Here is a 57,671-nt window from a genome sequence, read left to right as displayed (position 1 = left end):
ATTCAAGATGATAACAATGATTTTTGTGACCAATCATCCTACCGTCAAAACCATTATGATTATTAAACTCTCCAAGTAGTTCAAAACCCAAACCCTCAATATACATCCGGGTTATTTCACTAAGGTTATTTGTCGGCTTTGCAATTCTGATGATTGATAATTTTGGCAAGATAACTCATAAATATAGATTCAATAAATGGCATTATATCAGCCAAAAAGAATTTAATACCTTCGGTTTTCACAATTGACTCAATCTTTCAGCAACAAAAGATAGACTCAAGATAAATACGCCAACGATAAAAACAAGCATCAACAGTTGTGAGATGAAACTTATCAAATATTTATAGTCTAACTGATAGTTACGAACAAAATATATAGCAGAAATGGATATTAAACTAAACACAATCATGCTTAATGTCACAAATAAAGGAATAGCAAAGAGTATTAGCAATAAAAGTGAACTGCTAATAAAAAATAAAATCTGTTTATTTAGGTAATTCATGTTTCTTTCTCAGTTTTAATGTTAGTGTGTAATTTACGAGTGCTGATTCTCAAAACTTGAGAATGAATTATAAAATAATGTAAAACAAATGAATTTACATATAAATTGAATGGGCTTTTTACTACAATAAGGAGCGAATCAGAAATTAGAATTTTCATGAGAAAACTGTTAAAAATATTTTGGTTTTTTACCAAATTGGGGATTTTTTTCTTTATTTTAGGAATTGCAACACTGTTTGTAACCTACAAAATAATGGAAAAGGATTTGCCATCTGTGGAATCCATCAGAGAGTATAAATTACAGGTTCCTTTGAGAATTCAGTCTAAAGACGGTAAATTGATTGCGGTTTTTGGTTCCAAAAGGCGTTCTCCGATAGCTATTGATAAAATTCCAAAACATTTGATAAATGCTTATATTGCAGGTGAAGACGCTAATTTCTATGATCATTATGGTATTGATCCTAAAGGAATTTTCAGAGCTGTTTGGGAAGTTGTCACTACCGGAGAAAAAAAATCCGGTGGTTCAACCATTACCATGCAACTCACCAGAAATGTTTTTCTATCATTGGAACAGACCTATACCCGAAAACTGAAAGAAATATTTCTAGCAATAAAACTGGAACAAACCATTAGCAAAGATGAAATACTGGAACTTTATCTGAATAAAAACTTCCTCGGGCATCGTTCCTACGGAATTGTTGCTGCAGCAGACACCTATTACGGAAAAACATTAGATGAACTTACATTAGCGGAATGTGCCATGCTGGCAGCTCCTCCAAAAGCGCCGTCGCGGATTAATCCGGTGACCAGTCCGGAAAGGGCATTGTTGCGAAGAAACTATATCTTGCGCCGGATGCTGGAGCTCAATTACATCACTCAAACAGAACATGACCAAGCAGTCGCCGAACCGGATAATGCCAGAATTCATGAGCCTGCAATAGAGCTCAGCGCGCCTTGGATTGCAGAAATGGTGCGTGCAGAAATGCTGGACAAATATGGTGACAGTGCTTATTCCGACGGTTTTGTTGTGACAACTACGGTCGATTCCAAACTCCAGCAAGCTGCTGAAATTGCAGTTCAAAACGGTTTGCAATCTTATGATAAAAGACATGGATTCAGAGGCCCTTTGAAACACTTCGATATTCTTGAAGAAACAAATAATGATATGGAAGTTCATCAAGTTGACAATGTCATATCTCAGGAAAAACTTCAACAAGCCATTGAATACATCGAAAAACTTCCGGATGCTGCAGGCTTACAATCAAGTATAGTCACTTTTGTTGAGGAACAATCAGCCATCGTCCGATTGATTGATGGTCAGGATGCAGTTATTAGTTTTGAAACATCAAACTGGGCAGCTCCGTATATTGATAATGAACGTGTCGGTAATCGACCCAAAACCATGCATGATATTGTAAAAATTGGTGATGTCATTATGGTCAAGCGCGATAACTTAGGTCAATTTGTACTGACGCAAATTCCAAGAGTGCAAGGAGCTTTAATTTCATTAAATCCCGATAATGGTGCTGTTAATTCCTTGATTGGTGGTTTTGCATACAACTTAAGCAAATTCAATCGAGTCACTCAGGCAAAAAGACAACCGGGTTCGGGTTTCAAACCCATTCTCTACTCAGGAGCAATTGAGGCTGGATTGACTGCTTCTACTCTTATCAACGATGCTCCAATCGTTTTTGATGACAGCAAACTGGAAAAAGCATGGAGACCGCAAAATTATAGTGAAAAATTCTTTGGACCAACCCGTTTAAGAGAAGGAATTGTTCACTCCAGAAATTTGGTCTCAATTCGAGTTCTCGATCGAATTGGTATCAATACCGGCAGAAACCACATGCTTAAATTTGGTTTTGAACCGGAAGCTATTCCCAGAGACTTATCAATTTCTCTGGGCAGTCCAAACATTCCACCAATTGATATGGCAAGAGCATTTTCGGTGTTTGCCAACGGTGGTTACTTAATTGATCCTTACCTGATTGAAACTATTACCAATCAAGAAGGTGAGGTACTGTATCAACATGAAAAAGTAGTGCTTTGTGACGATTGCGAAGGAAAACTCAAACAGCAACAGATTGCTGAAACAATAGCAGAAAACACTGATAATATTGTTATTCAATCTGAATCTCAAACAACACAGTCAGGTTCTGAATCGGAGGAAGATATTCTTGAAGAACATATCATTTACCCTCCTCGTGTGATTTCTGCTGCCAATCAGTTCATTATCGAATCATTCATGAAAGATGTCATCAATCGTGGTACAGGCGCTAAAGCAAAAGCCTTGGGTCGAAATGATTTGGCAGGCAAAACTGGAACAGCCAATGAGCAACGTGATGCCTGGTTTAATGGATATCAACGCATTAACGTGACCAACGTCTGGGTTGGATTCGATACACCCGAACCAATGGGACGTGGTGAAACCGGTGGACGTGCTGCATTACCAATCTGGATTGAATTTATGCAAACCGCATTGGAACAAGTTCCGGAATATAACAGGCCGGTTCCCGCTGGAATTATCCGCAGTAAAATCAATCCAAAAACAGGTAAATTAGCAAGCAGAAATAATCCGAATACATTACCGGAGTATTTTATTGCAGGAAATTTACCTGAAGAAGAATCTGAGGAAATACAAGCCACTGATATTGAAACAGAAGCCGAATTACTGGATGATTTATTCTAAAAAAATCATACTGGCTTCATCCTCAAAATACCGAAAACAGCTTCTTGAGCGGTTAGATATTCAATTTGATTGTGTTTCACCAAATATTGATGAAAATACAGACCCCAATATTTCGCCAAAGAAAAACGCTGTCGAATTGTCGATCAAAAAAGCTAAGGAAGTTGCTAAAACCAATCCGGATTCGATAATTATTGCCAGTGACCAAATTTGTAGTCTGAATGGTAAAATTCTCGGAAAACCCGGTAATTTTGATAACGCATTTAAACAACTCAAGGACTCTTCAGGTCAAAAAGTAAAGTTTTATACCGGTTTATGTGTTTTACATCAAGAATCTGAAAAAATGATGACTCACTGCGACACAACAACAGTTTATTTTCGCGAATTAGCAGACCAACAAATTACGCAATACTTACACAAAGACAAACCCTACGACTGTGCCGGCAGTTTCAAAGCCGAATCTCTGGGAATCTGCCTGTTCAAAAAAATTAAAAACACAGATCCTACTGCACTTATTGGCTTGCCTTTGATTAAGCTCTGTCAAATTCTAAACAGCAATTTCGCTAATTGAATACGCCAGCATTAGTTGTGCGATATAATAAATTGGCAATCCTATAATTCGATTGATGCTTTCTGCTTTAACAAAACGATTGCGAGCGACAAATAAGTCTGAAATTGCAAATAAAGTCGCTCCGGAAACAATCCAGTAATTGATTTCTCCACCACTCCAAGCGAACAATAGCATCGCTCCAATAGCCAGCAAGTACATTGGAACGGCTATTTTGAAAACTCCTGCCAAATGATTTTTCAGCCATATCAATACCAAAATTAAAAATGCAACTAGAATTGGCGATATCAAAGCTAATCGACTTGATGTAAAACCAGTTCGATAAAATGCTATTGCATAAAATACATGAGCCAGCAAAAAAGCACCAATTCCTAAAAGAAACCACAACTTTTTGCCCTTTAGACCCAATAGCACGTCTCCAAATAAGGAAAAAATCAAACCTATAAACAACCATTTTCCATAGTCGGAATTAAATGCTGCAAGATACAATGCCAAGCCAACAAATGCCAAACTGGCGATGAATTTGAACATTAACATTAAATTAGCTTGGTTATTGACTTCACTTCTAATTGAAATTCCGCATGCAAGCAGACACAAAACCGGAAAAATATATATAGCCATAGAGTTTTATTGAATTGGAACTGGAAGAATTATAATTCAATTACCATTACAAAATGTGCTGCACTACGATTTTAATCAATTTTTAGTCACAGAATCATGTACATTCCTTTTTTTCAAAAAACACCATCTATTTTTATGCGAATAGCCTTAATTGTTACTAATCACCAAACTAAATCAGGTATAATACGGCACTCTTTTTTAATGGCTTGATTACAAGATTAGTACATTGACATCCTGGATTAAATCACAACAAAAATCTTCTCCTTTTTTTGGCACCAATTCCAGTTGGCTGGAATCGTTTTATGATGATTATCTGGTCGACAGAAATAGTGTTTCTGATGAATTGCGGGCTTTATTTGATGAAATAACAGACAATTCAGCACAAGACGTTCGACATCTGCCGATTATTGAGAAATTTGAAGCAGCGGCTCAATATCCGTCTTATGCTGAACCAGCAGGCAGCTCAGCGGAAATGATGAAAAAAGAAGCTGCTGTATTACGTCTGATCAACTCTTACCGAGTGACCGGTCATAAACAAGCTGATGTTGATCCAATAAAATATCGCCCTCGTCCGGATGCAATGGATTTGAATATCAACTTTCACGGTCTGACAGAAAGTGATTTGGAAACAACATTTTCGACAGGCTCACTGGTGGCTCCGGATCGGATGAAGCTGAAAGATATTATCGAACTTCTGAAAAAAACATACACTCATCATATCGGTTGTGAATACATGCACATCACCGATATTAATCAAAGAATTTGGTTGCAACAAAGGCTGGAAACTGTTGCTGATAAATATCCGGTTTCTGAACCACAGAAGCACAGACTTTTGGAAGAACTGACCAAAGCCGAAGGCATGGAGCGTTATTTGCATAGCAAATATGTTGGGCAGAAAAGATTTTCGTTAGAAGGCGGTGATGCATTAATTCCTCAACTTTATGAATTGATTTTACACTTAGGCACACAAGGAATTAAGGAAGTTGTCATCGGTATGGCTCATCGTGGTCGCTTGAATGTATTGGTCAACTTGCTTGGAAAATCTGCAAGCGAATTATTTAAGGAATTTGAAGGCAAGTCCGATAAAGAGTACGATCACATCAATTCCGGTGATGTAAAGTATCACATGGGGTTTTCTTCAGATATACCAACACCAAACGGTGATGTTCATGTGGCATTAGCATTCAATCCATCACATCTGGAAATTATCAATCCGGTTGTTTTAGGTTCTGCCAAAGCACGACAATTCAGGCGGGATAATGATTCGCATGGCGAGCATGTTTTCCCTGTTTTGATCCATGGTGATGCAGCTATCGAAGGTCAAGGTGTCAACATGGAATTGTTCAACATGTCTCAGGAAGAAGGCTATTTTGTTGGTGGAACGCTACATATTGTTATCAACAACCAAATTGGTTTCACAACCACACACGCTTTGGATCAAACGATGCCCGGATATTGCACGGAAGTAGCAAAAATGGTTCAGGCACCTATTTTCCATGTGAATGGTGATGACCCCGAAGCTGTTGCTTTTATCACAACTTTGGCTGCTGATTTCCGCAAAGAGTTCCGGAAAGATGTGGTGATTGATTTGGTTTGCTACCGTCGTCATGGTCACAATGAAGCAGATGAGCCTTCAGCCACTCAGCCTCACATGTACAAACTCATAAAGTCTCACCCAACACCTCGTCAAATTTATGCAGATAAATTGATTGCTGAGGAAGTTGTTTATCATGAACACGTTGATATGCTGATTGAGGGTTATCGTGATGCTTTGGATGAGGGTCGTGAAGTTGTTGAGTTGAGCAAAGAGTCTCATAAAGACGAATTACAAGTGGATTGGTCTCCGCATATAGATGGTGATATTAAAGAGAAAGTCGATACCAGTATTTCACAAGAAACTTTTGATTCATTATCGAAAACAATTACAACTCTTCCTGAAAATTTCAAACCCCATAATCGTATTAGCAAAATTTATCAGGACAGAGTTAAAATGATGAATGGCGAGCTCAAAATGGATTGGGGGTTTGCTGAAACAATGGCTTATGCCAGTTTATTGAAAGACGGTTATCAAATTCGTATTGATGGTCAGGATTCCCAACGCGGAACATTCTTCCACAGACATGCGGTGATTCACAATGTCACTCAGGATGAAAACTACACACCACTCAAACAATTGGAAAACGGCAAAGCTCGTATTTCAGTAATCAATTCAGTATTATCTGAAGAAGCTGTGTTGGCTTTTGAATATGGTTACGCAACCAGCGAACCCAATGCTTTGATTATCTGGGAAGCTCAATTCGGTGATTTTGCCAATGGTGCACAAGTGGTGATTGACCAGTTTATCTCATCTGGCGAAGCCAAATGGGGAAGAATGAGTGGTTTGGTGATGTTTTTACCACACGGTTTTGAAGGTCAGGGACCGGAACACTCCTCTGCTCGATTGGAACGCTATTTGCAATTATGTGCAGTGAATAACATGCAAGTCTGTATGCCATCAACACCGGCACAGATGTTCCACATGTTGCGTCGCCAAATGTTGAGAAAAGTTCGTAAGCCGTTGATTGTGATGACACCAAAGAGTTTATTGCGTTACAAAGGCTCAACCTCAACCATTGAACAATTAACAAACGGCGAATTCCAGAATGTCATTCCTGACCGTCGAGTTCAAGATGAAAAAACTGAAAGAGTGATTTTGTGTTCAGGAAAAGTTTATTTCGACATCATCAACGAACTGGAAAGCAACCCGAATGAAAAAGTAGCAGTGATTCGCGTGGAACAACTTTATCCGTTCCCAAGAAAATTACTGATAGAAAATCTGGATAAATACGCTAACTGTAAAGTATTTATCTGGTGTCAGGAAGAACCGATTAACCAAGGTGCATGGTATCAAATCAGACATCACCTGAAATATTGCATAAAAAATCACCAGCATGGAAATAAATTCCTGCATTTTGCCGGCAGACATCAATCACCATCTCCGGCAGTTGGTTCATCCTATGCACACATCAAACAACAAAACCAATTAGTTCACGAAGCCATCAACGGCGAACGTGGCTCAAACATTGACGCGGAGTAACAAATGAGTATTGAAGTTAAAGTTCCTGTATTACCGGAATCTGTAACCGATGCAACAGTAGCAAGCTGGCATAAAAAAGTTGGGGACTTTGTTGCCAGAGATGACAACATGGTTGACTTGGAAACCGATAAAGTTGTGTTGGAAGTCCCGGCACCGGTTGACGGCTATATCAAAGAAATTATCAAACCGGAGGGCGAAACTGTTGGCTCAGATGAAGTCTTAGCTATTTTTGAAGAAGGTGAAGCACCGACAGCAACAGAGGAAAAAACTGAAGCTCCTCAAACTCTGGCAAAACCGGCAACACCTCCTCCGGCTGCTGCTCCTGCACCACAATCAACAAATACCACAGGTGCAAGTCCATCAGCTCGAAAAATCATGGCAGAAAATGACATTGATGCTTCGCAAGTGAAAGGAACAGGTCGTGGTGGTCGTATCACCAAACCGGATGCTGTTGCTGTAGCCAACACTCCAACGGAAGAAAGAGTTCCAATGAGTCGTTTGCGCCAGAAAATTGCTCAACGCATGGTCGATGCTCAGTCCACAGCAGCAATGCTGACTTCTTTTAATGAAGTCGATTTACAAGCAGTGATGGATATTCGTTCCAAATACAAAGAAGAATTTATCGCCAAACACGGTGTTAAGTTGGGCTTAATGTCATTCTTTGTCAAAGCAGTGACAGAATCATTGAAGAAATTCCCAATCATCAATGCCTCAACTGAAGGTACGGACATCATTTACCACAAAATGCACAACATCGGAATTGCTGTTGCTTCTCCAAGAGGACTTGTTGTTCCTGTTTTGAAAAATGCCGCATCCATGTCCCTGGCTGATATTGACGGCGGAATTCGCGATTTTGCTATTGCTGCCAAAGATGGTAAGTTAGCAATGGAAGACCTTCAAGGAGGAACATTCACAATCACTAATGGCGGAACTTTTGGATCATTGATGTCTACACCGATTCTCAACACTCCGCAAAGTGCAATCTTAGGTATGCACACAATTAAACAACGTCCTGTTGTTGTTGATGGTGAAATTGTTGCTCGTCCGATGATGTATCTAGCATTGACTTATGATCACCGAATTATTGACGGCAAAGATGCGGTTCAATTCCTGGTTGCTGTTAAAGAAGCTCTGGAAGATCCGGCGCGTATGTTACTCAATCTGTAAGTTAAAAGGAGAAGAAAATGTCAGAACAAGAACAATATGATGTCGTAGTTATTGGTGGTGGTCCCGGCGGATATGTGGCTGCTATTCGAGCTGCTCAATTAGGAATGAGTACGTTATGTGTCGATAACAACATCGGAAAAGACGGAAAACCGGCTTTGGGCGGAACTTGTCTCAATGTAGGCTGTATTCCCTCAAAAGCCTTATTGGATTCCAGTAAAAACTTCGCACACATGCAACATGACTACAAAAATCACGGAATCACTTTTGAAAATGCTCAAATAGATGTCAAAACCATGATTGACCGCAAAGACAAAATCGTTAAGCAATTCACCGGTGGTATTGCCGGATTGTTTAAGGCGAATAAAGTCCAAGCGGTTCACGCCACAGGTACAATCCTTGCGGACAATCAAGTCAAACTCACTCAAGGCGATAAAGTCAAAACAGTCTCTGCAAAAAATATCATTATTGCCAGCGGTTCAAAACCCTTTTCTATCCCTAATGTTGATGTCGATAATCAATTTATTGTCGATAACGAAGGTGCATTGAATATCGAAGAAACCCCAAAAAGACTGGGAATCATCGGTGCCGGTGTAATTGGTCTGGAAATGGCAAGTGTATGGGGCAGACTCGGTTCAGAAATCGTTATTTTTGAAGCCATGGATAAACTGCTGGGTGCAGCCGACCAAGCCATTGCTAAAGTTGCAGCCAGAGAATTCAAAAAACAAAAAATGGACATTCGTCTCAGCACATTTGTAAAATCTGCTGAAGTCAAAAACAACCAAGTTGAAGTGGTTTACGAAAAAAATGGTGAAAAACACACCGAAACATTCGATAAACTTCTGGTCGCTGTTGGCAGAAAAGCCAATACTGAGAACCTGCTTGCTCAAGGCTGTGGAGTTGAACTCACCGATCGCGGACAAATTCAGGTCAATGATTTAAGCCAAACGACTGCTGCAAACATCTGGGCGATCGGTGATGCGGTTCGTGGACCTATGCTGGCTCACAAAGCCTCTGAGGAAGGTATTGCCGTTGCCGAACGCATTGCCGGACAACACGGACACATTGACTTCAATACGGTTCCCTGGGTGATTTACACCGAACCGGAAATCGCCTGGGTTGGTAAAACTGAAGAACAACTCAAAGAAGAAGGCGTCCAATACAATGTCGGAACTTTCCCTTTCGCAGCCATCGGTCGTGCTGTAGCCATGAACCAACCTGAAGGAATGGTCAAACTGATTGCTGATAAAGAAACCGATACCCTACTCGGTGCTCATATCGTTGGTGCTAATGCCTCCGAACTGATTGCAGAATGTGTTGTCACCATGGAATTCCAGGGCTGTGCTGAAGATCTGGCAAGAATCATCCATGCTCACCCAACACTCTCCGAAGCCGTCCACGAAGCCGCTCTCAGTGTTGATAAAAGAGCGATTCATAAGATGAATTGATGAACAAATCCCCTCTCGAGAGGAGATTCAAAACTCAAATCGTCCCCTCTTGAGAGGGGATTCAGGGGTGTGTTAAAAGGGTCTGACACCAGCGGTCTGACCCTTTTTAAATCTAAAACCTCGCACAGCGACACTGCGACCACAGCGAAAAAACTGTCATTCTGAGCGAGTGAAACGAGCCGAAGAATCTCAGATTTAAAAACTAATATCATTACCCAACTTGATTGGGTAATCAAGAAAACTCGACTAATTCTAAAATCTACTTTGGTACGATTTCTTCAAAACCGTTTTGGAAGATGAGGTCATCAATTTCTTCAAAACTATTAGTAAATATTAAATCGTCACCCACATAATAGACATAGGCAGAACCCGAACCTGTTCCATACTCATTAGATAATGGCACACCTATTACCAATCGATCCTGAGATAAACTGATCCCTCCCCCCCCATGCACACCGGGAATTGCGAATAAAGATTCATACTCAGTTGATAATGTACGAGTTTGAAGCCAATCGTTTCCAACTCTGTCAAAAACATATGCTAAACCCAAATAGGTATAGTCTTCATCGGTATAAGTAAATGCTCCAATTACAGCTCTTCCTTCATTTAAACTTACTGTATAACCGAAATCTAGACTTAATATCCCACCATCTTCCATTGCTGTTAATTTTTGAGTTTCACTCCAATTATTTCCATCATAATCAAATATATATGCCGATCCCGAGATACCAGGTCTAATATCATTAAAAGCCCCTATTAGAATTCTATCAGCATTCTGATACAGATTTCCAAAATTGCTTCCGTCATCTGATTGTTAATATTTAGGATTGACCCTGATTCGCTACAAAATCATCATCATAAGCTGAACCGGAAGACGAACCATCATATCATCTTGACTAACCGATCCAAATGAATCGCCTGAAACAATATCGAATCCAATAAGTTTTTGTTCCTGAGTCCAATTATTGGTATCAAAACTAAAAACATAAACTGACCCAGAATATGATCCATTATAATTATCTGCAGGATTTCCAACTAATGCCCAATTTTCTGATAAGCTTACTGCATCTCCAAATTGATCACTTGATTCTCCATCAGATGCTCTTAATTGATGAATTTGATTCCAATGATTTCCATCAAAATTATATAAATAAGCTGCACCTCTACCTTGACCGTTGCTTGTATCTTTTGGAGCACCTATCAAGGCCCAATCATTCAATATGCTAACAGAATATCCAAAATCAGAAAAAATACTATTAACTTCAAGCTTTTTGCAAGACTCCATCTGGCCCATCATATTCAAAAATGTAAGCAGAACCTCCACTATCATCATCAGAATATGCACCAATTAAAGCTCTATTTCCTGATAAACTTACAGAATTACCAAAAATCATATGCAACCTCCTTTAGCAGTTAACTTTTGAGTATTTAACCATTGATTATCTATCATACATCAAAACATAAGCAGAGCCATATGACTCATCATTGTAATCAGCTCCAATTATTGCTTTTCCAGATAAACTAACTGAATAACCGAAATAATCATATGGGTCTAAATTATTTGCAATAAAATTTTTACTTTCAATCCAATATTCTGTTCATTCTAAATACATAAACTGATCCACTTACTAGGATTGTTATCTCCATATGCTCCAATTAGTGCTTTTGTGAGATTAATGATACTGAAATACCAAAATGAGTCACCAAATGCACCATCACTTGCCATTAACTTTTTGAAGACTGTAACCATTCCTCCCATCACTAATTCAAAAATATATGCAGAACCAGATCTAATACCAGATTTATTTTCATCCAATTGCTCCAATCAATATATGATTCCCATTAATACTAACTGAAGAACCAAACCTCGCATATCACCATCATTGCTGTTAATTTATTATTGTCTATCCAGACTTTTCCATCATAGTCAAAAACGTAAACAGAACCTGAATCTATATCATTCAAATTAGGCTTTGTTAGCACTATTATGTATCATTAGACAAACTTACAGATGACCAAACCAATCATTTGCAGAACTATCAGAATTATTAATTTCTGACTTTGTATCCAGTTATTACTCACATACTCGAAGATATAAGCTGAACCAGAAGAATATCCATTATCATCATCATAAGGAGTTCCAATAAGATATGATTTCCTAATATACTTAATGAAATACCAAAATTATCATCAGCTTCCTCCATCCGAACTAATTAGTTTATAACTTTGATTCCAATTTTTCCATCAAAATCAAATATATAAGCTGATCCATAAGGATGTCCAATATGTTTAGAACAAGATCCAACTAAAGCATGATTACCTGATAAACTAACAGAACACCCAAATTGATATCTCAACAAACCATCTGAAGGTTGTAAAATAGCCGTCTGATGCCAACTTGAGCCATTAAAATCATATACAAAAACAGCACCCATATCACTAATAATTCCAGTAGCTCCTACTAATGCTCTTTCACCATCTAATGCAACAGAATAGCCAAATCTATCGGAAGTTCCCCCAATCCCCTCGGGAGTTGGCAACAACTTCGCTTCCTGCACAGCCGATTTCAAAGACGACCATTGTTTATCATCAACTCCGGCAGGTCTTTGTTTGTCGAAATCATTGGCAAGTGCCAAGAATGATACAAATATTAATGCTAATATTATGAATGGTTTTATTTTATGACGATTAAACATATTCTCTCTCGGTCAAATTTCATTTTAGATTACCCGGCCAAGCCGGGTAATGACGTATTAAAAACTTACATTTTATTCAAAAAATCAAACAATTTCGATGGCAACAGCTGTCGCTTCGCCACCACCGATGCATAGGCTGGCAATACCGCGTTTGAGACCCTTTTGTTTCAGAGCATAAAGTAATGTCACGAGTATTCGGTTGCCACTAGCGCCGATGGGATGTCCTAAGGCACAAGCTCCACCATGAACATTGACTTTTTCATGAGGAATATTTAATTCTTTCATAGCAGCCATTGTTACCACGGCGAATGCTTCATTAATTTCAAATAAATCAACATCTTCCACAGTCCAATTCAACTTATCCATCAGCTTTTTAATGGCTAAAACCGGTGCGGTTGTGAACCATTCCGGTTCTTGGGCGTAAGTGGAATGCCCAACGATTTTCGCCAACGGTTGCAGATTGTTTTTTTCGACAACTTCATCAGATGCCAGAATCATCATAGATGCTCCATCAGATATTTTTGAAGCATTGGCTGCTGTGACTGTGCCATTTTCACGGCGGAAAGCCGGACGAAGTGTTGGAATTTTATCCAGATTGCAACGCGGTGGTTCTTCGTCTTTGTTTACAATAATATCGCCTTTGCGGTCTTTCACCACCACTTCGGCAATTTCTTCATCAAAAGCTCCTGATTGCATTGCTGCCATTGAGCGTTTCACCGATTCCGCTGAGAAAGCATCTTGTTCTTCACGGCTAAAAGTGTACTTGTCGGCACAGGTTTCGGCAAAAACACCCATCATGTTGTTGTCATAAGGATTTTGCAAACCGTCATAAAACATGTGATCCAGAGTTTGCACATGACCCATACGATAACCACTACGTGCATTGGGTAGCAGATAAGGAGCTAATGTCATGGATTCAATACCACCTGCGATTGCTGTATCAACTGAGCCAGCTTTAATGATATCATGAGCCATCATCACCGTTTTCATACCTGAACCACAGACTTTGTTGACCGTAGTACAAGTCACAGATTTATCCAAACCGGCTCCTAAAACCGCTTGTCTGGCAGGCGCTTGACCTAATCCGGCTGGTAAAACACAACCAATCAATGCTTCATCAACCGTATCCAGTCCAGATTGTTCCATAGCGGCTTTAATAGCTACTGAACCTAATTGGGGAGATGGTGTATTTGCAAATTGCCCTTGAAATGAACCGATAGCCGTGCGTTTAGCACCAACGATATAAACATTTTTAGTCATTAGTAATCTCTAGGATATATAAATTCAAACGGGATGAATTATACCTGATTACCGATTTAATAAGTAGTATTTGCAGATTCTCAATCAGCTATTCTGAATTCTCTGATAATAAGAATCAGAAAACTCCTGGAGATTATCTTCCTCAATGGCTTTTCTGATAGCTTTCATAAAATCCTGATAAAAGAATAAGTTATGAATCGTATTTAAATGTGATCCTAATATTTCTTTGCATTTATCCAAATGACGAAGATAGGATTTTGAATAATTTTGACAGGTGTAACATCCACAATTTTCATCCAGTGGCTTCGTGTCAAATTGATATTTTTGATTGCGGATTTTTACCACGCCATTCCAGGTAAAAAGATGTCCGTTACGAGCATTACGAGTTGGCATGACACAGTCAAACATATCAACACCGAGTTTGACCGCTTCCAGAATATCTTCGGGCTTGCCGACGCCCATCAGATATCTGGGTTTGTCTTCAGGCAATAATGGAGTGGTTGCTTTCAAAACTTTTTCGCGTAAATCTTTCGGTTCTCCAACTGATAATCCTCCAATGGCAAAGCCATGAAAGTCTATTTCTCTTAAACCTTTGGCAGATTCTTCACGAAGATGAGGATACATTCCGCCTTGAACAATTCCAAATAATGCATTCGGATTTCTGTTTTGATCAAAAGCATCTTTCGAGCGTTTTGCCCAACGAAGTGATAATCTCATGGACTCAGCAGCTGTTTTTTCATCCGCTGGGTAAGGTGTACACTCATCAAAAATCATGACAATATCAGAGCCCAATTTAGTCTGGACTTGCATAGATTCCTCGGGTCCCATAAACACTCTGGAACCATCAACCGGCGAAGCAAAAGTTACGCCTTCTTCGGTAATTTTGCGTCGTTTTGCCAGCGAAAATACCTGAAAACCACCTGAATCGGTCAAAATTGGTTTATCCCAATTCATAAAATCATGCAAATCTCCGTGTGCTTCAATCACATCGGTTCCGGGTCTGAGCATGAGATGAAAAGTGTTACCGAGAATGATTTCCGCGCCAATGGCTTTCACATCATCCGGTGTCATGCCTTTAACAGTTCCATAGGTTCCAACCGGCATGAAGCACGGAGTTTGTACACTGCCACGCTCAAAGTCTAACTGCCCTCTTCTAGCTTTATTGATTGTCTGATCTGTTTTTTTGAGTGTAAATTTCAAATTGATTTCCTTGAGTTTTATAAAGCTCGATTTAATAAAACCCTGCTAAATTCAGCATTCGACCGCCACCAGGGCGTTTCTCACCAATTCCTTGAAGCAGGTATTCAATTTCATATTCTCCCGGCATCGGAATCAATGTCAGTTTAACTTCCCAACGGTGGTTTTTATGAATATAAACGGCTCCTGAGACATTGATGACATTGGATTTGCTATTAACAACTCCGGCAATGATTGCCGGAGTATCCGTTGAGAAATCTATCTCAATTTCTCCGATATCTTTTTGAATTGGCTTGATAATTTTGAGTTCTTTACTCGTTGCTTTTCCAATGATTTTATGAATTTTTTCATCTCTGATTTCGATGGTCTGAAAATTAAAATCAAAATATCCTGAAATCTCTCCATATTTAACATTCACAAATTTTTCAATCTGCTTCCAGTCCATTGTTCCTCTGAAATCTTTCAATATCTGAGCCGAAGGAGTCTGACTGAGTTTTCCGTGAAAATCATATTGAGGACTTTCAAGGTTAAAATCAACAGTTAATTCATTGTAAGAACTCGGGTAAGTTAACCAAGATAGCGAGCCGAGATTCATACCAATATAATTTACCGATTCGGCTGAACCTTTAACTGCTGAACCACTGATATTTTGAAGTTGAACCGGTCTGAGTTGTTGTGAAATATGCGGATAATAGAGTTTTAAAGGTGTGAATATAATCACCAAAACGAATAAAATTATTAGAATGATAAGGTATTTAATCAGCTTCATATTTTTTCTTCCAATGTGATTCTAACATTACAACGACCATTGGTTTTATCAGTTAAATTGATATCAGCTTCGCTCACATTAATACTATATTGGCTAATCATTGGTTGTAACCACGAAATCAACTCATCAAATGCGACATTTTCAAATGTCAGAATTAAGGTTTGATTATCCTTTGGTTCAGAACGCGAAACATAATCTGATAAACCACTGCTAAGCAATTGTCCATCAACCCAAGAAATAAATGGCTTGCTTAAATCACGAGTTTTTGCTGTATTTATTGTTTTTCTAAGCAATCCTTGCGAGCTTTGCATTTCGGTATATTGATTTTCAAGTTCTGTCAGATGCTTTTCTTTGGATTCGATGGATTGATTGATGGGTTTATAAACAAATGCCCAAAATAAAGCAAGAAAGACGAGAACACTCCCACGAACCAACAATTTGCGTTCACTATCGCTCAGTTTGCTTATTAAATTTGTTATTCCCGACATTACAATCTCTCCATTGTAATCACTGATGAGATTCCATCATTATTGGAGTCTCTCGTTCCTGTTTTCACACGCATATCGAATGAATTCTTTTCTAAATTAGATTGGAAAGCATTGAGTGATGAAATGTCTTGAGATTGAATTTTAACTTCCAGTTTATCTTCTCTTAATCGAATTGAGAGTACATAAACATCTTTATTACCTTGTAAAGCCTTGCCTAAATAACTGAGTGATTTAATAAAAGTATCACCACTGTTATTAGAGTTCGAGTTCTCTGAAATTTTTAATCGGGACAACATCCCAGCATAAGGATTGTTCAATTCCGCAGGTGTGATATCCGGGATTAAATCGGACAGAAGTTCCCTTTGCTTAAATTGGACTTCTTCGGCTTTATTCGACAAAGAGTTCAAGCCTATCACGTTAATTGTAAGCCAGCTTATAATTAGTAAACTACACAGAACTAGAAGTTTTTTAATTGGTGATTTCTGTTTATGTTTTTGAGAGTCAATTGAATACTTTCCTTGAAATAAATTAATATATTCTTTAGAAGTTATTGTCTTCAAAGTCAATTTAGCAATATCAACTTTTCTAATTTCAGGATTTTTAAACTCTATTCCTGGAAGTTCCTTTTCTGTATAAACAATCGTTTTGCCAGCTCCGATTAACTGAAGATAGTTGTTGAGTGTCTTTTGATCATTATTTATTTTCGTTCCTTTATGGTCAAAATTTATGATGAAGTAGTCTTCAAAATTACATACCGTGCAATCTTCATGGCTAGGGCATAAGTAAATCTCTGAATAAAGTTTAGGATTTTTAAACCCATACTCGACAATCTTATTGTAAATTTCAGTTATTATTGAATTTGATACAACTGCTACTTGATGATATTCATCATTGGATTGAAGATAAGCATAATGATTCAATTCAATATCATTTGCTAGCTCTTCTTCAATTAAATTTGGCAAAGATTGACGAATAATTTCTTCATTCTTTGTCGGTATTTTAACTTTGGTGTGATAAACCAATTGAGCCGGTAGAGTAAAAATCAATTGTCTGTTATTACCTGTTGTGATTTCTGACCATGAAGAAATATTCCTCTTCTCGACAGAAAAAGAATCAGAGTTATAATTGATTTGATACTTTGGATTTAATTTTGAATCAATTCCAACAAGAACAAAGTCAGGCATTGCTTTTAAATGATTTTAATAGCGACATTATACCCCAACAATATCACGAAAAATGATATTGTCAGGGCATAAATATAAATGTTATAACGCTTTTCTGTATTTTGGCATCAACCAGAATGCCAACGCAGGAAGTATCAGTAATGCACCTAACATATTCAAAACAAACATGAAGGCAAGTAAGATACCCATATCAGCCTGGAATTGTAAATCACTGAACATCCAGGTTCCTACTCCAACAGCCAAGGTGATTGCTGTAAAGAAAACAGCTTTACCGGTTAATCTCAAAGTTGTGTAATAAGCATCATAGAGACTCTTTCCTTCTTTGAGGAATCCTTGGAGTTTACTAAAGATGTAAATTCCGTAATCCACTCCGATACCAACACCTAAAGCCACGACCGGCAAGGTGTTAACCTTTAGTCCAATACCCATAAATGCCATTAATGCATAAGCCAGGAAAGAAACTAATGCTAGCGGGATTACAATTGTAAGTGTGCCATATACAGATCTGAAAGTTAATAGACACAATACAATAATTGCAGCATAGACCAAAATCAGCATTGGCATTTGAGCTGCTTTTACAACATCATTTGTTGAAGCCATTACACCAACATTACCGGTTGCCAAACGGAAACGAACTTCCCCTTCTGCAAGCTCATCCAAGTGAGTTTGTTTTTTAGGGTTATTGGTCTTAAATGTTTCAATAACGCTACTTAATGAATCCATATCAGCTTTTGAATTGGCATCAAAACCACTGACAGAGTCTCCAATTGCAGATAGTTTTATTGGAGTCTCATCTCCCAAGGCGTTGATTGCAGTGATTAGATTATTGACAGAGGCACTATCATTTCTATCAAAGGCATAAACTGAATCTACAGCTTCTGTAAGGTTTTTATCAACTTTTGGAGGGTAAGCTTCACGATACTCATCCACTGCCGCAACAACTCGGGAAATAGTTGAGGCTTTATGATCTTCAGTAAAAATCATCACCGGCATTGCACTACAATCCTTGTTTAATAACCCGGTATCTGTCTCGATTCCGGATAAACTTTGCCTCATAACAAATTGATTTCTCGATAATGTTTTCCACTTCGGACTACCTTCATTCCATCCTGCTGTAATCACTTTAGCATATTGAGAAAGAGTTATTACTTTTTGAACACCTTCAACATTTTGCATGTGCCATGCGAAACGATCGATATTTTCCATTGCTTTATAACTCTCGGTACAGGCATTACCACTTGATTCTGCAATCACACTAATCATGTCAACACCTAATGAAAACTCACTACTAATTGTTTGAGCATCGAGATTATATTTTGCATCCGGTCTTAATTCAGGAACACCAGCTTGAGAATCACCAATTTGCATTTCCTGAGATTTCATATAACCGAAATAAAATAAACCAATTAATACAAGTACGGAAAGTGTAGCCAGAGGATTCTTTGCAAATCCGGCAATGGCTTTCCAAAAGCTTGAGTCGCTATTTTTCTTATCAAGGCATTTTTGGCAAAACTTACTAAAATTCGCTGTGTTTATAGTTGATAAAAGAATAGGCATCAAAATCAAGTTGGTAATAATAATCAACGCCACACCTATTGTTGCTGTAATTGCTAATTCCTGAATGATGCGAATATCAATAAAGTAAATTGTTGCAAATCCGATTGTATCAGAAAGTAAAGCAATAATTCCGGGTGCTAATAATATTGCAAAAGTCGCTCTCGCCGCATGATCTCCGTCCCATTCGCCATGTGGATGGGCGATAATTTGATCAGTCCACGTCGAAATCATTTGTACTCCATGACTGACGCCTATTGCAAATATCAAAAAAGGTGTGAGGATATTCATCGGATCGATTCCGAATCCAAGTAGTTTTAGAGTCCCTAATTGCCATATCACTGCAACCACAGAACAAATAAGTGGATAAATCGTCAGTTTAATACTTCCGGAATACCAGAATAACAACACAGCAGTTATTAAAATTGCCAAACCAAAGAAGTAAACGACCGATTTTGCTCCATTTGATATATCACCAACAATTTTAGCAAATCCAATAACATGAATAACCTCTTCATTTCCTTTTTCGTGTTTCTTACGAATTTCTTCAAGTTGCTCGGCGACTCTTTGATAGTTGATTTTTTCATGAGATACCGGATCTTCTTCCAGTAGTTCAGCCCATACCATCGCACCGTTAAAATTCTCTGCAACCAATCGACCGACAACACCTGCTTTAACGATATTTCCTTTGACTAAATCGAACATCGCAGGAGTTGGAGTAAAGTCAGACGGTATTACATTACCACCGGCGAAACCATCCTCAACAACTTCAACAAATCTGACATTTGGTGTAAAGATAGACGTTACACTTGCGGGAGAGACACCTTTAATTGAGAAAACATCATCTGTTACCGCTTCAAGCGTTCTGAAAAAGCTTGGAGTGAACATATCACTGCCATCTTGTGTCATAACAGCGATAAGTAGTCTGTTAGCTCCTCCAAATTCAGACTCATAATCCATGAATGTCTTCATGTATTCATGCTGAAGAGGTAGTTGCTTTTTAAAACCTGCATCAACTTTTAATTGGCTAGCAAAAAAGCCCATAGCAACTGTAACTAATACCAATAATAGGATTATTAGTTTTTTATTGTTGAAGATGAGATTTTGTAAAAAAACCATCGTTTTTGAATAATTTTCACTCATAATTTCATCACCTAAATTGTTTTGTGCTAATACCGTTTTCGCCAATAAAAATCAGTATATTACCTTTTACAGATAACACATCTGCGTAATCACCATCGCTACTTGGAAGTTCTACTTTTGATAAACTCAAATTTTTATACTGCAAAGCCGCACCGTTTGCTCCAACCAACAATATTTTATTGTTTATTGTATGCTCTGACCCAAATAAACTATCATGAATTGGCGACTCAATTTGCTCGAATGTATCTCCAAAATCCGAAGTCACTAAGACATTTCCTCTCAGACCATAGGTTATAATTTCGTTCCCAAACAATATGGCACCAAACATTGAGCCGGAATATGGTAAATCGAGACTTTCCCAGTTATTACCTGAGTCAAAACTACGATATGCTTTACCGGATTCTGCTACGACAAAATACTTAAATTCATCAACTTTAATAATTTTGTTTAAATGATAGTCTTCATCTTCTGAGATCAAACCATCATTCCAATTTTTTCCACCATCATAGGTTGTTAAATACGTTCCGTATGCACCAACAGCGAATCCTTCACTTTCGTTTATAAACAACACATCAAGCAAAGGCATTTCACGCTCAACATCTTCAAATTGTTTAGTCCAAGTTTGTCCATTGTCTGAGCTGTGTATAATGGTAGTATCATGGCCCACTGCCCAGATATTACTACCAATCATGGAAACTGCCGTTAAGGTTGCTCTTGTGGGAACTCCTTCTGCTTGTATCCATGTACTTCCGTAGTCTTCGCTTAAAGCAACATGACCTCTCTCACCTACGGCTGCAACAGTCGTGCCATTGTTTTTAATTCCCAAATACAAAGATTTTTCAAATTTAGGCATTCTCTCTGATGTTACTGTTTCCTCTCCCACAGATACAGTCGCTATCATTAATAGTATTAGATTTAATATTAACTTATTAAATTTTCGGATTTTCATAATGTTTCCCACTTCTGAATAAAGTGATTATATCAAGATATTTAATAAATAAAAGGCTGAATAATTCAGCCTTTTATTTAACTCTAAACATGACTCATGCTAAGGAGTTATCTACGACCACGACTTCTTAATGCTTGTGGTGAGTAGTTTGATTCACTTAGAGGAGAGTTGAATGTGTTAACAGGATCTTTATTATCCAGACCTACTGCAACATAACGACCGGATCTCAAATCGTGATGAGTTTCAACTGTTGACCAAAATGTTGGAACATCATAATAATTGATACAATGAGCTTCTGAAAAACGCCAGATTTCTCCTCTCCGATCATAGTGATCAATCAACATGATTTGATAACTATCTTCATCGAGGTAGAAAGTTCTTCTGGAATTAATGTGACGAACACCTTCTTTAAGAGTGGCATCAACGATGTAAACTCTGTGAAGTTCATAACGCATGAGATCAGCATTCAAATGGCCCGGTTGAACTATTTCAGAATAGTCTAAATCACCACTATGAACTTTATAGGAGTTGTAAGGGATATACATTTCTTTCTTACCAACAACTTTCCAGTCAAAACGATCCATCGCACCATTAAACATGTCTGTCATGTCATTAGTTCTTAATCCATCAGATGCAGTACCTGGATTATCATACGCAACGTTAGGAGCACGTCTTACACGTCTTTGACCCGGATTATAAATCCATGCTTGTCTAGGTGTTTCTTTTTGATTCATAGTCTCGTGAACCAATAGAATTCTTCCCGCCAAACGAGCTGGAGACTCTACAACTTGATAGAAATAAAGCAAGATGTTATCAATATCTGCAATTGTGTTGCCTTCAGCATAATATTTACCCAAAAGTTCTTCTTTAAGTCTTACTAAAGTGTACTGTCCTGTAGCTGTTGGAGCAACCTGATTGTTGTATCTAACTCCGCCTGAACCTTTGTATTTGAGTTTGTGATTCCACATTAATTCATAAGCATTTTGTGGATTCGGAAATGGAAAACCTTCCGCAACATCGGATACACCTTCACCATCATCTAGCAACTTACCTGTCTTCCCATTTTCAACTGTTTTATCATAGATACGTTGAGGAAAAGAAGCTGATCTTCTGGATTGATAGACATTCATTTTGTAGGTTTCAGGATATTTTTCAAACATCGCTTTTTGACCGACAGAAAGATTGTCTTCATAATCCTTATAATTGCTCGAGTCTATCGTAAATAGAACTTTATCACCTGCAAATGGATCTTGATGGTGATCACCAGGCTTGTAGCTTGAGGGTGGCTGAGTAATTCCACCAGTCCATGCTGGAATTGTTCCGGCTGCGTTGCCTGCTCTTTCAGCACCTACAGGTGTTTTAGCACCTGAAGAAGAATTCATTTTATACTCTTCTTGTTTTGGTTTAGCTTGAGCAGCCAATCTCGCAGCTTCCGCCTTAGCAGCAGCTTCTGCAGCTTTTTTCTCTGCTTCAGCTTTTGCTGCAGCTTCTTCGGCTAATCTTTCAGCTTCCGCCTTAGCAGCGTCTTCAGCGGCTTTCATTTCAGCTTCTTTTGCTGTTGCAAGTTTTTCTGCCTCAGCTTGTGCAGCTTCTGCTGCCGCTTTTTTATTAGCTTCAGTTTCTGCTGCTAATTTCTCAGCTTCTGCTTGAGCTGCTTTTTCAGCTGCTTTTTTCTTAGCAGCGGCTTCAGCTGCAATTCTTTGAGCTTCTGCTTTTGCTGCTTCTGCTGCTGCTTTTTTCTCTGCTTCAGCTTGAGCCGCAGCTTCCGCAGCTTGTCTTTCTGCCTCAGCTTGGGCAGCTTCTTCTGCCGCTTTTGCTTCAGCAGCCAGTTTTTCAGCTTCTTCTAAAGCAGCTTTCTCAGCCTCCGCACCACATTTCTCTTCACCACATTTGCTTTCAGAGCTATCTCCACATTTTGATTCTGAAGATTCTCCACATTTACTCTCAGAAGTGTCACCACACTTTTCATTACCACATTTCGAAGTATTTTCGGTAACAGTTGGTTCAGCAACAGTCTTAGTGTCTTCGGGTTTAGAACATGCAACAACTAACAAGGATGTTAGAACTACAACTAATGTTTTTTTAACTAAATTCATATTTGTCCCCTATGCTATTTATTAAAATGAATATTTAACATTCAATGACACAAAATCCCTGTCATGTATCATGTTATGAATACCGCCTCCGAAATATGAGGTATAACTTAAATCAGCACCCCATTTTTCCAGATACACAGCACCCAGTCCTAATGTGACAGATTTACTGCCTTCAATAAAATTACCACCCGGTCCAGGAGTTGTTCCTTTTACATCATGATTAAATGCAAGTCTTGGTGATAAATTCACTGGCAATCCAAAAGCATTATTATAATCAAATCTGGTAACTAAACGATAACCCCATGAGAAAGGTGTTGCGAAAAACTCTTCGGGTTCTGTAACAGGATTCACACTCGTTCCACCAGTCAATGCTCCCGCACCGCCACCAGTGTCAGTACCCGGACCATTATATCTCAGCACGCTTGGGTCTGGTAAATCCCACACATTGGTAAAGCCAACTTCTCCCAATACGACAATTTGATCGGCTTTAAATGGATTGTTTGGTCCAAAAAGTTTAGTCGCGGTGAATTGTAACTGACTCACTTCATGTCTTTCCCAGCCTTGAATCATTTCACCCGGATTATATTGACCCAATTGTGATACAAATCTATTATACGGTGCTGGAATCAAAGTATTTAATGGGGTCAATGCAGCAATTAATACTTCCACATCATCAATCTGAAGAGGTACGTTTGGACGATAAGAGTACTCACCCTGCAATGACAGTCCTAGACTATTGATTGTGGTATTAAAGCTCAAACCATACATTTCGATATCTTCAGGATACTCTGTAAAGTATGTGCCAGTATTAGGGCTTGGAGAAGGTCTTTCAGGAGTAACCGGAGCTAGAGCTACACCACTAATTAATGGCAATCTCGAATGATAATTTAGATAATATAAACCAAACTCTGTATCATTGAGTTCAGGTGAAAAATATTTAAATGAAACACCATATTGCCCATGATCACTTGCTCCGGGCACCACACTCCGTTGAATTGAATAATTCTCGACATTACCCGCAATCTGTGCGTACAAATTTCTTGCAGCTTCAGTTGGAGCGAATGCAGCAATTTGCTGAAGTCTTGCTAAATCTGTATATTCAGGAACAATGCCGAACCCTAACATTACGTACTCAGCACCTGGAGTTGCAAAGTCATTTGTTGAAAAATAAGTACCCATAGGATCCGGGTCTGTTTGCTCAAATTCAAGCATATACATTGCTTCCATTGATAAGTTTTCAGTGATTCCAAATGAACCATAAACCATATCAATAGGTAAGAACGCTTCTTTTAACTCCGCACCAGCCACACGAATTTTAGAAACGTCAACTGGATTAATAACATTGATGCCTTGTTGGATGAAAGTACTCTCGCCCCAACTCACAACCTGACGACCTAATCTGATTGTTGCAGGTTGCTCACCTAGATTGAAATCTTTATAAACATACGCATCTAACAAACGAGTTTTATGCCCAACAAATTCTCTGGCAGTTTCAGATAAACCTTCTTTTGAATCATTGGTAAAATCATAAAACGATGTTCCTCGGAAGAATCCACCAAAACTTTTATAGCTAAATCCAAACTCGGTGGTTAATTTCAAAGCATTGGAAATTTTATCACCTTTGTCATAATTCAAATTTCCATTATCCGAGTTAATTGACCAACGTCCCGGTGCAGCTGCTCTTTCTTGAACCGTTGAAGGTCTTCCTTCTTCAATGTTCGACCCAACCAACTCATTCAAATTGGCTTTTCCCACGAGACTTTCATCGCGCTCTTCAACTCTAACCGCAACACCATAAGATACAGTCGTGTCCCAACTCGCAGAAAACTCTCCATTATTGAAACTGACTGCTCCAGCAAAAGATGACAAACCTAACGAGGAAGACAGTATCGCCAATTTTAAAGCTCTGCTTAATTTGTTCTGTTTAATATTTTTCATCATTAATCTCCTCATTATTGACCTTGAACCACAGATGTATCAGTAACTACAACTGTTGTACCTGCTGTAACAACCATGCTTGCCATTTGAGATTGCATTTCAACCGTTGCTGCAAATGAGGCTGTCGGGTCTAACAAACTACCATGGTCACCTGCTGTAAATCTCACAACTCCATCTAACCCTTCAGGATTAGCTGTTGTTGATGAAATTGCCGGCAATCCCATTGCTGCAATGATTGGCTCAGTACCTGAAAGCGGTGCTCCCGGCACAGTGTTTGTAATCACTTGGTCTCCTAAAACCTCGTGGAATAAAATATTATTATTGGCTGCAGTTAACGGCGCATAATTAATTGGATCACCTGCATCAATAACTGTTTGAGTGATTGTCATAAATTGCTCATATAATGCTGTTCCCGGAGTTAAGCCCGCAGCCTGAAGCCCTGCTCTGATTCTTGGACCAAATGCCGGAGAACCATCCAGTAACTTGGCAATTCCGCCACCACCAACTGAAAGCACACCGGTAGTTACGTTTTCTTCTAAGGCAAGATACATCGTTCCTGTTATCGAACCTAATGATTGTGAAACAAATGCAACTCTTGAACCATCAAAATCAGGTAAACCATCACCTGTGTAATCCATAAATGGAATGGTGTCAGTCAATGTAAACAAATCAGCTACACCTTGTCTGACATTGTCACGAGATACCAACAAGTTTGCCAGATTAATAAAGTGAGTTGCTGAACCATCTATTATGCCATCAGAACCAGCTGTTCCTGTTGCATTATCTACAAAATCCAAATCAAAGGTTCTTTCCCTTGCTAATGCTGCAAGTGGATTATCTCCACCTACATAAAACGGATTAGTTGTATCAGTAACTCCATGTAATGCCAAATCTTGAGCTATGACTGCATATCCAACTGAAGCCATTGTATCTGCAATTGCCAACATATCTGTTCTGTTACGAGTAATTCCATGTTGAAATATCACAATCGGCCAACCGGATTCAGGTTTAGTATGCCCACTATTTGCATTTGGTACTGTCATGATAACCGGATAGGTTTCAACACCGGTAGCCACTGGATAAGGATTAGCCAAAGTTAGATGTGTTGAAGTTGGATCCAGTCCAAATTGATTGAATGGCGGAACATAAGCGCCCGGTGCTGCTTTCCAGAAACTGTTTAATGGAGCTGTTGGATTTTCAGCTGAAGGAGCAGACAAATAATATGGACTGCTTTGAATACCTACATAAATATCTGCAATACCCGCTCCACCGATTGCGCTGGTATTCAATCCTGAATTAAACAACATACTTGCTCCAGGACCACTCACTGCATAAGCAGCTTGCAACACAGGAGTAATAGATTGAGTTGTCATAACCCATGATACAACAATGTCATCAGGATTGATTCCCATTGAAGAAGCAGCGTATTCTTGTGAATTAACTAGCTGTCTCAATGGCTCCAAAGCTTGAGCTGACGCAGTAGGAAGTAAAGGGTCTGTACTGTTTCCATTAGCATCAACTAAAGGACTGGTTCTTTTTGCAATAAAGTATGTCTGATCAGGAGTTGCGATATTTCCATTATTATCTGTTATCCCATTTGTAATCACAGCCATGTAACTGCTGCTCTGTTTCAAAGCTTTAAGAGGAACAATCGCGACGCTGGTTCCACTCGCCGCAGCAACGAAATCAACTCCTGCCTGTAATTCTGCAACAATACCAGTCACTCCGCCACCGGGGCCTGTTAAAGACACTTGAAAAACTCTGACACTTTGTCCTGGTGTTACTGATGCCGGTGCTACATTCGCTGAGAATGAAGCTGCCCAAGGCGCAACTGTTGAAAATCCATCCAAGGCATTCAATGCTACTGCGGGATCACTGTAATCCGTTGGATCTGCAACAGGAACATTTAATGTTAAATCGGTAGTACCACTTAATACTAAATTTGTAGGAAATGGTAATTCGCCACCGGAAGGATTAAAAATTGCAGTAATCACTGCTGTTACCGGATCTCCGCCGGGATTAGTGGCAGGTCCTGTTTCTACAGCTCTTGGAGCATTTGATGAACTGCTACAAGCCTGTAAAACCACAATTGAAATAATTGTAATAATTAAATATTTTAGACGCATTCTAAGGTCCCCTGATTAAAACACTCACTATCATAATTTTTTCTTGGGTATAATTACAAGCATTAATGTTAAATTTTAGTTATTTAAGGAACATATAATATGATTTTTGCCATTGCTTCCTCAACTGGTCATTGCAACAGTTCATTCATTTTAACTGCTGGTGAAAGAAAATCCAAGGTTTCTCTGGGTCTGTTGTTTAAACGAGAAGCAACATCGTTTAATTGCTTTTGTGTATAACCTCCCAAGTCAGTTTTCTTTGGAAAAAAGTCTCTCAGCAATCTGTTTGTATTTTCATTTGAACCTCTTTGCCAAGGGCTGTGAGGATCACAAAAATACACATCCATGTCGGTTGCCATACTAAACTTCTTGTGTGCTTTCAGTTCTGAACCCCTGTCCCAAGTTAGACTTTTCCTTAATAACCTTGGAAACTTCATCATTTGCTTCGATATCGCTTTAACAACCGTTTCCGTTTCTTTACCTGTGACCTTGGCAAGAACTACAAATCGGGTTTGTCTTTCAACGATTGTTGCAATAAAACTGTTATTGCCACCTTGAATCAAATCTCCCTCCCAGTGTCCCGGTATCGCTCTGTCTTCAACTTCAGTAGGTCTTTGGGAAATTGATACCATATCCGGAATTTGTCCTCTTAAACCACCTTTGTGATTTTTTGCCCTGCGAGTTTTTCGCCTGCTTCTGAGATAGGACTTCATCTCTTTGCGAAACAGCCCTCTGCTTTGAATATAAAGACTTTTGTATATTGTTTCATGTGATACTTGCATCTTTGGGTTATCAGGGTATGTCAATTTTAACCATGCTGATATTTGCTGTGGTGACCAGTAGTCTTTCAGCTTTGTTTTTATCAGCTCCCGAAGCTCATTATACTTGAGAAATAAGTATTCTTTTGGGCGTCTTGCTCTCCTGTAAGCCATTTTATCAGCTTTAACAGCTCTGTATCTTGCCGTACCACCATTACGTTTGATCTCTCTGCAAATGGTTGATGGCGAACGATTCAGATTTCTTGCAAGTTCACGAATACCTAGTCCGTTGACGAGCCCTCGTGATATTTCTTCACGTTCAGAAATGGATAAATGATTAGTATTTCTCTTTCTGTTGTATGGCTTGATTCCACCATGATAAAACAAAAGAGATTTGACACTATAAGTTCGGATGTTTAGTATCCTGCTTATATCAATCATTGCTATTCCTTGTTTCCAATAGTTCCAGATGATTTCTTTTTGATTTGTTGTTAATACTTTACCTGCCATTATCTTGCTCCAAAATATATAGTTTAATACATAATGTTGCAATGACCAGTTGAGGAAGCAATGCAAAAGAATAACCTGTTGATAATTTTTTTCACCCTTATATTAGCACTCATAATCTATACATCAGAGCTTTCAAATATACAGTCTCACACGTTATTTATTACACTTATAACTGCAATGTTGTGGGTGACTGAAAAACTTCCAATCCCTGTCAGTTCCTTAATACCATTGGCAACATTTCCCTTGTTTGGAATTCTTTCAAGCAAACAAGTCGCACAATCATACGGAAGTCCGCTAATCCTTTTATTACTTGGTGGGTTTATGCTTTCTACCGCAATGTCACAAACTCATACCCATCGTTATATTGCCAATAAAGTCATCGGATTTATCGGTACACAATCTCAAACAAGATTATTGTTAAGTTTTATGCTTACTGCGGCATTACTGAGTATGTGGATTTCAAATACAGCAACAACACTAATGCTATTACCAATTGCTTTAGCTATTGTTGAAAATAATTCCTGCAAAAAGTTTTCAACAATTTTATTATTAGGCATAGCCTACTCAGCAAGCATTGGAGGAATAGCAACTCCTATTGGGACACCACCAAATTTAATTTTAATTCAAACACTCCAAAACTCCGGACAACCGGATATTGGATTTATTAACTGGATGAAACAAGTTGCTCCGGTTCTCTTTATAATTTTACCTGTGACTTATCTGTATCTGCGGTTATTTATCAGTAATAAAGCTATTGATTATGATTTAAAGAAGTTGAGCATCACATCTTCTCAAAAGAAAATTCTTATCTTATTCTTAATCACAGCGATCTTATGGATGACACGAGTTGAACCATTTGGAGGTTGGAGAGAGTTATTCAACTTTCCTACGGCCAATGATGCATCAGTCGCCTTGTTGGCAGTTGTTGTGTTATTCACACTCGGTGATGATAAAGGCCAGAAAATAATGGACTGGGAAGCTGTGAATAAAATCCCTTGGGGAATACTTTTGTTATTTGCCGGTGGAATAACGATTGCAACAGCATTTCAAGAAACAGGTCTGAGCCATTTAATTGCAAGTAAGCTAACCTTTTTAAATGATTATCCGATTTGGTTAATCGTGGGAATAATATGTATTTCGGTTTCCTTCCTAACCGAGATTACTAGCAACACTGCAACAACCGCAGTATTGATGCCTATTTTGCTTTCAACAGCAGAGGCTATTAATGTCAATCCGATTATATTGATGCTTCCTGCAACTATTAGTGCCAGCTTCGCTTTTATGATGCCTGTTGCCACAGCTCCCAATGCAATTATTTTCAGTAGTGGCAAAGTCCCAATAAAAGAAATGATAAAAACAGGTATTGGACTAAACCTTATTGGTGCCTTGATTTTGACTGTATATTTTTCAATAACTCAATAGTTGCTTGAAAATATATTTTTACAAAAGTAATATTGGATTTTTCATCTTTTAAATATATATGGATAGGAAGCTGGAATTACTGGCTTGGACTCAAAACGTATTATCTGACAGTGAATGTTACATAAAACCGGCATCCAGTGATGCCAGCTTTAGAAGTTACTGGAGAGTCTTTTCAAAATCTCAAACCTATATAGTCATGGATGCTCCGGTTGAGCACGAAGATTGTAAACCATTTATCAAGGTTGCAAAACTACTGGAAAAAAGCGGAGTCAACGTCCCAAAAGTTTTAGCGAAGAATCTTGAGGATGGTTTTTTACTACTATCCGATTTGGGAACTGTTCAATACCTTTCTAAATTGGATGATGAAAATTTTGAATCTTTGTACTCTGATGCCATCATCTCATTACATAAAATACAGGCGAGCACTTCTACCAATGACCTGCCCTGCTATGATGATGAGCTATTAAAATTTGAATTGAGCCTATTTCACGATTGGTTTATTGGTCGTCACCTTGATGTTGAACTAACCGATGAACAGAGCCATACATTAAATGAATGTTATGAATTATTGACAAAAAATGCTCTGGAGCAACCTCAGACATTTGTTCATCGAGATTATCATAGTCGCAATTTAATGAAAACCAAAGAGAACAACCCCGGCATTATCGACTTTCAGGATGCTGTGATTGGTCCCGTTACTTATGATTTGGTTTCCCTGCTTAGAGATTGTTATATTTCATGGAACCCTCAATGGGTTTATGAGACTGCTGATAAATTCCGCAATATTTATAACGAATCGAATCAGACAGATATTTCCGAAGATCAATGGAGAAGATGGTTTGACCTCATGGGTATTCAAAGACATCTTAAGGCAATCGGAATCTTTTGCCGCCTCAATTATCGTGATAACAAACCCCAATACCTTAAGGACATTAACCGGACTCTTTGCTATGTGAAGTCAGTTTGTAATGTTTATCCTGAGCTTGAACAATTCTTGCAATTGATTAACAATATTTCTCCAAGCATAGAAACTATATGCGAGCAATAATTCTCGCTGCAGGTAAAGGTGAAAGAATGAGACCTCTCACTTTGGTCAAACCCAAGCCATTACTTGAAGTTTGTGGCAAATCACTTATTGAGCATCATATCGAAAACCTCAAGCATGCCGGAATTACCGACATTGTTATAAATGTCAGTTGGTTGGCTCAACAAATTATGCAAAAACTGGGTAGTGGCGAAAACTACGGAGTCAAAATTAGATATTCCTACGAGGGTGAAGAACCCTTGGAAACAGGAGGTGGAATTCTTAAAGCTCTGCCATTATTAAATGAAGAACCATTTTTGGTCGTAAACGGCGACATCAAGACTGATTTTCCATTCGAAAAACTATTAAATAAGGACTTAAATTCTCTCGCTCATCTCATCCTTGTCAACAATCCTCCACATAATTCTAGCGGTGATTTTTCTATCAATGATGATGAATCACTCAATCACATATCTGCGTCATCAAATAAATATACATACAGCGGCATTGGAATTTATACACCTGAATTATTAAAAAATTTGCAAGCCGGAACATTTTCAATTACTCCTATTCTTAAGCAAAAAATGCAGAATTCAGAAGTTACCGGCGAGCTATATGAAGGTCAATGGGATGATATTGGAAAGATAGAAAGACTATTAGAAATCAATAGCAAATGTAAAAAAAACTAAAAAAGCAACCTCAATTTAAAACATTCGTTTGAATTTTATTCAATAGTGTGATATTTTTTCATGCGTTTTGGGGGAGACAAAAACACATCAATTATACTAACAAATTATGTCACCTCCCAAACTTCCATAAAAAATCAAAAGAGAGGAGCATAAATGAAATTAAAATTATTACCGGCTTTGTCGCTGGCAATTGCATCATTAGCGAACGCTAATAACCTGTACAACAAACAACTTGCAGGACCACCTGAAGAATTTGATTTGATGCGTCCGGTTCAACCTGAACAGACAGCCATCACTTCAAAAACTGCTTTAATACCTGTTAGTTTGACTGAAACCAAATCAGGAAACTGGTATTGGGACTCACAACTTGCGGTTGATGATTCCAACTTTGAATTACTGGTTTTCTCAAACGGTTCGAAAAACTGGCAAATTGAACTTGTTGACCCTGTTACAAAACAAGTACATGTTGCAGAAGATATTGCCCGAGACAGATCATTTAACAAATACGGAATGGATAGAAATAACTATCCGGCGGATAAATACGATTTTCAAAACGTAAATAAGGGTCATTGGAATCTTCGCATTCGTACTATTGGAGAGCCGGAACAATTTGACGGTTATGTTTTACTTTCCAGTGAAAGCAAATACAAACTGAACTCATACAAAACGAATCTGGATCAAATCAAAGGTCACAATATTCACTTTGTAACACAAAGCACAACCAATGAAGATACCATCGAAGCCTTAAAAGACTTTAAGCCTATCTCTTCAGCGACTATGGTTGTCACACATCCAAATGGTTTGAAATCGACTTATGAAATGTTTGATGACGGACTTCATGGTGATTTGAATGCGAATGATGGTTTATTTGGCGGTGATTTCAAAGCAGAGTTAGCCGGTGATTATAATGTTCAAATCAAAGCAATGGGAACGAACCCTGATGGCTCACCATTTTTCCGTACAACCGAACATTATGTTCCTGTTATTGAACAATCAATTGCATTAAACGCAACCAAAGCTTCTGCATTCACTATCAATGACAATCGCTTAAACATCAGTTTGAATGTACAAAACAACTCTAAATCATTGGATAATCGTTACAGAATTATCGCTGAAGTGTGGGGTAACAACGATAAAGGGGTTATGACACCTGTTTCTTGGGTGAGTACAATCACAACTGTTGTAAAAGACCAATTGAACGTGGAATTAGATGGGCGTTGGTTGGCTATGGCAAAAGCTCAAGGTTCTTTTGAGTTAAGAAATCTGAGAATTGAAGATGCCAATCATTTCATTCCATTAGTCAGTTCTGACTCCATGGAAATGAAGGTGGCTACATTGCCAAAATCTGCAACAAAATCATTCAACGGACAAATCACTGAAGAAATGCTGATGGGACAACGTCCTGTTATGAAAAGCAATACCAAAGCCGGTGGCAAATTGTTATTGGTTCATGGCTATTGTTCGAGCGATGTGTGGGGACCGAGACAATCTCAGTTTTCAAATTCAGCCGTTTTTTATGATTTAAACCAAAATCGTTCTCATGATGCTTTTGCTCAAAGAATCAGAGATTTTGGTGCACAATTCAGTTCATTTGGTATAGTGGCTCACTCTCAAGGTGGTGCAGCCAGTTTGCACTTATACACTTATTACTGGAGTGGTTTGGATTATTCAACAGGAAGTCGCATGATTCAATCAGTTGGAACTCCATATCAAGGAACTCCTTTAGCAGGCAACCTGGCAGCACTTGGTGATGTGTTTGGTGTAGGTTGTGGAACAAACTCGAACTTAACAACTTCAGGTGCATCATCATGGCTCAGCGGCATTCCAACTTGGGCAAGAAATGAGGTTCACTATTATACCACTTCATTTGAGACCAAATGGTGGAGATATGATTATTGCAGCATGGGCACAGATGTTTTCCTTAGCGATCCTGAAGATGGTGTGATTGAAAAATCTCGTGGTCAATTAAGTGGTGGCAATAACAAAGGTCACAAAACTGGTTGGTGTCATTCCAGTGATATGCGTGATCCGGCTCAAACTGCTGACAGCAGCAGAAACTCAACCATGAGCTCTTACGCAAAAAGATAAGAATCATCATCTTTTTAGTACCAAGGGCTTTCAATCGAAAGCCCTTTTTTTGTAAATCAATTTTAACCTGTTATAATTCACCGCCTGTAACCAATAAGGCATTTTGCTGAATGAAAGACATTTGGATTCCTCATGTAACCGTCGCTACAATTGTCGAAAAAGACAACAAGTTTCTCATGGTTGAAGAAAGTTTGCATGGACAAAAACTACTAAATCAACCAGCCGGACATCTTGATAAAGGTGAAACTTTGGTTGAAGCGGCTATCAGAGAAACTTTGGAAGAAAGTGCCTGGAAAGTTGAAATTACGCATCTGGTAGAATTTTCTCAATGGACTTCACCTAACAGTGATACACACTTCTTACGTGCCTGCTTTGCGGGGAAACCATTAGAACACTTTCCTAATCAGGAATTGGATGAAGGAATCATCCGCAGTTTATGGCTCACTCGTGACGAGGTGGAAGAAAACTCTCACAGGCTCAGAAGTCCTCTGGTTTTACATCATATTGATCATTACCTGAAAGGTAAAAAATATGATTTGGATTTTTTTAGTTATTACGATTGATGACATCAAAAGAAAAAATAATTGTGGGTATGTCAGGCGGAGTTGATTCTTCCGTTAGTGTCGCATTGCTTCAACAGCAAGGGTATGATGTTGAAGGCATGTTTATGAAAAATTGGGAAGAAGACGACACATTAGAAACATGCAGTGCTGATGATGATGTAAAGGATGCACAGTCAGTTGCAGATAAACTTGGCGTTAAACTACATCTGAGGAACTTCGCCTCAGAATATTGGGACAATGTTTTTGAAGATTTCCTGCAAGAATATCGTATTGGTCGCACTCCCAACCCAGACATTTTATGTAACAAGGAAATCAAGTTTAAAACCTTTCTGGAAAGCGCTCAGGACTTAGGTGCCAATTTCATGGCGACCGGTCATTATGTCGATAAAGATTTTCATGATGGGAAATACCGATTATTGAAAGGAAAAGATCAAAATAAAGACCAAAGTTATTTTCTTTACACAATCACCCAGGAACAACTCGCCTACTCTATTTTTCCTTTGGGTAAAATTGAAAAATCAGTGGTTCGGGATGTTGCTCAATCACTTGATTTAATTGTTCATGACAAAAAAGACTCTGTGGGAATTTGTTTTATCGGCGAGAAAAACTTTCAAAATTTTCTTTCTCATTATCTCAAGCACAACCCCGGAAATATCATTGATGAAAACAACAGAGTGATTGGCAAACACGATGGTCTCATGTATTACACCATTGGACAAAGACAAGGTTTAGGCATTGGTGGCGTCAAAGATGCTCCTCAACTACCTTGGTTTGTTGCTGCAAAAAACCATCATGAAAACAGCTTAATTGCTGTTCAATCCGGTGATAATCCGTTACTACTTTCAAGTGAACTTGTTGCCGATAAATTAAATTGGATTTCCGGAGAAGAACCAACTTTTCCTCTCAAATGCAAAGCCAAAACACGTTATCGTCAATCGGATCAATCTTGTACTCTTGAAAAAGTAGGTTCTGACACAATTAAAGTAACCTTTGATACACCACAAAGAGCTGTCACTCCCGGACAATCGGTTGTGTTTTATGATGGTGAAGTTTGCCTAGGTGGTGGTATAATTCAGTACACAGATACACTCAATGAGAAATGTGAGTTTTGGAAGTCAAAAAAATAGTATGAGAAATAAAACCATAGCATTAGCAGGAATTTGCCAGGCAGCCTATTTTGCCAACGAACTGGCATCAACGGGAAAAGTAAGAGACTTGAATGGTTTTGAAGCGAGTCTGAACAGCCTGTATGTTATTGATTGTGATGACATTAGTGAAATCTACTCGAATGATTTAAACAATTTGACAACCGGGCTAAGAACATTAACTTATGCTTTTAATCGTGATAGTGATTATTTGACCGTTTTACGTTATACATTGACTCTCATAACATTAGAAAGGAAACTCAACAAGCACAGCGAGTATCTCAACGCTATCAGCAAAGGACTCAATGAGTCCAGAACACTACAAACTCAAGAAGACCCTTTTTCAATACCGGTACTAACAAAACTGGCAAATATTTACAGTTCAACGATCAGTCTGTTGCAACCAAGAATTATTCTCAACGGAAAACCGGAACACCTCAAACAAACTGTAATTACTGAAAAAATCAGAGCTATACTTCTAGCAGGAATTCGTTCTGCTGTTTTATGGTCACAAATGGGCGGAACTCAATGGCAGCTATTGTTCAAACGCAAAGCCTTGATTGAAGAAGCTGAAAAACTTAAAAGAGGTAGTATTTAAACTACCACTTTTCTATCTCAAACCCTCATTCAAAGCATCAAGAACCGCAGACCCCGGACACAAATCTTCTTTAGTTAATGAATTTAACGATTCATCCACACTATGAATCATTTCGTGAGTATCCGTTGTATTTTCGTTCAGATATATCAAACCGGTGAGAATTTTATTCTCTTCACGTATAGCTTCAATAGCATTCATTGCTTCTCTTTTAGTTCCCAGATTGTAATCGTTTTCATTCTTTTGCAAAATGAGTCGGCTGCCATCATGAAGTGTCACTTCTTTGCTTGTTCCTTCAGGGTGAATGATTTTTAATTCCTGACGCGGTGGTACAAAATCAATTGTTCCCGTCGCTTCTAAGTGATCACGAACATATTCATAACCTTTAGTCGATTGCGGTGTGTTATTAAACGTCACGCATGGAGAAATGACATCAATAAAAGCAAATCCATTATGTTCAATAGCTCCTTTGATCAGTGGAATCAGTTGTTTTTTATCTCCAGAAAATCCTCTGGCAACGTACCCTGCTCCCAGTTGTAGAGCCAGTTGGCATAAATCAATGGAAGAAAACTGGTTAGCAACTCCTTTTTTTGTTTTTGAACCCACATCTGCGGTAGCAGAATCCTGCCCTTTGGTTAAACCATAACAACCATTGTTCATGACGATATAAATCATATTCAGATTTCTGCGAACCACATGTGCGAATTGCCCCATACCGATGGATGCGGTATCGCCATCACCGGAAACTCCAATATATTGCAAATTTCTATTTGCCATATTAGCTCCGGTAGTAATTGACGGCATTCTTCCATGGACTGAATTAAAGCCGTGAGCCTTACCAAGATAATAAGCAGGTGTTTTAGAAGAACATCCAATCCCTGAAGTTTTTGCAATTTTATGGGGCTCGATATTCATCTCGAAATAGGAACGAGCAATTGCTGCACTAATAGAGTCATGCCCGCATCCGGCGCACAAAGTTGAAATAACACCTTCGTAATTACGCATGGTGTATCCCAGTTCATTGACCTCCGAATCAGGATGTCTGAAATTCGATTTCAAATAACTCATTGAACCACCTTTAGACTATCTTTGTTTTTAAGTTTTGCCAGTATTTCTTCTGCAATATATTGGGCGGTTATCGGCATCCCGTCAATATTTAATACTGAGATGAATTTTGTCGGAGCAACTTGTAGTTCATTGACCAATAATGATTTCATTTGCGCATCACGATTCTGCTCAACAACAAATATTGTAGAATGGGATTTTACGAATTTTTCAACTTCTTCACCAAACGGAAAAGATTTAATCCGCATTTCATCCAATTGACAATCTTGTTGCTTCAACAAATCATCTGCCTCATTTACTGCAAAAGAACTGGTGCCGTAATAGATAATTCCCATATCATTACCATGTTCAATTATTTCAGCCTTTGGAACTAATTTTTTTGCCGTTTCCCACTTGATTAGTAAACGCTCCATTCCACGAGCATAGACAGTTCCATCTTCAGTATAAACAGCATATTCATCATGGGATGAACCACGAGTAAAATAAGAACCTTTCATCGGATGAGTCCCTGGAATAGTACGGTATGGAATACCATCGCCATCGACATCCAAATAGCGTCCCCATCGCTCTTTCATGTTTTCCAAATCATCATAATTCAGAACTTTGCCCCGGTCATATACCTGTGAATCATCCCAAGTTATTTTATCTGTCATATGGACATTCATGCCCAAATCCAAATCGCTTAGCATAATCACCGGAGTTTGTAATCGTTCTGCCAAGTTCAAACCAATTCCTGCCATTTCAAAACATTCAGTTGGGGTTGATGGAATTAATAACACGTTTTTAGTATCACCGTGGGAAGCGTAAGCAGCAGAAATAATATCAGACTGTTGAGTCCTGGTCGGCATTCCTGTGCTCGGTCCTGAGCGCTGAATATCTGCCAGAAAAACAGGCACTTCAGAAAAATAAGCCAAACCTAAGAATTCGCTCATTAATGACAAACCCGGACCTGATGTTGCCGTAAATGCTCTCGCTCCATTCCATGATGCGCCAATGACAATTCCAATCGCAGCCAATTCATCTTCTGCTTGAATAATTGCGAATTTATTCTTCCCGGTCTTTTCATCAATACGAAATTTATGGCAATATTTTTCAAAAGCCTCAATAACAGATGTCGAAGGTGTAATTGGATACCATCCAACAATCGTTACACCGGCATATAATGCTCCCAATGCCAATGCACTATTACCGTCAATCATAATTTGATCACCAACCAAATCACGACGATGGATTCTCAAATCACACACACTTTGATAATGTTCTTTGGCGTAATCATAGCCTAACTTCAAAGCATTGATATTAGGTTCAATTAACTTTTGTTTTTTAGCAAATTGAGTTTTGATAGACTCTTCAAAAACACTAAAGTCCATATCAAACAAATATGCCAATGCACCGACATAAATAATGTTTTTAAAAATTTGTCTGAGTCTGGGGTCTTGATAATTATTATTGCATATCTCAGTTAACGGAACTCCAATCTCTGTAATATCATCACGAGATAAATTTGAAGGTAGCGGTTTTGATGAGTCATAAAAAAAGTAACCACCACTTTCCAGTTCATTATAATCTTTAACCAAGGTCTGACCGTTGATTGCAACCACAAAGTCATAACCAGCTCTGCGTCCAAGATAGCCTTTTTCGCTGACACGAACTTCAAACCATGTAGGCAGTCCCTGAATATTTGAAGGAAAAATATTTTTTGCTGAAACCGGAATACCAAGGCGAAAAACAGCTTTAGCAAATAAATTATTCGCCGAAGCTGAACCGGAACCATTTATATTTGCAAAGAGTATTACGAAATCATTCGTTGCGGAAATTTTCTTCATTTAACCACCTGCCTTTGCTTCTTTGTATAAAAATTTACGCATATCCCATGCTCCGGTCGGGCATCTTTCGGCGCATAATCCACAATGTAAACAGACATTTTCGTCTTTTACCATCACTCGTCCTGTCTTGAGTTCAGCAGAAACCATCAAATCCTGCTCAAGATTTCTAGCCGGAATTTTTAGCTTTTCTCTCAGTTGCGGTTCGTCATCATTCTCTATGAAGTTGATACAACTAGTCGGGCAAATATCCTCACAGGAGTCACACTCGATACATCGGTCTTCTTCAAAAACCGTTTGTACATCACAATTCAAACATCTTTGAGTCTCTTTCAAGCCTTGTTCTAAAGTAAAGCCTTTTTCCACTTCAATTTTTAAACTGGATAGAGCTTTATCTTTATCGACATGCTCAACTACATAACGCAAATCATCTGCAATTGAAGCATTATAAAGCCAGTCATGAAATCCCATTTTTTGACTGATTAAAGTTGTACCGGGTTCAGGTCTGGTTCTGGTATCCAACTGATTGCAATACTTATCAATAGAAATTGCCGCCTGGTGTCCGTGTGCTACTGCGGTAATGATATTTTCAGGTCCCCAGGCCGCATCACCACCGACAAAAATATTAGACAGGCTGGTTTGAAAGGTCGTTTTATCAACTTCCGGCATATCCCAATCATTGAATTCAATGCCCAAATCACGTTCAATCCATGGAAATGCATTGAGCTGACCCAAAGCCATTAACACATCGTCACATTCCATAAAAACGTCATCTTCGCCGGTTGGTACTAATGAGCGTTTACCAGTTTCATCATAAACTGCTTTAACCAACTCAAACAGCATTCCAACCAGTTTCCCATTTTCACAAACAAATGCTTTAGGAGTATGGTTTTCATACATTGGCACTCCTTCTTTTTCAGCATCTTCGATTTCCCAGGGAGAGGCTTTCATATCTGCTTTCGGACTACGAACCACTATCCGTACATCTTCACCGCCCAATCTCAATGCCGTTCGACAACAATCCATCGCTGTATTTCCTCCACCGAGCACCAAGACTTTCTTGCCGATTGAGGTTGTGTGTTGAAATGAGACGTTTGCCAACCAGTCTATACCGATATGAATATTAGCATCTGCTTCCGCCCTGCCCTCCAATTTTGGCAAGTCTCTGCCACGAGGAGCACCGGTACCAACGAAAATTGCATCATAATCTTTGGCTAGCATCTCTTTCATGCTATCAACACGATGATTAAAGTGAGTCATTACACCCATATCGAGTACATATCCCAACTCTTCATCTAATACTTGCTCTGGAAGTCTGAACGAAGGAATCTGACTTCGCATAAAACCACCGGCTTTATGTTGTTCATCATACAAATCAATATCATATCCAAGAGGCATTAAATCTCTGGCTACAGTTAAAGATGCAGGACCGCCACCAATCAAAGCAATTTTCTTGCCATTTTTATTTTGAGGAATTTCAGGTAAACGTGATTGAATATCTTGCTTATAATCTGCTGCAACTCTCTTCAGACGACAAATTGCAACAGCTTCTTTTTCAACTCTTCCCCTTCGGCATGCCGGTTCACAAGGTCGATCACAAACTCTGCCAAGAATTCCCGGGAAAACATTTGATTCCCAGTTAATCATGTAAGCATCATCAAATCTTCTTGCACTTATGAGGCGGATATACTCCGGGACAGGAGTATGTGCCGGACATGCATATTGACAATCAACTACTTTGTGAAAGTAGTTAACGTCTTTGACATTGGTTTCTTTCATTCACTTTTCTATCAATTGTTTATGTATTTTTTACAGTTTAGCTTTGTTATTCTTCTCAATCCATTGAATTAATTTTCTGTTTTTTTATGCTAAAAATTTATCGAGATAGCCTAAATACCATGCTGCTCCGGCTGCTGCACCAAGTAATACAAAAATTGTGATTATCCATTTTCCTGCATTGGATTTTGTTGTACCCTCTTGGTTCACTGAAACATTACCTCTGTTTAATGAAGGTTTTGCTGATTGTTTTTGAGGAGCTTCCGGTGCTTTCATCTCCGGTGATTGGATTAAAAACCGGATATTATCCAATTTGATTTCATCACCGACTTTGATTTCAGCTTTTGTCACTTTTTCGCCATTTACATACGTGCCATTTGATGAACCTAAGTCTTCAATTTCCAAACCATTAGCAGTTACAGAAATAACCGCATGTTTTCTGGAAATTCCGTCAACATTGACAAAGATATCATTATCAGAGTGTCTACCTATGCTTGTTTTCCCACGCAAAGGAAATGTTTTCCCAAAATAAACGCCGGAAACACCTCTGATTACGAATTTAGGTAGCGCCATTCTAATTCGGGTGCGGTTATCGTCCTCAGTCTGTTTTTGTTGTGCTTCCAAACGACAATGAACCTGCGCCACAATCATTAAGTCACCTTCCCTGACTTCTTTAGTATCTTTAACCAACTTTCCATTGACCGATACCATGCAAGCAGGATTATCAACATTTACTGAAAAAACTCCATCGTCATTCACTATTCTGGCATGAATCGGACTCACACCCACCGCATCTACCTGTATATCAGCATCTTCTGAACTACCGATAGTAAATTCTCTCCCAATTAACTCAAAATCTTTATGTTCTTTATGAGGAAATACCAATTTCATAACTCTGTCCCGAATATTTAATTCATTTGGCATAATTATATCAAAATAAGCTCTCGGACTTAAAGCTAAATTATTATATTTAGTGCCATTACTCGCTCTAAATGATATAATGCCACGCTTCAAACATACTGGCTGAATTATCGGTGATTTTTATCATTTCACCCGGATTCACTCAGTATCCGATTTATATAAAAATCCTAATATTTCGAGAAATAGTTTATGAAGATTTTAGTAGCGATTAAACGTGTTGTTGATTACAACGTACGTGTACAAGTCAAACCTGATGGTTCAGGAGTTGCTACAGATGGTGTTAAGATGAGTATTAACCCATTTGATGAAATAGCAATTGAAGAAGCCTTAAGAATAAAGGAAGCAGGCAAAGCAGATGAGGTTGTCGTTGTGACCATTGGAGATTCTCAAGCTCAGCAACAATTGAGAACTGCATTAGCAATGGGCGCTGACCGTGCCATCCTAATCGAATCAGATGGTGAAATCCAGTCTTTAAAAGCAGCAACCAGTTTGTTAAATGTCGTTCAATCTGAACAACCCGGTTTAGTTATTATGGGCAAACAAGCTATTGATGACGATAACAATCAAACTCCACAAATGCTAGCAACTTTATGGAAAAGACCTCAGGCGACATTTGTTTCCAAACTGGAAATTAATGGTGAAAAAGCTCTTGCTACCAGAGAAGTTGATGAAGGCTTAGAAACCATTGAAATCAAACTTCCGGCAGTCATTTCAACCGATTTAAGATTAAATGAACCTCGCTTTGTTAAACTCCCTGACATTATGAAAGCAAAGAAAAAACCATTGGACACATTGAATCTTGCGGACACTTTGGGAGATTTCTCAGATAAAGAAATCACAATCGAAAAATTTGAGAGTCCTCAACCCAGAAGCAAAGGAATTATGGTTGAATCAGTCGATGAACTGGTTGCATTACTAAAAGAAAAGGGGCTGGCATAATGAACAAAATACTTATTCTTGCACAACACGATGGAAAAACCATTAATCAAGCTACAGCTAAAGCAGTTGCTGCGGCTGAACAAATTTCAGGCAGTATTGATTTAGTTGTTTTTGCTGATGATATTTCTGGAATTTCAAATGAAGCTACCAAAATTTCAGGGGTGAATTGCGTTCATGCAGTTCAAACAGAAAATCAAAACTGGAAATTGGCGACAGGCATTTCTGCTAAAATTGCTGAACTTGCAAAGGATTACACACATATATTCGGACCATCGACAACACATGGAAAAGATGTAATGCCTTGTGTGGCCGCACTACTCGGTCAGAATCAAATCAGTGATATTATGGAAGTGATTGATGCTAAAACATTTAAGCGTCCAATCTATGCCGGTAATGCTGTGATTACCGTCAAATCAGAACACAATCAAATTGTTGCAACTATTCGCGCAGCGTCATTCAAAGCCGTTGATATGACCAGTGGTTCTGCTTCGATTGAGACCCATACTAATATACAATCGCAGCCGGACTCTTCTTATGTATCTCTTCAATCTGGAAATAGCGAAAGACCTGATTTGCAAACAGCTACGAAGGTTATTTCCGGTGGTCGAGGTGTCGGAAGTAAAGAAAACTTTGAAATCGTCTATGCTTTGGCTGATAAAATGAACGCAGCAACAGGTGCTTCCAGAGCCGCAGTCGATGCCGGTTATGTTCCTAATGATATGCAGGTTGGTCAAACGGGTAAGATTATTTCACCAGATCTTTATATGGCATTCGGTATTAGCGGCGCTATTCAGCATTTAACCGGAATCAAAGATGCCGGAACAATCGTTGCAATTAACAAAGATGCTGACGCTCCTATTTTTGAAGTGGCTGATATTGGCTTGGTTGGTGATTTATTTACGATTATTCCTGAGTTAACTGAAAAATTGTAAGACTTTTATTAATTCGAAAGCATCAAAAAAGCCGCTTAATTGCGGCTTTTTTGATATCTAAATAAAATCTAGATTTTCTTATTGATTGAAAGGCATTGTTGGATCGCCAAGCAATATCCAACCCACAATCACATCAGTAAACTCAGGTCTGCTGTCATTTACGGCTTGTTTTGCTCTTTGCATAACATCACCAATCAACATATTTGGCTTAGCAACATAACCTGACAGATGTTTCATCAATTCTTTCTGAGTGTTCGAGTAAGTTAAAGTTACGGAACCTAAAACAGCCGCAGCACCCACGTCTTCTGTCGACAGGAATGAATGAGACATTGTGTTATAACTTGGATGAACGTAATAGTTATTCCAACATCCCCATTGCATAACTGTCGATGGTTTGCCAACATTTGCTAATGACGAAACATCATTGCTGTCAAGCAAACCTGAGAAACTCCATGCTGATGAACCGGAGTGTCCAAAATAACTCACCAGTTTTTTGCCTTCATTAATACTGCTAATTAAACTCGACTGAGCATCTTCAATTGATAATTGATCCAGATAAATTGTCTCTGCATCCCAAGTCCCTGAAACGTCATTGACAAACTGATCGGAAACTGCAATAAAACCTTTATCCGCGGCCAATACCAAATCATTGGCTACATTAACCGATGGGAAGTTCAGAATCTTATTAACAACAATATCTAATTCAGAAACTGTACGAACCGGCAATCGACCAATTGCCGCGTCCGGAACTCTGTCGCCGTTAGTGTCCGCAAATTGTGAATCCAATGGCACATGTCTGATAATATCAGAAGTATGTTGATAAATTGATGGAATAAAGCTTACAGGATTATTGCCACTGTAGTTTTTATAATCATAAGTATCTCCACCAACTAATAATACATATTTTGTACCAAATTGAGTAATTTGGTTTTCAATAAATGCTTTTATTGCATAAGCATCCATCGCTCCCATACTTAAGTTATCATAAATATCCTGAACATCAACTTGTACAACACTTAATCCTTGTTGCGTTCTTGCTTGAACCAATGGTTGAATTCCATCATAGAAGTCCGCATGGTAAATCACCAATAAATCATTATCGACTGTAGGCAATTCATTAGCGATATGCAGTGATAACAGTGGTCTGTTGACTGCGCTTTCAGAGGCAACATAATATACAGAGGAGTTAAAATCACCCGGAACTTTCACGTTATAGCCGGTAGTCAAACTTGGTTCAACAACAGCTCTTAAACGGAATAACTTATCTTCAGTGCTTCTGAATGCATAAATTTGGTCATTATCAAAACCTTGAATTTGATATTGTTCACTACCCTGAGAAGTAAACCTCAGATTATCATTTACTGCAACGAAATTTCTTGGGTAAGACAGCTTCAAAGACTCAAGATTAACCAAGTCATATCTGACTCCATTATCACCCGGAAGGGTGATTCTAACGGTATTATCACCATTAAATAAATGAGTTGAATTTATCTCAGAATTTTCATCTAAGACCTGTAAACCATCAAAACGAACATCTAACAATGAATTACCGTTTAACTCCATCATTAAATGATGATCAGGGTTATTGGCATACATTGTACCACCCCAAGCATTCAAATTCAGGGTAGAATCAACCGAGCCTGCATACAAATTATCAATCGAGATATTAAAGTTCCAGCTATTCGAATTATTCTCAGATGTTAATAAACGAGCTTTATACCAAGGATCTCCTGTTGTCGCAGATACTGAGTACAACAAATTCTCATCAGCAATAGCGTCAGCCATGTAGTATTCAGGAAATTCATTACCAATGCTCGAATTATCTTTTAATGCCAGTTTAGTCTCACCGATACTTAACTGATAATGTCCGGTATTGGAATATAAAGTTTCTTCAATATTAGCAACAAAAAGAATAGAGTCACCTCTTTCAAACAAGTCAGGATCGAAATCTGCTGAGAACAGAACATCGGCATTCATTTCATTCGGAGATTCGACAACCAAAGCCAATGGCTTGCTATAATTATCTGAAATTGATAATCTGGTTTTATCAAGCCCAGCCAGATCAATGCCTAAATTCAATAAGTCCGTATCACTAATTTTTTGAATGCCGGACTCTGTCACTTCAACATTCGCGATTATTTGTCCATCAGAAAAATTGAATGAGTTTAAAGTGTCACTGACACGAGAAGCATTTCTGCCTTCTGTTACAGTCTGTTGAATTTTATGCTCTTGCTGAATGTGTTGCCAGTTTATCTGAGTCAGTTCACCTTTATTTCCATAGGTTTTGTTCAACTCATAAGTTCCAAACTTTTGAGATTTACCTTCTATAGATACCTCTTCAATGACAAACGAATCACCAACACTCGAAGGAGCAATAAATTCATAGTTAATCACATCCATTGAACTAACTGCTTTTGAGTAAATCAATTCTGAATTCACTTTTTCCAAACCGAACTCAGTTTTCGCATATATATTAAAACCGGCATTGCTAACTTCAGTTAATGTTTGCCAGGAAAACTTCACATTATTTCCCAATTGAGTCGCTTCAAATGATTTTAATGTAATCGGAGTTGGAACCTCATCACCAAAACCATTACCAATATAATCTTTTTGGAGAGGATTTGTTTCAGAGTCACTAGTTGAATACCAAAAACTAATAACTGTAGGATCTAAGACAATTGGAGTGCCTTGTGACAATATTTCCGTAGAAGTATATTTTTTAGGCTTAGTATAACAACCAGTATTATCAGTAATTGCTGAAACTGGAACCTGAATATCTATAAAATATTCACCAGTTCCATCACCACCATTAATAACAGTATCTCCCACAAATACTACTCTCGAATGTGAGTATTCATCAGTTCCATCATTGCAATAATCAGAGCCTCCTGAAGCTGCACTAAATCCAGCTGCTGAGCAAGCTGTAAATTGATTTACAACCGTTCCTGAACCGTCAGTAGTTGAATTTGATTGATTCCCTAAGTCACAAATATCTCCTGAGTTTCCAGCTCCATTATCGTTAGTCGTAGTATGAGAAGCATTGTTCTCATACAAAATTCTTAAAGCACTCGGTGATCCAGCTCCAGATAATGCATTCCCATTGAGATCAAGCCAAACTTCCTTGAAACCATCACTATCTGTATCAATCAAAAAATCCAGTGAGAGTTATTAAAACCATAGTCATTTGAAAACCTCGGATCAGCATTTACCCTCATACGCATATAAAGAATATCATCAGCTTCGTATCCTGAAGTTGAGTTATTCCAATAGTAATAATATGACGATGGTTTATCACCACATTGACCCGCCAATGAACCAGGTACAGCATCAACGGGATTACAAAAAGCCAAAGTATCTCCACTAGTCCAGCCGGATGAAATATCACTATCTGCTGAAAAACTAGCCGATCCATATGTTAAATCATTAGAACTCCCACCTTCTGGATCTCTTGCTGCGCTTCCAGCAAAAGTATATGGAATCCATAGAGGACTTCCCCCATTATCAATATTTGACCAGGTCGGGTCTGGTGGAGAATCAGTTAGCAACGCGTAACAGTTTGAAGACAATCCAACTACCAGAGCCCCAAAAAGTAGTTTTGATTTTACCATTTTATTTGAAAAAATTATTTTACCTATCCAATTTTTTTATTACAGAATCCCCATGCAAAACAACTACTGCATGAAAAAATCGCACTTATGCAGAAATCTTACATCAAAATCATTCTCATTTGCAATTATTCCAGCCTCACAGTACAAGTTATTAATGTTTTTTTTATAATTTCACCGATAACCGTTTCAAAACTAAGGAAACTTAACACTTTTTACCACTTTTAAATACTGAATTACATCCCTAAAACAAAGTGACATTTTATCTATTTTCAATTATTATGCTTGCCTTGATAAATTAAGATTTAGAACTATTCATGTGTGGAATTGTTGCGGCATCAGCCAGACGAAATATTGTTGACATTATTTTAACCGGATTAAAAACTCTTGAGTACAGAGGATATGACTCAGCCGGGATTGCAATAAATACTGATTCCGAACTGGAAATTCGTAAAAAAGCAGGCAAACTCAATAATCTGATCGTTGAATTACAAGAACATCCGGTATCAGGAAATTCCGGTATCGGACACACCCGTTGGGCAACTCACGGTGAACCAACAAACAATAACGCTCACCCGCATGATTCCGAGCAGACAATTGCAGTTGTTCACAATGGAATAATTGAAAACTATTTACCATTAAAGAAAATGCTCCAAGAACAAGGTTATCAGTTTAAATCAGATACCGACACCGAAACATTAGTGCATTTGATTCATTATTACCAAAAGGAATTTGGATTCGTAAAAGCCTGCCATAAAGCCATTCGACAACTGGACGGTGCGTATGCGGTCGCAATCACAAATAGTGCTGAACCGGAAACAATTATCGGTGCCAGAAAAGGCAGTCCCCTCATCGTCGGATTGGGTCAAGGTGAAAATTTCATTGCCTCAGATGTTCAGGCCTTAATCAATGAAACCAAACAATTTCACTATCTTGAAGAAGGAGATATTGTCGAAATCACACCGGATCGGTGCCAAATATACGATGAAAATGATAAACCAACAGAACGAGAATTAAAAACAGTAGAGTTATCCGCTGAAGCGTTGAGCAAAGATGGTTTTGAACACTATATGCTCAAAGAAATCCATGAACAACCAACTGCTGTTGCCAATACATTACAAGACCGTTTGTATGATGGTGCGGTTTGTGATGATTTCATTGAAGATTCACTGGAAAAAATATTGAATGACGTCGAGCAAATTCATATCATTGCTTGTGGAACATCTTATCATGCCGGCTTAATTGCCAAATATTGGCTGGAATCGATCGCTCGAATCCCTACCCAAGTGGAAATTGCCAGCGAATATCGTTACAGAAACCCTGTTATTCCAAAAAACAGTTTATTTTTAACAATTTCGCAATCCGGTGAAACTGCGGATTCACTCGCTGCTTTAAGATTTGCAAAAAAACAAAACAATTATCTGGCAACTTTAGCTATCTGCAATGTGCAAAACTCAACATTGGACAGAGAAAGTGATTATTGCTTAATGACACGTGCCGGACCTGAAATTGGTGTGGCGTCGACCAAAGCATTAACAACACAAATGTCTGTTTTGGCTCTTTTAACACTTAAGTTTGCAGAGATTAATGGTATAGATTCTGACTTAAGATGTAATCTTGCCAAACAACTTCGTACATTACCGGGAGTGATTAATCAGGCATTGCTTTTAAATGACAAAATTATCAAAATTGCAGAAAAAATATCTCACCGCAGCAGTGCTTTATTTCTAGGTCGTGGAGTGCATTATCCAATTGCTTTGGAAGGTGCTTTAAAACTCAAGGAAATTTCCTATATTCATGCCGAAGGTTATCCCGCCGGAGAGCTCAAACACGGTCCATTGGCACTGGTTGATAAAGATATGCCGGTGATTGCTGTTTGTCCGAATGATACTTTGCTGGAAAAACTCAAATCCAATATTGAAGAAGTTCGTGCCAGAGGTGGAGAGCTTTTTGTATTTGTTGATCATAAAGGAAATCATGGTTTAAATAAAAATGATTTGCACTTGATTGAATTAGAAGCCAGTGGTGAATTTATTTCACCGATTGTTTTTAATATTCCATTGCAACTACTTTCCTATCACGTTGCTTTATTGTTAGGACACGATGTGGATCAGCCCAGAAATCTGGCAAAATCGGTGACTGTCGAATGATTTGTCAAATCTATCGTTCCGACACAAAGGAAGGTTTGTACATTTATCTTAGCAATAATGAACAAATTGAGGATTTACAACCTGAATTGCTCAAACTCGTTGGCAAATATACACATGTGATGGAATTAGATTTGAACAGTCGCTTTCAATTGGCTCAAGCCGATATCCAAAAAGTGAAACAATCCTTATCGGAAAACGGTTATTATTTGCAGTTTCCACCTGATCCTGTCAAGAATGTATTGAAATACACATGAGAGACCTTTGCTAATTATTGCCGAGTCGGAAAAGTCTGGAAAAACTTTTCTTTATTTTCTTCTCCCAATAGACTCGTTTGATTCGACCATAATAAATCTCCACTTCCTTTGTGAATAAAAAACACTTCTGTTTTGGGCTTATACGGACGATTGTACAAACCCATTGAAGCACCTGAATTCCCTACTCCGAATCCCACATCAAAACTTCCCATGAAAGCGTTTTTAGGTCTGTAGGATTCAACCAACAGAATGGCTGTATCATCCGGCAAATCAATCATCGGCATTACTTCCAGATAGTTGTTGTAAATATTTGCCCGATAATCTTCAAGAACACGACTCACCGGTTTATTCAGTTCATACATCAAAATTTCCAAGCCCTGAATAACAGATTCATCCAGATTAAAACTTCTGAGGATAAAAGGTGGAGAAATCATTTTGTTTTCTTTCTTTCCGTTGTAATAATGCCTGACAACAACCGAACGATCCATAATAAAACCGCTGGATTTCAGATAGGCCGAAGAAACGGGATAACCTTTATCCTTTAAAACACCTGAAATCAGATTGTATATTTCATCCTGGTTGATTAAATTAACATCTTCACTAAATGTAAAACTGCCATCCAAGTTTTCTTTCATATTGAGATATTCAACTACAATTAAAATCTCAGAAATCTTGTGGTTTTCATCTAAAATATCTTTCCGAACATATACAGAATTGCTTGGAGTACACGCCGATATAAGCAAGGAAGATAAAAGTATCAGGAAAATTTTCATCTCTGCATTATATTGCAAATCATAAAAGCTGTATAATCACTTCCATATTTTTTACATTTATTAATTCTCAGAGATTCTAAACCCATGCGATTGATAAGAATTTATTATCCTGAAACAACTGAAAGCGGCAATCAGATATTCATAGAGGGCGATCAAGCTCATTATCTGCGTAATGTATTGCGCATTAAGATTGGACAACAAATCAACTTTTTCAACAATGTTGGTAAAGAATATTCCATTGAGATTCAAGAAATTAGCAAAAAAGGAATACAGGCAAAATTTATCAATGAAGTAGCTCCAAATCCAAAATCAAAGCTGGAAATCACGTTAGTGCAAAGTCTGAGTAAAGGCGAACGCATGGATTACACCGTACAAAAAGCCACCGAACTTGGCATCCACAAAATCATACCAATTTTCAGCGAATTTTGTGAAGTTAAACTTCCAGCTAATCGTGTAGAGAAAAAACTCAAACACTGGCAAAGCATTGCAATTAATGCCAGTGAGCAGAGTTATCGTCCCGATATTCCTGAAATTTGTAATCCCATCAGCTTAGCAGAATATTGCAATCAACAACGCAAAGGAATTTTACTCGAACCGGAAAAAAGCCGAACTATTTCAGAGCTGGCAAAACTGCAATGGCAAAAATTTGACATTGTTGTTGGTCCCGAAGGTGGCTGGTCTCCGAAAGATTTACAACAACTGGAATCAACAGGCTTAACTCCAATTCAATTCGGCCAAAGAATTTTGCGAACAGAAACCGTAGCACCTGCTATTTTGGCAGCGATTCACAGTTTATGGGGAGATTTTGTTTAGTTATTCCAAAATTTCAGGATGAATCTCGCCGTCCCAAGGGTGCATCATCATAGCATCAAGAAGGTTATCAAACTGATTGGGAAATTCCTTGATGACGTTTTGCGGGTCTGAGACTAGGTTTTTGTCAACAATCAAACCGAATTCGACTTTTCCGTTATAAGACAAAATACTAATTCCCATGCCGATAGTGCCGTTTTGCGGAACCCAGAACATCATTTTTTCAACACGGCTTCCGGCAATATACAATGGAACCTGAGGTCCGGGAACATTGGTTAAAACGGTTGTTGCTTTTTTGGAAAATAAATTCAACATCATGTTTTGAATCGCTTCGGGTGCTAAACCAATGGCACTCAGCAACCCGAATGAAACAATGGCTTGTTTGGATTTTTTCAGCTCATTCATCTCATTGTGAACATATTCGAGACGTTTCAACGGATTTTCCTCGAAGATCGGCAATTTTAAAAACACAAGACCAAAATGATTACCTAAATTTTTAGCATGTTCCAAAGGTCTTAAATTCACAGGAACAGTTGCGTTAATCACTACATCATCGGGATCTTCGCCGACATCCAGCATGTATTCACGCAAAGCTCCTGCCAAATTAGAAATCAAAACGTCATTGACTGTAGTGCCGGTTGCATAGGCGATTGCTTTGACTTTTCCCAAACAAATAGAGTCAGCCCATGCCGCATTTTTACGAACGCTCAATTGCGACTTGAAAACTGTTTGCGGATCATCGGGTAAAGTTAAAGCATTATATAACTCGCCAACAATATCAATAACTTCAGAAGCTCCTTTTTCCAAAAGTTCCGGATTTTGAATCGCTTCAATGCCAATATCCTTGAATTTTTCAAGTAATTTCAATGAGTTATTAAATTGTTTTTTTGCAGGGTCAACAAAACTTCTGACCATTCCCAGTTTACGGTGGTGTTCTTTGTTTTTGCTGTCGGGTCGGAGCGCTAGACTTTTTTCTCTATTAATGCTGGTCATGGATAACAGCACTTGAATCAAAGCAATGCCGTCAGCATAACAATGATGAATACGAATGACTACAACCGGTCCTTTTTCATAATTTTCAACAATATGAAACTGCCACAACGGTTTGGATTTATCCAATGGAGAAGATGCCAAGTCACTAACAAAATCCTGTAATTCTGCATAATCAGCACTTCCGGGTAATGCGACTCGGCGAACATGACCTTTGATATCGAAAAATTCATCATCCTGCCAATAGGTTCCGGTCGAATTCATAACTGCTTTTTGACGAAAGCGTCTGAAACTGAGGAAGTTATTCCTGACCATTTCAAGAAAGTCATCATAATCCGGGAGTTTATCGAGAAACATCATGCCGGTTATCATCATCAGATTGGACGGTGATTCCATACGCAACCAGGCCGTATCCACCTTACGCATGAACTCTTTCTGATTGTCAAAATAGTTAAACATTCTGTACCCAAACTCTTCTGAAAATCCATTCTATCATGCCATTTTCAAATTATGACTAATAAATTTGTAACTCTGGTAATATATTTGGCATTCCAATTTTATAATGTTAGAATTTTCAAAGTTTTTTATTCGAAATAGTATCATTATCGGGAAACCTCATTGTGACAGAAGAACTGTTAAAGATTCCAAATTTTAAACTCATAAAAGAAATTGGCCGTGGAGGTATGGCTAAAGTTTATTTAGGCGAACAATTAGAGCCTAAACGAAAAGTTGCGATAAAAATTGTTTCGCCAAGCAATAATGACCCGAAAATTCTCGAAGATTTGAAGCAGGAAGGCGATACGGTTGCTCAATTCAATCATCCCAACATTGTTACGGTTTATTCCTGCGGAGTTATTGATAAAAACTACTATCTGGCAATGGAAATCCTGCCCGGTGGCGATTTAAAATCTAAACTGAGCGGTGGAACTCTGGATGATTTGGAAGTCTTGCACATTATGAAAGATATGAGCAGTGCTCTGGCTCATTCGCATAAACGCAAAACTCTTCATCGCGACATTAAGCCTGAAAATATCATGTTTAATGAAGAAGGCAAGGCTGTATTATTGGATTTTGGTATTGCCAAAGCTCAGGGAAAAACCAGTGAGTTCACCCGTGTTGGTGCCGTCGTAGGAACACCACATTATATGAGTCCGGAAAGAGCTTTAGGCAAAGAAATCGACGAACGCTCTGATTTGTATGCTTTGGGCGTTGTCATGTATGAAATGCTGATTGGCAGAAAACTTTTTGAAGGTGATGACACATTTGCCATTAGTTATGCTCATGTACACGAGCCTCCACCTCCACTTCCAGAAGAGAAATCAGCGCTGCAACCCATTCTTGATAGGTTATTGGCTAAAGATCCGGACGATCGTTATCAATCGGCCGATCAATTGACTTTAATTCTGGATAAATGGATCAAACGTCTTGAAAGACAAGGTTCTAACACCACTCAAGGGTTTATACCACTCACTCAAGCCACTCCCGCTAAGTCAAATAATTTGCTGGTTTATATTTTATTGGCAATCATTGCAGTTGGCGTTGCCGGAATTGGTTTTTGGTATCTTTCTCAAGAAAAAGTTGAAGTGAAACAAACAAATCTCACACCGGAGCAGGAACTGGAAATGGTTGATAAATTAGCTGCTGCAAAGTCATTTCTCCGCACCAAACAGTTGAAGAATGCTGAAAATATGTATATTCAGATTCTGACCGAATTTGATTGTAAAAATACGGAATCCAGACAGTATCTAGGGACATTAAACAAAAAGCTTCTCAACGAAATTGTCGCTAAATGCGATAGTTGATTAACTCAACTATTCTTAACTTTAATCAATTCCGCAGCAATACTCACAGCGATTTCATCAGTCGTTTCGCTATTGATACTCAAACCAATCGGAGTATTAATTTGTTCTAATTGTGTTTTGCTAAATCCTTCATTGGTCAGCTCGGAAAATAAAGCCTGCATTTTACTTTTACTGCCTAATACGCCCAAATACTTCACAGTTTGACTGATAAGTTGTGACAATATTAATTTATCTTCAAAAAATTTGTGTGTCATTATTAACACATAGTCTTTTTCTTTAACTTCAATATACTGATTGATTGTTTTGTAATCAATAATAGATTTCTCGGAGACAAAATGGTTATTATCGAATGTATTGATATTTTCCCTGTTATCGTATAAATGCAGATCAAAATTCAGTTTAGACAATAGCTCAGAGGTTGCAAAACTCACATGCCCTGCCCCGAAAATATGAACTTTTGGTTTGTGATTAATAAGTTCACGATAATACCAATCGTTCTCAGAAACATTTTCAAACCCTGATTGATTCTCAAAATTGATGATTGAAAAACCGTACGAACTCAGTTCAATCATTTGTTCTTGATTGAGACATTGTTCAATCGCAGATAAGTTTTTTTCAAGCAATGGAACAAATGAGATCGTTTGAGAGCCGGAGCAAATCATTCCGGAACTATTTTTATCGTGTTTTTGATGAACTTGTTTAACAATAAAAGATTGAAACAGAGAGCTTTTTAGATTTTCTTTTGCTCTTTCAACCAAATTATATTCCATAATTCCGCCGCCAATAGTACCGAATAACTCACCATTTCCTGCAACAATCATTTTAAAGCCAGATTTTCCGGGAGCGCTTCCTGTGGACTCAACCACTGTCAAAAGATATAAATTCTGATTAGCCGCTAAAATTTGATGGATTCGATGCCAAAAACTCATCCAAACAACACCTTGGCAAAAGCATAATAAATCGCCATCAATCCTGAAAAAATGGCGCTAGCCACATAACGGAATTGTAAATGAACCAGGTTTTGTATTATGAAATTTCCTAAAAATGAAAGAGGAATATTAAACAGAAATGATTTATAAGAAATATTTAAAATATCAGGATTGATTGTTCCAAAAGTTAATAAATCTATAACAATCAAATGTCTGGCAATCCACAAAGGGTTGAAATAAGCGAGTGCGTAAAGAGTTTTGACGAATGGTCGTCTTTTTATTGGGTACTGCTCAGATTTTTTTTCTATCCATGCGAAATAACTTGGAATCTCAAAAGCATAAAATGTACCTCCTAAAAACATCATTCCCAAAAGCCTTTGGAAAGAAAACTCTCCTAAGATAATCGCAGAAATGGCATCAAATACACTATAAAGAACGACTCCTTTCAGGATATTTTCTTTGGTGTAAATGAGTTTGAACATAGAAGTTACACATCTTTAATCCCCTCTCAAGAGGGGACTAAAGCACAGATTCTGAATTAATGCTACGGAATATGATCCAGATTTGCTCCTTCTTTTTCTGCCGGTAACAAATCATCACGAGATACGCCCAGAGCCAATGTCGATGTGCTTGCTACAAAGATTGAGGAATATGTTCCCACAACAATACCAACAATCAAAGCAAAAGCAAACCCGTGAATCATTGTACCACCAAGGAAGAACAACGCCAGTAATACTAATAATGTGGTAAACGAAGTAATCACCGTTCTTGAAAGGGTTTGGCTAATGGAGACATTGAAAACTTCTTGCGGAGTTTTCTTGCGCATTGACAGAAAATTTTCCCTCACACGGTCAAACACTACAATAGTATCGTTGAGTGAATAACCTATCACCGCCAACAATGCAGCAAGAATCGTTAAATCAAACTCAATCTGCGTGATTGAAAACACACCAACAGTGATTATTACGTCATGCACCAATGCAATAACTGAGCCCAGTGAAAAGCGCCATTCAAATCGAATCGTCACATACAACAAAATACCCAAGATAGCATATAAAATTGCCAGAGAACCCTGCTCAACTAATTCATCTCCAACTTGAGAGCCGATGAAATCACCTCTACCCACTTCTGCTGTAGCGTCCATTGAAAGAATCACTCTTTCAATTTGATCTCTCAACTGGGTTGACTCTTCTTCGTTCTTGGATTGAAAGCGAATTTGTACCGATTTTGCTGAACCAAAACTTTGGACTGAAGCATCCACAAAGCTATCTTTTTCCAAAGCAGATCGAATGGATTCTAAGTTTGGGCTATTTTCAAACTCTACAACGACAGCGGTTCCACCAGTAAAATCCAATCCGAAATTCAACCCCCGAACAAATAAAGCTGAGATTGAAATCGCAATCAAGGTCAGAGACAAAACCAAAGCTGCCTTACGATAAGACATAAAATCAAATTTTAATTTAGTTAGAAATTTCATGTTCTTCTCCTTAAATTGACAATGATTGCAATTTGCGTTTACGACCATAAATCAAATTTACAATCGCTCTGGAAACCATAATTGCCGTAAACATTGATGTGACAATACCGATACTTAATGTCACAGCAAAGCCTTTAATTGGCCCAGTTCCAAAAGCAAATAGCACAATAGCAGCAATAAAAGTGGTCACATTGGCATCTGCAATAGTTGACAATGCCTTGTCATAGCCGGCTTTAATGCTTCCTTGAGGGGAGTTACCAAGTCTCAACTCCTCTCTTATCCTCTCAAAAATCAAGATATTTGCATCCACCGCCATACCAACGGTTAATACAATCCCGGCAATCCCCGGCAAAGTTAATGTCGCTCCTAATAGAGACAACAAGGCAACCATTAATACCACATTAAATGTCAAAGCAATATTCGCAACAATACCGAAAACTTTGTAGTAAATTAGCATAAATACCAAAACCAGGACGAAACCTGTAGCAACAGATTTAAAACCTTTTTCAATGTTTTCCTTACCTAAAGAAGGTCCGATTGTTCTTTCTCTGACGATTTCAACCGGTGCTGACAGTGAGCCTGAACGTAACAATAATGCCAGTTTTGACGCATCCTTTGTTGTCATTGAACCTGATGTTTGGAAACGGTCACTAAAGACTCCATTAATTACCGCATTACTAATAACGGTTTCTCTTGGGCGATAGATTTTTTTACCGGTTTCAGGATCGGTACTTATTAATTCACGGTCTTTATATACAACGGCCATATTATTACCAACATTATCCTTGGTAAAATCAAGCATGCGTTTTGCGCCAATACTATTCAATCGAACCGATACTTGTGGTTGACCTGTTTCCTGGTTGATTCCAGCAGTTGCATCTATCAATTGATCTCCGGAAACAATAATACGATTACTTAATAAAACCGGTTGACCATCTGATTCAAAATAAATTTTATAGCCCAAAGGTGCCGGTTTGCCAGATTGATGAATTTGGTAAGCATTTTGTGTTGAGTCCATATTCACTGCGCGATATTCCAAAGTAGCCACGGAACCCAATGTGTCTTTAATTTCAGAAGAATCCTGCACACCCGGAAGTTGTACAACAATACGATCCGCTCCTTGTTTTTGAACAATTGGTTCTGAAACACCAAATTCATTAACACGGCTAC

47 protein-coding genes (2 of these 47 cut by a window edge) are annotated in these 57,671 nt (G+C 38.4%); 18 read left to right on the top strand and 29 right to left on the bottom strand.

Going from position 1 to position 57,671, the window contains the following annotated elements:
* Positions 1-172 carry the 5' end (the start) of a hypothetical protein gene (locus tag R3F25_09995; protein ID MEZ5497136.1) on the bottom strand. It extends 227 nt beyond the left edge of the window, so 172 of the gene's 399 nt are visible here — the first part of the coding sequence; its start codon is at positions 170-172; its stop codon lies beyond the left edge, outside the window.
* A gap of 486 nt (positions 173-658) precedes the next feature.
* Here R3F25_09995 and R3F25_09990 point away from each other — a divergent pair, with 486 nt between their 5' ends.
* Both R3F25_09990 and R3F25_09985 read left to right on the top strand, forming a co-directional pair.
* Entirely contained in the window at positions 659-3,190 is a 2,532-nt protein-coding gene (locus tag R3F25_09990) for a penicillin-binding protein 1A (GenBank protein ID MEZ5497135.1), read from the top strand.
* Positions 3,177-3,758: a nucleoside triphosphate pyrophosphatase gene (locus tag R3F25_09985; protein MEZ5497134.1), complete on the top strand. Its 582-nt coding sequence runs from the start codon at positions 3,177-3,179 to the stop codon at positions 3,756-3,758. The genes R3F25_09990 and R3F25_09985 overlap by 14 nt, the downstream gene beginning before the upstream one ends.
* Here the strand turns inward: R3F25_09985 and R3F25_09980 are convergent.
* The gene (locus tag R3F25_09980) at positions 3,735-4,376 is read right to left on the bottom strand and encodes a lysoplasmalogenase (GenBank protein MEZ5497133.1); all 642 of its coding nucleotides are present in this window, start codon (positions 4,374-4,376) and stop codon (positions 3,735-3,737) included. The genes R3F25_09985 and R3F25_09980 overlap by 24 nt on opposite strands.
* 226 nt (positions 4,377-4,602) lie before the next feature.
* On the opposite strand from R3F25_09980, the gene R3F25_09975 reads away from it, so the two are divergent.
* The 3 genes from R3F25_09975 to lpdA are packed head-to-tail and all read left to right on the top strand — an operon-like array spanning position 4,603 to position 10,064.
* Positions 4,603-7,452, top strand: a complete 2,850-nt coding sequence (locus tag R3F25_09975) for a 2-oxoglutarate dehydrogenase E1 component (protein ID MEZ5497132.1) — start codon at positions 4,603-4,605, stop codon at positions 7,450-7,452.
* 3 nt (positions 7,453-7,455) lie between these two features.
* The gene (sucB, locus tag R3F25_09970; GenBank protein ID MEZ5497131.1) at positions 7,456-8,619 is read left to right on the top strand and encodes a dihydrolipoyllysine-residue succinyltransferase; all 1,164 of its coding nucleotides are present in this window, start codon (positions 7,456-7,458) and stop codon (positions 8,617-8,619) included.
* A gap of 17 nt (positions 8,620-8,636) precedes the next feature.
* Complete coding sequence (gene lpdA, locus R3F25_09965) at positions 8,637-10,064, top strand: dihydrolipoyl dehydrogenase (protein ID MEZ5497130.1); 1,428 nt, start codon at positions 8,637-8,639, stop codon at positions 10,062-10,064.
* A 259-nt stretch (positions 10,065-10,323) separates the two neighbouring features.
* Here the strand turns inward: lpdA and R3F25_09960 are convergent, their stop codons facing one another.
* The 15 genes from R3F25_09960 to R3F25_09890 all read right to left on the bottom strand — a co-directional run bounded on the left by R3F25_09960 (position 10,324) and on the right by R3F25_09890 (position 28,729).
* On the bottom strand, positions 10,324-10,773 hold the full coding sequence (locus R3F25_09960; protein ID MEZ5497129.1) for a hypothetical protein: 450 nt from the start codon (positions 10,771-10,773) through the stop codon (positions 10,324-10,326).
* 132 nt (positions 10,774-10,905) lie between these two features.
* A complete protein-coding gene (locus R3F25_09955; protein ID MEZ5497128.1) occupies positions 10,906-11,397 on the bottom strand; it encodes an FG-GAP repeat protein in 492 nt (163 codons plus the stop codon).
* Positions 11,398-11,667: 270 nt separating this feature from the next.
* Positions 11,668-11,880 (bottom strand): hypothetical protein, encoded by a 213-nt coding sequence (locus R3F25_09950; GenBank protein MEZ5497127.1) that lies wholly within the window; start codon positions 11,878-11,880, stop codon positions 11,668-11,670.
* 397 nt (positions 11,881-12,277) lie between these two features.
* Positions 12,278-12,760 carry an FG-GAP repeat protein gene (locus R3F25_09945; GenBank protein ID MEZ5497126.1) on the bottom strand — a complete coding sequence of 161 codons (483 nt, stop codon included), beginning with the start codon at positions 12,758-12,760 and terminating at the stop codon, positions 12,278-12,280.
* A gap of 84 nt (positions 12,761-12,844) precedes the next feature.
* The gene (locus R3F25_09940; protein ID MEZ5497125.1) at positions 12,845-14,020 is read right to left on the bottom strand and encodes an acetyl-CoA C-acyltransferase; all 1,176 of its coding nucleotides are present in this window, start codon (positions 14,018-14,020) and stop codon (positions 12,845-12,847) included.
* An 84-nt stretch (positions 14,021-14,104) separates the two neighbouring features.
* Entirely contained in the window at positions 14,105-15,226 is a 1,122-nt protein-coding gene (tgt, locus tag R3F25_09935; GenBank protein ID MEZ5497124.1) for a tRNA guanosine(34) transglycosylase Tgt, read from the bottom strand.
* Between the two features lie 25 nt (positions 15,227-15,251).
* Positions 15,252-15,986: a type II secretion system protein N gene (gene gspN, locus R3F25_09930; GenBank protein MEZ5497123.1), complete on the bottom strand. Its 735-nt coding sequence runs from the start codon at positions 15,984-15,986 to the stop codon at positions 15,252-15,254.
* Positions 15,983-16,474, bottom strand: a complete 492-nt coding sequence (gene gspM, locus R3F25_09925) for a type II secretion system protein GspM (GenBank protein MEZ5497122.1) — start codon at positions 16,472-16,474, stop codon at positions 15,983-15,985. Before gspM ends, gspN begins: the two co-directional genes overlap by 4 nt.
* On the bottom strand, positions 16,474-17,658 hold the full coding sequence (gspL, locus tag R3F25_09920; GenBank protein MEZ5497121.1) for a type II secretion system protein GspL: 1,185 nt from the start codon (positions 17,656-17,658) through the stop codon (positions 16,474-16,476). Before gspL ends, gspM begins: the two co-directional genes overlap by 1 nt.
* Positions 17,659-17,739: 81 nt before the next feature.
* On the bottom strand, positions 17,740-20,400 hold the full coding sequence (locus tag R3F25_09915) for an MMPL family transporter (GenBank protein ID MEZ5497120.1): 2,661 nt from the start codon (positions 20,398-20,400) through the stop codon (positions 17,740-17,742).
* A complete protein-coding gene (locus R3F25_09910) occupies positions 20,363-21,304 on the bottom strand; it encodes a YCF48-related protein (protein ID MEZ5497119.1) in 942 nt (313 codons plus the stop codon). Before R3F25_09910 ends, R3F25_09915 begins: the two co-directional genes overlap by 38 nt.
* A 107-nt stretch (positions 21,305-21,411) precedes the next feature.
* Positions 21,412-23,400, bottom strand: a complete 1,989-nt coding sequence (locus tag R3F25_09905; GenBank protein MEZ5497118.1) for a DUF1329 domain-containing protein — start codon at positions 23,398-23,400, stop codon at positions 21,412-21,414.
* Positions 23,401-23,421: 21 nt separating this feature from the next.
* Positions 23,422-25,341 (bottom strand): DUF1302 domain-containing protein, encoded by a 1,920-nt coding sequence (locus R3F25_09900; protein ID MEZ5497117.1) that lies wholly within the window; start codon positions 25,339-25,341, stop codon positions 23,422-23,424.
* An 11-nt stretch (positions 25,342-25,352) separates the two neighbouring features.
* On the bottom strand, positions 25,353-27,464 hold the full coding sequence (locus R3F25_09895; GenBank protein ID MEZ5497116.1) for an Ig-like domain-containing protein: 2,112 nt from the start codon (positions 27,462-27,464) through the stop codon (positions 25,353-25,355).
* 128 nt (positions 27,465-27,592) lie between these two features.
* Positions 27,593-28,729: an IS30 family transposase gene (locus R3F25_09890; GenBank protein ID MEZ5497115.1), complete on the bottom strand. Its 1,137-nt coding sequence runs from the start codon at positions 28,727-28,729 to the stop codon at positions 27,593-27,595.
* A 60-nt stretch (positions 28,730-28,789) separates the two neighbouring features.
* Here R3F25_09890 and R3F25_09885 point away from each other — a divergent pair, with 60 nt between their 5' ends.
* The 7 genes from R3F25_09885 to hflD all read left to right on the top strand — a co-directional run bounded on the left by R3F25_09885 (position 28,790) and on the right by hflD (position 36,258).
* Positions 28,790-30,151, top strand: coding sequence for an SLC13 family permease (locus tag R3F25_09885; GenBank protein MEZ5497114.1), 1,362 nt, complete (start codon positions 28,790-28,792; stop codon positions 30,149-30,151).
* Between the two features lie 58 nt (positions 30,152-30,209).
* Positions 30,210-31,199 carry a phosphotransferase gene (locus R3F25_09880; protein MEZ5497113.1) on the top strand — a complete coding sequence of 330 codons (990 nt, stop codon included), beginning with the start codon at positions 30,210-30,212 and terminating at the stop codon, positions 31,197-31,199.
* Positions 31,187-31,864 carry a nucleotidyltransferase family protein gene (locus R3F25_09875; protein ID MEZ5497112.1) on the top strand — a complete coding sequence of 226 codons (678 nt, stop codon included), beginning with the start codon at positions 31,187-31,189 and terminating at the stop codon, positions 31,862-31,864. The genes R3F25_09880 and R3F25_09875 overlap by 13 nt, the downstream gene beginning before the upstream one ends.
* Before the next feature lie 153 nt (positions 31,865-32,017).
* Positions 32,018-33,952 carry a choice-of-anchor X domain-containing protein gene (locus tag R3F25_09870; GenBank protein MEZ5497111.1) on the top strand — a complete coding sequence of 645 codons (1,935 nt, stop codon included), beginning with the start codon at positions 32,018-32,020 and terminating at the stop codon, positions 33,950-33,952.
* A 110-nt stretch (positions 33,953-34,062) separates the two neighbouring features.
* Positions 34,063-34,515: an NUDIX hydrolase gene (locus tag R3F25_09865; protein ID MEZ5497110.1), complete on the top strand. Its 453-nt coding sequence runs from the start codon at positions 34,063-34,065 to the stop codon at positions 34,513-34,515.
* Positions 34,515-35,642 (top strand): tRNA 2-thiouridine(34) synthase MnmA, encoded by a 1,128-nt coding sequence (mnmA, locus tag R3F25_09860; GenBank protein MEZ5497109.1) that lies wholly within the window; start codon positions 34,515-34,517, stop codon positions 35,640-35,642. Before R3F25_09865 ends, mnmA begins: the two co-directional genes overlap by 1 nt.
* A 1-nt stretch (position 35,643) precedes the next feature.
* A complete protein-coding gene (gene hflD / locus R3F25_09855) occupies positions 35,644-36,258 on the top strand; it encodes a high frequency lysogenization protein HflD (GenBank protein MEZ5497108.1) in 615 nt (204 codons plus the stop codon).
* A 12-nt stretch (positions 36,259-36,270) separates the two neighbouring features.
* Here the strand turns inward: hflD and R3F25_09850 are convergent, their stop codons facing one another.
* The 4 genes from R3F25_09850 to R3F25_09835 all read right to left on the bottom strand — a co-directional run bounded on the left by R3F25_09850 (position 36,271) and on the right by R3F25_09835 (position 41,810).
* A complete protein-coding gene (locus R3F25_09850) occupies positions 36,271-37,323 on the bottom strand; it encodes a 2-oxoacid:ferredoxin oxidoreductase subunit beta (protein ID MEZ5497107.1) in 1,053 nt (350 codons plus the stop codon).
* Positions 37,320-39,146, bottom strand: coding sequence for a 2-oxoacid:acceptor oxidoreductase subunit alpha (locus R3F25_09845; GenBank protein MEZ5497106.1), 1,827 nt, complete (start codon positions 39,144-39,146; stop codon positions 37,320-37,322). Before R3F25_09845 ends, R3F25_09850 begins: the two co-directional genes overlap by 4 nt.
* The gene (locus R3F25_09840) at positions 39,147-40,922 is read right to left on the bottom strand and encodes an FAD-dependent oxidoreductase (protein MEZ5497105.1); all 1,776 of its coding nucleotides are present in this window, start codon (positions 40,920-40,922) and stop codon (positions 39,147-39,149) included. It lies immediately after the preceding gene.
* 84 nt (positions 40,923-41,006) lie between these two features.
* Positions 41,007-41,810 carry an FHA domain-containing protein gene (locus tag R3F25_09835; GenBank protein ID MEZ5497104.1) on the bottom strand — a complete coding sequence of 268 codons (804 nt, stop codon included), beginning with the start codon at positions 41,808-41,810 and terminating at the stop codon, positions 41,007-41,009.
* Positions 41,811-42,029: 219 nt separating this feature from the next.
* On the opposite strand from R3F25_09835, the gene R3F25_09830 reads away from it, so the two are divergent.
* Both R3F25_09830 and R3F25_09825 read left to right on the top strand, forming a co-directional pair.
* Positions 42,030-42,779 carry an electron transfer flavoprotein subunit beta/FixA family protein gene (locus R3F25_09830; GenBank protein MEZ5497103.1) on the top strand — a complete coding sequence of 250 codons (750 nt, stop codon included), beginning with the start codon at positions 42,030-42,032 and terminating at the stop codon, positions 42,777-42,779.
* Entirely contained in the window at positions 42,779-43,711 is a 933-nt protein-coding gene (locus R3F25_09825; protein MEZ5497102.1) for an FAD-binding protein, read from the top strand. Before R3F25_09830 ends, R3F25_09825 begins: the two co-directional genes overlap by 1 nt.
* A gap of 78 nt (positions 43,712-43,789) precedes the next feature.
* Here R3F25_09825 and R3F25_09820 read toward each other — a convergent pair whose 3' ends face one another.
* Both R3F25_09820 and R3F25_09815 read right to left on the bottom strand, forming a co-directional pair.
* Positions 43,790-46,861, bottom strand: coding sequence for a C25 family cysteine peptidase (locus R3F25_09820; GenBank protein ID MEZ5497101.1), 3,072 nt, complete (start codon positions 46,859-46,861; stop codon positions 43,790-43,792).
* Positions 46,858-47,319: a hypothetical protein gene (locus R3F25_09815; protein ID MEZ5497100.1), complete on the bottom strand. Its 462-nt coding sequence runs from the start codon at positions 47,317-47,319 to the stop codon at positions 46,858-46,860. Before R3F25_09815 ends, R3F25_09820 begins: the two co-directional genes overlap by 4 nt.
* Before the next feature lie 314 nt (positions 47,320-47,633).
* Between R3F25_09815 and glmS the strand changes: the two genes are divergently transcribed.
* Positions 47,634-49,466 (top strand): glutamine--fructose-6-phosphate transaminase (isomerizing), encoded by a 1,833-nt coding sequence (glmS, locus tag R3F25_09810; GenBank protein ID MEZ5497099.1) that lies wholly within the window; start codon positions 47,634-47,636, stop codon positions 49,464-49,466.
* On the top strand, positions 49,463-49,720 hold the full coding sequence (locus tag R3F25_09805; protein ID MEZ5497098.1) for a YcgL domain-containing protein: 258 nt from the start codon (positions 49,463-49,465) through the stop codon (positions 49,718-49,720). Before glmS ends, R3F25_09805 begins: the two co-directional genes overlap by 4 nt.
* Positions 49,721-49,734: 14 nt before the next feature.
* Here the strand turns inward: R3F25_09805 and R3F25_09800 are convergent, their stop codons facing one another.
* Entirely contained in the window at positions 49,735-50,355 is a 621-nt protein-coding gene (locus tag R3F25_09800; protein ID MEZ5497097.1) for a hypothetical protein, read from the bottom strand.
* 222 nt (positions 50,356-50,577) lie between these two features.
* Between R3F25_09800 and R3F25_09795 the strand changes: the two genes are divergently transcribed.
* Positions 50,578-51,306, top strand: coding sequence for a 16S rRNA (uracil(1498)-N(3))-methyltransferase (locus R3F25_09795; protein MEZ5497096.1), 729 nt, complete (start codon positions 50,578-50,580; stop codon positions 51,304-51,306).
* On the opposite strand, the gene R3F25_09790 is transcribed toward R3F25_09795, so the two are convergent.
* A complete protein-coding gene (locus R3F25_09790; GenBank protein MEZ5497095.1) occupies positions 51,307-52,752 on the bottom strand; it encodes a wax ester/triacylglycerol synthase family O-acyltransferase in 1,446 nt (481 codons plus the stop codon).
* Between the two features lie 161 nt (positions 52,753-52,913).
* On the opposite strand from R3F25_09790, the gene R3F25_09785 reads away from it, so the two are divergent.
* Complete coding sequence (locus tag R3F25_09785) at positions 52,914-54,095, top strand: serine/threonine-protein kinase (GenBank protein ID MEZ5497094.1); 1,182 nt, start codon at positions 52,914-52,916, stop codon at positions 54,093-54,095.
* A 5-nt stretch (positions 54,096-54,100) separates the two neighbouring features.
* Here R3F25_09785 and R3F25_09780 read toward each other — a convergent pair whose 3' ends face one another.
* The 4 genes from R3F25_09780 to secD all read right to left on the bottom strand — a co-directional run.
* On the bottom strand, positions 54,101-55,024 hold the full coding sequence (locus R3F25_09780; protein MEZ5497093.1) for an XdhC family protein: 924 nt from the start codon (positions 55,022-55,024) through the stop codon (positions 54,101-54,103).
* A complete protein-coding gene (locus tag R3F25_09775; protein ID MEZ5497092.1) occupies positions 55,021-55,506 on the bottom strand; it encodes a hypothetical protein in 486 nt (161 codons plus the stop codon). Before R3F25_09775 ends, R3F25_09780 begins: the two co-directional genes overlap by 4 nt.
* 62 nt (positions 55,507-55,568) lie before the next feature.
* Entirely contained in the window at positions 55,569-56,501 is a 933-nt protein-coding gene (gene secF / locus R3F25_09770) for a protein translocase subunit SecF (GenBank protein ID MEZ5497091.1), read from the bottom strand.
* A gap of 10 nt (positions 56,502-56,511) precedes the next feature.
* Positions 56,512-57,671, bottom strand: partial view of a protein translocase subunit SecD gene (gene secD, locus R3F25_09765; GenBank protein ID MEZ5497090.1) — the 3' portion only. Its footprint extends 700 nt past the window's final position; the window shows 1,160 of its 1,860 coding nt (coding positions 701-1,860); the start codon falls outside the window, past its right edge; it ends in the stop codon at positions 56,512-56,514.

The organism is Gammaproteobacteria bacterium (assembly GCA_041395445.1).
Taxonomy (GTDB): Bacteria; Pseudomonadota; Gammaproteobacteria; order Xanthomonadales; family Marinicellaceae; genus NORP309.
This window is presented reverse-complemented; position numbering and strand designations above follow the sequence as displayed.

Coding starts and splice junctions, on each gene's coding strand:
- R3F25_09990 (MEZ5497135.1), top strand. CDS start 659: ATGAGAAAACTGTTAAAAATATTTTGGTTTTTTACCAAATTGGGGATT.
- R3F25_09985 (MEZ5497134.1), top strand. CDS start 3,177: ATGATTTATTCTAAAAAAATCATACTGGCTTCATCCTCAAAATACCGA.
- R3F25_09980 (MEZ5497133.1), bottom strand. CDS start 4,376: ATGGCTATATATATTTTTCCGGTTTTGTGTCTGCTTGCATGCGGAATT.
- sucB (MEZ5497131.1), top strand. CDS start 7,456: ATGAGTATTGAAGTTAAAGTTCCTGTATTACCGGAATCTGTAACCGAT.
- lpdA (MEZ5497130.1), top strand. CDS start 8,637: ATGTCAGAACAAGAACAATATGATGTCGTAGTTATTGGTGGTGGTCCC.
- R3F25_09955 (MEZ5497128.1), bottom strand. CDS start 11,397: ATGATGATAGTGGAGGTTCTGCTTACATTTTTGAATATGATGGGCCAG.
- R3F25_09945 (MEZ5497126.1), bottom strand. CDS start 12,760: ATGTTTAATCGTCATAAAATAAAACCATTCATAATATTAGCATTAATA.
- R3F25_09940 (MEZ5497125.1), bottom strand. CDS start 14,020: ATGACTAAAAATGTTTATATCGTTGGTGCTAAACGCACGGCTATCGGT.
- gspN (MEZ5497123.1), bottom strand. CDS start 15,986: ATGAAGCTGATTAAATACCTTATCATTCTAATAATTTTATTCGTTTTG.
- gspM (MEZ5497122.1), bottom strand. CDS start 16,474: ATGTCGGGAATAACAAATTTAATAAGCAAACTGAGCGATAGTGAACGC.
- gspL (MEZ5497121.1), bottom strand. CDS start 17,658: ATGCCTGACTTTGTTCTTGTTGGAATTGATTCAAAATTAAATCCAAAG.
- R3F25_09910 (MEZ5497119.1), bottom strand. CDS start 21,304: ATGAAAATCCGAAAATTTAATAAGTTAATATTAAATCTAATACTATTA.
- R3F25_09905 (MEZ5497118.1), bottom strand. CDS start 23,400: ATGAATTTAGTTAAAAAAACATTAGTTGTAGTTCTAACATCCTTGTTA.
- R3F25_09900 (MEZ5497117.1), bottom strand. CDS start 25,341: ATGATGAAAAATATTAAACAGAACAAATTAAGCAGAGCTTTAAAATTG.
- R3F25_09895 (MEZ5497116.1), bottom strand. CDS start 27,464: ATGCGTCTAAAATATTTAATTATTACAATTATTTCAATTGTGGTTTTA.
- R3F25_09890 (MEZ5497115.1), bottom strand. CDS start 28,729: ATGGCAGGTAAAGTATTAACAACAAATCAAAAAGAAATCATCTGGAAC.
- R3F25_09885 (MEZ5497114.1), top strand. CDS start 28,790: ATGCAAAAGAATAACCTGTTGATAATTTTTTTCACCCTTATATTAGCA.
- R3F25_09880 (MEZ5497113.1), top strand. CDS start 30,210: ATGGATAGGAAGCTGGAATTACTGGCTTGGACTCAAAACGTATTATCT.
- R3F25_09875 (MEZ5497112.1), top strand. CDS start 31,187: ATGCGAGCAATAATTCTCGCTGCAGGTAAAGGTGAAAGAATGAGACCT.
- R3F25_09870 (MEZ5497111.1), top strand. CDS start 32,018: ATGAAATTAAAATTATTACCGGCTTTGTCGCTGGCAATTGCATCATTA.
- R3F25_09865 (MEZ5497110.1), top strand. CDS start 34,063: ATGAAAGACATTTGGATTCCTCATGTAACCGTCGCTACAATTGTCGAA.
- mnmA (MEZ5497109.1), top strand. CDS start 34,515: ATGACATCAAAAGAAAAAATAATTGTGGGTATGTCAGGCGGAGTTGAT.
- hflD (MEZ5497108.1), top strand. CDS start 35,644: ATGAGAAATAAAACCATAGCATTAGCAGGAATTTGCCAGGCAGCCTAT.
- R3F25_09850 (MEZ5497107.1), bottom strand. CDS start 37,323: ATGAGTTATTTGAAATCGAATTTCAGACATCCTGATTCGGAGGTCAAT.
- R3F25_09845 (MEZ5497106.1), bottom strand. CDS start 39,146: ATGAAGAAAATTTCCGCAACGAATGATTTCGTAATACTCTTTGCAAAT.
- R3F25_09840 (MEZ5497105.1), bottom strand. CDS start 40,922: ATGAAAGAAACCAATGTCAAAGACGTTAACTACTTTCACAAAGTAGTT.
- R3F25_09835 (MEZ5497104.1), bottom strand. CDS start 41,810: ATGAAATTGGTATTTCCTCATAAAGAACATAAAGATTTTGAGTTAATT.
- R3F25_09830 (MEZ5497103.1), top strand. CDS start 42,030: ATGAAGATTTTAGTAGCGATTAAACGTGTTGTTGATTACAACGTACGT.
- R3F25_09825 (MEZ5497102.1), top strand. CDS start 42,779: ATGAACAAAATACTTATTCTTGCACAACACGATGGAAAAACCATTAAT.
- R3F25_09815 (MEZ5497100.1), bottom strand. CDS start 47,319: ATGGTAAAATCAAAACTACTTTTTGGGGCTCTGGTAGTTGGATTGTCT.
- glmS (MEZ5497099.1), top strand. CDS start 47,634: ATGTGTGGAATTGTTGCGGCATCAGCCAGACGAAATATTGTTGACATT.
- R3F25_09805 (MEZ5497098.1), top strand. CDS start 49,463: ATGATTTGTCAAATCTATCGTTCCGACACAAAGGAAGGTTTGTACATT.
- R3F25_09800 (MEZ5497097.1), bottom strand. CDS start 50,355: ATGAAAGAAAACTTGGATGGCAGTTTTACATTTAGTGAAGATGTTAAT.
- R3F25_09795 (MEZ5497096.1), top strand. CDS start 50,578: ATGCGATTGATAAGAATTTATTATCCTGAAACAACTGAAAGCGGCAAT.
- R3F25_09790 (MEZ5497095.1), bottom strand. CDS start 52,752: ATGTTTAACTATTTTGACAATCAGAAAGAGTTCATGCGTAAGGTGGAT.
- R3F25_09780 (MEZ5497093.1), bottom strand. CDS start 55,024: ATGAGTTTTTGGCATCGAATCCATCAAATTTTAGCGGCTAATCAGAAT.
- R3F25_09775 (MEZ5497092.1), bottom strand. CDS start 55,506: ATGTTCAAACTCATTTACACCAAAGAAAATATCCTGAAAGGAGTCGTT.
- secF (MEZ5497091.1), bottom strand. CDS start 56,501: ATGAAATTTCTAACTAAATTAAAATTTGATTTTATGTCTTATCGTAAG.